Below are 56,180 nucleotides of genomic sequence, written 5' to 3'. Positions count from 1 at the left end.
CCACGTCGAGCAGGCCGAGGCCCGGCTCGCGCTGGCCGAGGTCGTTGATGAACTCGTGGCCGAGGATCTGGTAGCCGGCGCACACGGAGAACACGATCGCGCCGTTCTCCACCGCCCGGTGCAGATGCCCGTCACGGCGCAGCCGCTCGGCCGCGAGCCGCTGCGGACGGTCCTCGCCGCCGCCGATCAGATAGATGTCGCCGGAGGTCGGGATCGGCTGGTCGCTGCGCACGTCGAGCCGGGCCACGTCCAGACCGCGCTGCCGGGCCCGCCGCTCCACGACGAGGGCGTTGCCCTGGTCGCCGTAGGTGCTCAGCAGGTCCGGGTAGATCCACACCAGCCGCAGTTGGTTGTCGCTCATGAGGTGATCGCCCTTCGAAGATCAGTTGCCGACGCGGCGGCGCAGGTCCTGGAACGCGGTGTAGTTCGCGATGACCTCGATCCGGCCCGGCGGGCACATCTGCACGGCCTGGTCGAGGTTCTCGCAGACCTGGAAGTGCTGGTTCGCGACCTCCAGACGGACGGCGAGGTCCAGCTTGCGGTCGCCGATCACGAAGATCGGGTGGCCGGTCAGCCGGGTGTAGTCGACGTCCCACAGCCAGGAGGTGTCGGTGCCGTCGGCGCCGCGGGCGTTCACGGACAGGATCACCGGGGCGGGGGGCGGGTCGATCAGGGAGAAGGTCTCCAGCCAGCCGGCCGGGTTCTTGGCCAGCAGCAGCCGCAGATCACGGTTCTCGAACTGCACGACGTCGTACCGGCCGGCCACCGCCTGCACCTGGTACATCCGCTCCAGGGCGACCTGCGGCGGCACCCCGAAGACGGCGGCGACAGCCGCTGAGGAGGCGGCGTTCGCCTTGTTGGCGCGGCCCGGAAGCTGCAGATGGATGGGCCAGGCCGACCCGTGCGGGTCGAGCACGTGGTCCCCGGACAGCGCCCAGGTCGGCTGCGGCCGCCGGAACCCGCACTCACCGCAGAACCAGTCGTCGCCGGGACGCTGCATCACGCCACCGCAGGACGGGCAGGACCAGGCGTCGTCCTTCCACATCTGCCCGGCCGCGACCCAGATCACGTTCGGGGAGGAGGAGGCGGCCCACACCACCAGCGGGTCGTCGCAGTTGGCGACGATGACGGCCTTGGAGCCGGCCAGGCCCTCGCGCCAGTTCTCGGCGAGCATCCGGGTCTCGGCGGCGCGGTCGAGCTGGTCGCGGGAGAGGTTGAGCAGGGCGATGCACTTCGGGTCGGTGTCCCGGGCCACACCGGCCAGGTACTTCTCGTCGACCTCGATGACCCCGAACTTCGCGTCCGAGCCGCCCGCGAGCGCGGAGGTGATGCCGGCCGGCATGTTGGCGCCGAGCGCGTTCGACACGACCGGGCCGGCGGCGCGCAGCGCCTCCGCGATCAGCCGGGTGGTCGTGGTCTTGCCGTTGGTCGCCGACACCAGGACGACGTCCAGGTTCTGCGCGAGCCGGGCGAGCAGGTCGGGGTCGAGTCTCAGCGCGACCCGGCCACCGATCACCGACCCGCTGCCGCGTCCCGCGGCGCGCGATGCCGCAGCGACCGCCTTGCCGGCGGTCACTGCCAGCTTGGCCCGCGGCGTGAGCGGGTCCGAGTTGCCTGCCATCAGTTCTCGATCCTCCTTGCGTACGCGCCGCGCCTTGGGCCATCCGGCAACGTGGTGTGGTGCTCAGCCTATCGAGATCCATTCGCACACCCGAATCCCGGCCCACACCATGCGCGGCGGGCATGAGCTGAAGGAACCGTACCCTTGCCGCTATGCGACACGGCACGATCCCGGGCGCCCGCGGGCGCGTCCGGCCACTTTCCCTGCTCGGAGACGACCCGCTGCGCGAGCAATGCCGGGAAGTCACCGACTTCGGCCCCGATCTCGCGGCTCTCGTGGAGGACTTGTTCGCCACGATGTACGCGGCGCAGGGGGTGGGGCTGGCCGCGAATCAGATCGGGCTGCCGGTGCGGGTGTTCGTCTACGACTGCCCGGACGACGAAGATGTCCGGCATCTCGGACATGTGGTGAACCCCCGGCTGGTCGAGACGGACGGGGTGGTGATCCGGGGGCCCGAGGGCTGCCTGTCCCTGCCGGGGCTGGAGGCGGGGACGGAGCGTTACGACCATGCGGTGGTCGAGGGTTTCACGGTGACCGGGGAGCCGGTCACCGTGCACGGCACGGGGTTCTTCGCGCGGTGTCTGCAGCACGAGTACGACCACCTGGAGGGCCGCGTGTACGCGGATCACCTCACGGGGTGGCGCAAGCGGAGACTGATGAGAAAGATCTCCCGCACTTCATGGAACCGGTGAGGGGAGTCACCCCTCAGAACCCCGGACCTCCCATTCTGTCCCCCGCGGCCGCGAGGCGCCCCCACAGCAGATCGGCGAGCGACCGCACCAGTTCGGCGCGGGAACAGGGCCTTTCGCCCAGCCACCAGTCGCCCGCAGCATGCATCATCCCGACGATCCCGTGCCCCCACACCCGGGCGAGCCGCTGGCTCTCCGGTCCGAGGTCCACCCGCTCCTCGATGACCTGGGCCAGCTCCTCGCCCATGCGCCGAAGCAGCGGAGCCGAGTGCTTGCCGACATCGAAGCCCTGGTCGCCCTGGCTTCCCTCCGCCGGATGCATCAGGAACCGGTACACCTGGGGACGTGCCTCGATCGCGGCGAGATACGTGTCCAGCGTGGACTCGACCCGCTCCCGCCGATCGGCGGGAGCGTCCAGTGCCGCCCGCAGGGAATCGAGCAGCGCGTCCGTGTGCCGCTTGGCGAGCGCGGCGTACAGCCCGCCCTTGTCCCCGAAGTGCCGGTAGAGGATCGGCTTGGTGATGCCGGCCTCCGCGGCGATCGCGTTCATCGATGCCTGCGGGCCGTCGCGCAGCACCACCCGGTCGGCGGCCTCCAGCAGCTCGCGCCGTCGGCGGTCGGCGGACCGCTGCTGGTCGGTCCGCTGTGTGGTGTCCATGTGCTCTCCCCACCCGTGCTGATTCGGTGACGCCTGCGCAAACTAGCACTGACTGTGCCCCTGACATCGAACGGGATACCGAGGCGTCATCGGCGGTTGACTTTTCCTACCCGTCGGTAACAGACTCGGGTTACCGCTAGTAACACCGTATGCCGCCGCTGGAGGGGACATGGCCGAGTTCACCATGGAGCTGAACGACGAACAGAAGGAAGTCCGGGACTGGCTCCATGGCTTCGCCGCCGACGTGATCCGCCCCGCGGCCGCCGAGTGGGACGAGCGCGAGGAGACTCCCTGGCCGGTCATCCAGGAGGCCGCGAAGGTCGGCATCTACTCCCTCGACTTCTACGCACAGCAGTACTTCGACCCCACCGGCCTCGGCATCCCGATGGCCATGGAGGAGCTGTTCTGGGGGGACGCGGGCATCGCCCTCTCCATTGTGGGCACCGGCCTGGCCGCCGTGGGCGTTCTCGCCAACGGAACCGAGGAACAGATCGGCACCTGGATCCCGCAGATGTACGGCGACCAGAACGACGTCAAGGTCGCCGCGTTCTGCTCCTCCGAGCCCGACGCCGGCTCCGACGTCGCCTCCCTGCGCACGCGTGCCGTGTACGACGAGGCCAAGGACGAGTGGGTGATCAACGGCACGAAGACCTGGGCGACCAACGGCGGCATAGCCAACGTCCACGTCGTCGTCGCCAGCGTCGAACCGGAGCTGGGCTCCAAGGGCCACGCGTCCTTCATCGTCCCGCCGGGCACGGAGGGCCTCGCCCAGGGCCAGAAGTTCAAGAAGCACGGGATCCGTGCCTCGCACACGGCCGAGGTGATCCTGGACAACGTCCGCGTTCCCGGTTCCTGCCTGCTCGGCGGCAAGGAGAGGCTGGACGAGCGGCTGGCCCGCGCCAGGGAGAAGGCGAAGGCCGCCGGAGGCGAGCGCGTGAAGAACGCGGCCATGGCCACGTTCGAGGCGTCCCGCCCGGCCGTCGGCGCGATGGCGGTCGGCACCGCCCGGGCCGCGTACGAGGTCGCCCTCGACTACGCCAGGACCCGCGAGCAGTTCGGGCGGCCCATCATCGACAACCAGGGCGTCGCCTTCCAGCTCGCGGACATGCGGACGCAGATCGACGCGGCCCGGCTGCTGGTCTGGCGTGCCTCGTGGATGGCCGTCAACGGCAGGCCGTTCACCGCCGCCGAGGGATCCATGTCGAAGCTCTTCGCCAGTGAGACCGCGAAGAAGGTGACCGCGCAGGCCATTCAGATCCTGGGCGGCAACGGGTACACCCGGGAGTACCCGGTGGAGCGGATGCACCGGGACAGCGCGATCTACACGATCTTCGAGGGGACGAGCGAGATCCAGCGGCTCGTCATCGCGCGTACGCTGGCCGGGATGCCGATCAGGTAGTCATCTGCGCCTCAGCGGAGTCAGCTGCTGGATGTCGTACTTGGCGCGTAGCGCCTCGATGGCCTCCTGGTCCGGCGGGCCGCCGTTGCCGAGGATCTCCAGCAGCTCCTCGAAGTAGCGCTCGTGGTCCGGTGGGGGAGACGCCTGGAAGAACATCTTCGCGGGTGCGTCCGTCGGGTTGGTGAAGGCGTGCGGGCACCCTGGTGGTACGACGACGAGCGTGCCCGGGGTCGCCCGTACCACTTTGCCGCCCGAACTCGACTCCCACCTCTGCCAGTTGTCGGGGGTGCGGATGCGCGGCTCGAAGGCGAGGACGTCCAGTTCCCCCTCCAGGACGTAGAACAGCTCCTCGCTGCGGGTGTGCACATGCGCGCCCACGTCGAAGCCCGGCGGGACCTCCACCTCGAAGGTGGAGGCCATCCGCGAATGCGTGCCGGTGACCTTGAACGTGACCCGCTGGGCCGGGGTCTCCACGACACGGCCGTGGCCCGGCGGCACATACAGGCCCTCGGTCAGTCCCTCGGTCCAGGTCATGGGCTGCTCACCAGGTCACCGGCAGGGCCTCGGGACCCCGGATCAGCGCGCCCTTCTTGAAGGGCACCTGCTCCGGCGGTACGGCCAGACGCAGGCCCGGCACCCGGTCCAGCAGGGCGTCCACCATGAGTTCCTCCTCCAGCCGGGCCAGCATGTTGCCGGGGCAGAAATGCGGGCCGAAGCCGAAGGACACATGGGGGTTCGGGCTGCGGGAGAAGTCGATGGTCTCCGGGTCGGGGAAGACCTCCGGGTCGCGGTTGGCGGCCAGGTAGGAGTTGTAGACCGCGTCGCCCGCGCGGATCCGCACGCCCCGGATCTCCACGTCCTCCATGGCGATCCGGGACAGGCCGACCGCGCTGCGGTGCGGGATCCAGCGCAGGAGTTCGTCGATCGCCTTGGGGCGGATCTCAGGTTCCGCGCGCAGCCGGTCCACCAGGTCGGGCCGGGTCAGCAGCAGATAGAACATCTGCCCGCTGTTGTTGGTGACCGCCTCGCCGCCGATCTGCAGGAGACCGGCCAGGCCGACGGCCTCCTCCAGTGTCACCTCGCCCCGGCCCACCGCGGCGCCGAGCAGTGAGGTGACGTCCTCGGCCGTGCTGTTCTCGCGCAGCCCGATCAGGTCGGAGAAGTAGGCGGCCATCTCCCGCTTGGCCTTCTCACTGACCTCCTTGCCGTTCGAGGAGGACAGGATGAGCTGCGTCCAGGTGTGCATGATGTGCCGGTCGGCGGCCGGGACGCCCATCATTTCGCAGATCACCGCGATCGGGAACGGGCTGAGGATCGTGGCCGTGAGATCGGCGGGCGGGCCGTCCTGGAGGAGTTCGTCGACCAGTTCGTCGAGCATGGCGCGCGCCTTCTCGCGTACCCGCTCCACCCCCTTCGTGGTGAACGCGGCCGCCACCGAGCGGCGCAGCCGGGTGTGGTCGGGCGGGTCGAGGAAGCCGACCGCGCCCGGGTCCGGGATGAAGTGCGGGGCCAGCCGGGTGACCGGCTTCTTCATGACCTCCTCGCGGCTGAAGCGGGGGTCGTTGGTGACCATGCGCACGTCGTCCATCCGCGTCACCAGCCAGGCCCAGCCTTCGCCGTTGGGCAGCTGGATGCGGGTGACCGGTCCTTCGCGCATCAGCTCTCTCAGCACCGGGTCGAAGTCCGTCCCGGTCAGGTCGAGCGCCGGCCAGTGCCGGATCGGGGGCAGGGTCTCGGTGAGCGTCTCTTCGGTCATGCCGTACTCATGCCGTTTCTCGGTCAGAGCTGCGCCAGCGGCCCAGCGCCATTTCCGCGGTGATGCCGGGCCCGAACCCGGCGAGGAGCCCGCGCGCCCGGTGCTCGGCGCCGCCCTCGTCGAACATCCGGCGCAGCGCGTCCAGCACGACGCCGGAGGCGATGTTGCCGTACTCGGTGAGGGTGGCCCGGCTGAACCGGAACGCGTGCGGGTCGACCTGGAGGAACTTGCTGAGGTCGTCGAGGATGCGCGGGCCGCCGGCGTGGACGATGTAGAAGTCCAGGTCGGACGCGTCCCAGCCGTGCATGCCCGCGAGGTCCTGGAGGGCCGGGGCCAGCGGCTCCATCGTGGCAGGCACCCGCTTGTCGAGCAGGAAGTGGAACCCGGTCGCCCGGACGTCGTACATGATCCACTCCTCGGTCTTCGGGATCAGGTACGAGCCGTTGCGCTCCAGCTCGACGCCGGTGCCGCCCTTGCCGCGGACCACGGCGGCGGCTATGCCGTCACCGAACAGACCGTTGGAGAGCAGCGAGCCGACACCCAGGTCGGTGGGCTGGTAGCACAGCGAGCAGAACTCGCAGGCCACGATCAGTGCGTTGGCCTCGGGGTAGGCCGTGCAGAAGTCGTGCGCGCGGTTGATCGCCGCGCCGCCGGCCGCACAGCCCAGCTGGGCTATGGGGAACTGCCGGGTCGTGGAGTCGAAGTCCATCTCGTTGATCAGCCACGCCGTGAGCGAGGGCATCATGAAGCCCGTGCACGAGACGTAGATGATCACGTCGATGTCGGTGGTGAGGAGTTCCGCGTCGTCGAGCGCCCGCTGGATCACCGCGGGGACGCGTGCCTTGGCCTCGGCCTCGTAGAGCTTGTTGCGCTCCGCGAAGCCGGGGTGCTTGAGGGTTTCCTCGATGGGCTGCACGATGTGCCGGGTCCTGACGCCCGTGTTCTCGATCAGCCGCAGCGCGAGCGGCAGTTGCGGGTGATCGGCGTGACGGGAGCGCGCCAGCTCGAGCGTCTCCTCCATCGTGATCACGTGCTCCGGAACCGACACCGAGGGTCTGCACAAAGTCGCCATGAACCGTGCCTGCTTTCAGCCTTCCGGAAGGCCTTCGCCCACCGGTCAGAAGGTCGTTCACCTTGGGAGGTGGTTCACCCACGATCACTCGGTCCGGCGACGTTCTCTCGCCGAACTACTCCAGACCGGGGACACCGTGTCAGGCTCGGACGAGAAGCCGCACGTCCGCGCGAGGGAGAACACCATGACGGCAACGGCCGGTGACCTGCTGCAGACGACCGTCAGGGCACTCGCCCCGGACCCGGAGACCAACCCCGTCGTCCCGCTCGTGGAACGCGGCGAGGCGCCCGTGCGGCTGCTGGCGAGGCTCGCCCTGGAACAGCAGTGGGTGATCCCGGCCGACCGCCGCTCCTTCGACCATCTGGCGCAGCGCGCCGAGCCCGCCGCCGCGGCCTTCTTCACCACGCTCGCGACCGGCGAGGAGCTGGCGGCGGCGCACCTGGAGGCCTTCGCCCGGGCCGGCGGAGTGACGGAGGACACCTCCCGCGGCTACGTCCCCCTGGCCGGCTGCCAGGCCTACCCCGCCTACGTCTCCTGGCTGGCCCTCAACGCCGCCCCGGCGGACGTCGTCCTGGCCCTCACGGCGAACTTCTCCGCCTGGGGCGGCTACTGCGCCCGCATCGCGACAGGGCTGCGCACGCACTACGGCTTCGGGGACGAGGCCTGCGCGTTCTTCGACTTCTTCGCCGCACCGGCTCCGGACCTGGACGAACAGGCGACGGCGGCCGTGCAGACGGCCCTGGACACCGGCACCCTGGACCCGGACCGCGCACACACCTACGGAAGCCTGCTTCAGGCATACGAGGGGATGTTCTGGGAAACGCTGCGCTGACCTGCGCCGAAACCCTACGGCGCGCCACTGCTGTGCGCGATGCAGGCGACGTCGATACGATCCGCCAGCTTGGCCAGCTCGATGGTCAAAGCCGCAACCGTGTCCTCGTCCAGCCCCTGCTCCCCGGCCTCGACAAGCCGCAGCCACCGAGCCCCCACGGTCCGCAGCAGCTTGCTCACATCGGCCGCGGCCACCTGCAAGGCCCCGCGGTCGTCCACGATCAGAGGCAGAGTCACTTCGCCGTTCACAGACCGGATGCTAGCCGCGCGGCGCTCACGCACCCTGCCAAACCGTGGTGATGTTGCAGAACTCGCGGATTCCGTGCCCGGACAGCTCACGCCCGTACCCGGACCGCTTGACCCCGCCGAAGGGGAACGCCGGATGGGAGGCCGTCATCCCGTTGACGTACACGGATCCGGCCTCCAGATCCCGCGCGAACCGTTCCACCTCGCCGTCGTCCCGCGTCCACACGTTGGAACTCAGACCGAACGCCGAGTCATTGGCGATGAGCAGCGCCTCGTCCAGGTCGCCGGCCGGGTACAGCGTGGCCACCGGCCCGAACGCCTCCTCCCGGTGGATGCGCATCTCCCGGGTGATCCCGGCCAGCACGGTCGGCGGGTAGTACCAGCCCGGCCCGTCCGGCCGCTCGCCGCCGCACAGCACCCGGGCGCCGCTGCGCTTCGCGTCGTCGACGAGTTCCTCCAGGTCCCGCCGCCCCTGCTCGCTGGCGAGCGGCCCGATCTCGGTGTCCTCCTCCAGCGGGTCGCCGACCTTGAGCGCCCGCATCCCGGCGACGAACTTCTCGGCGAAGGCGTCGTAGACGTCGCGGTGCACGATGAACCGCTTGGCCGCGATGCAGGACTGCCCGTTGTTCTGCACGCGTGCGGTGACCGCGACCTCGGCCGCCCGGTCCAGGTCGGCGGAGGGCATGACGACGTACGGGTCGCTGCCGCCCAGCTCCAGCACCGTCTTCTTGATCATCTCCCCGGCGGTGGCGGCGACCGCCCGGCCCGCGGGCTCGCTGCCCGTCAGCGTCGCCGCCTTCACCCGCTCGTCGCGCAGGATGTCGTCCACCGCGCCCGCGCCGATCAGCAGTGTCTGGAAACAGCCCTCCGTGAAGCCCGCACGGTGGAACAGGTCCTCCAGGTAAAGGGCCGTCTGGGGGACGTTGGAGGCGTGCTTGAGCAGGCCCACGTTGCCGGCCATGAGCGCGGGTGCGGCGAACCGGATCACCTGCCAGAGCGGGAAGTTCCACGGCATCACCGCGAGCACGGGGCCGAGCGGCCGGTAGCGCACCCGTACCCGTGACGCGCCGGAGTCCCGTACGTCCGCCTCGGCGGGCTCCTCGTCGGCGAGCAGCCGCTCGGCGTTCTCGGCGTACCAGCGCATCGCCCTGGCGCACTTGGCGGCCTCCGCCCAGGCCTGCTTGACCGGCTTGCCCATCTCCGTGGTCATCACCCGGCCGATCTCCCGCTGGTCCTCCTCCAGCAGATCGGCGGCCCTCAGCAGCAGTCGGCCGCGGTCGACGAAGGAGGTCGTCCGGTAGGTGCGGAACGTGGCCTCGGCGAGCTGGAGCCGGCGTTCCAGCTCTTCCTCGCCCATGGCCTCGTACGTCTTGAGCGTCTCGCCGTTCGCGGGGTTCACCGTCGCGATGGGCATGGCTGACCTCCCTGGGAGCGGGCTTGCTTCGACCTTCGCGCGCGCTACCGCCGTACGCAACGCGTGGCGTCCCTTCAGGACGAGTGCTCCGCCAGCCGGTCGAGAAACGCGGTCTGTGCCGTGATGATCAGCTCACGGGCCCGGTCCACGCCGAGCCACTCCACCCGGTCCAGCTCCGGGAACTCCCGCATCCGGCCGGACCTCGGCGGCCACTCCATGGTGAAGCTGCCGGGGGCGAATCCCGTCAGATCCGGGTCCGCCTCCACCGCCCACGCCGTGACGACCTTGCCGTTCTTCTGCACGACCTCGCCCAGCGGTACGGCCTCCCCGTCGGGCGGCGCCAGCCCCAGCTCCTCCCGGAACTCGCGCCGGGCGGCCTCCCAGGCGGGCTCGTCGGGCTCGTACTCGCCCTTGGGGACGGTCCACGCCCCCGCGTCCTTCTTCGCCCAGAGCGGACCACCCATATGGCCGAGCAATACCTCCAGGCCCTCATCGGTGTGCCGGAACACCAGCAGTCCCGCGCTGCGTTTCGTCGCACGCACCGTCATGGTCCGACCTCCGGGTGGGCCGCCAGCAGGGCCTCCACCGTATCGGCCTCCTCAGGGCGCTTGTCCTCGCGGTAGCGGACGACGCGGGCGAAGCGCAGGGTGACGCCGGCCGGGTAGCGGGAGGAGCGCTGCAGGCCGTCGTAGGCGATCTCCACGACGAGTTCGGGGCGGACCCGGACCACCCAGCCGTCGTCCTCGACGGCCAGTTCCCGGAGCCGCTCGGTCTGCCAGGCGAGCATCGCGTCGGTCATGCCCTTGAAGGTCTTGCCGAGCATCGCGAAGCCGCCGTCCGGGCTGCGGGCGCCGAGGTGGAGGTTGGACAGCCGGCCCGTGCGGCGGCCGTGGCCCCACTCTGCGGCCAGCACGACCAGGTCGAGGGTGTGGACGGGCTTGACCTTCAGCCAGGAGGCGCCGCGCCGGCCCGCGCTGTAGGGCGCGTCCAGCGCCTTGACCACCACGCCCTCGTGACCGCGGGCCAGGGTCTCGGCGAGGAACCGTTCCGCCGCCGCGATGTCCGCGGGCCCGGCGGCGACCGTCCGGCGTACCCGCATCGGCTCGGGCACCAGCCGGGCCAGCTGAGCGTGCCGCTCGGCGAAGGGCAGGTCCAGCAGATCGGTGCCGTCGACCGACAGGGCGTCGAAGAAGACGGGGGAGACCGGGACCTCCCCGGCGGCCTTCGCCACATCCGTCCGGGAGCCGACCCGGCCCGCCGTCTCCTGGAAGGACCGGGGCCGCCCGGCGCTGTCGAAGGAGATCACCTCGCCGTCCAGGATGAACCGCTCGCCCGCCAACTCCCGTGCGGCAGCGGTCACTTCGGGCAGCCGGTCGGTGATGTCGTCCAGGGTGCGGGTGTGCACGCGGACCGTGTCGCCGTCCCGGTGCACCTGCACCCGGATGCCGTCCAGCTTCTCCTCCACCGCGCACGCGCCCAGTTTCTGCACCGCCTCGGCGACCGAGGACGCGCTGTGCGCCAGCATCGGCAGTACCGGCCGGCCCACGGTGAGCCGGAACCGCTCCAGCGCCCCCGGCCCCTCGGCGAGCAGGTCCCGGGCGACCGTCTGCAGCGACCCGGCGAGCATCACCGCCCGCCGTACGGCGGCCGGGTCGGCGCCGGTCGCCCGGGCGAGGCCCTCCACTGCGACGGCGTCCAGCGCGCCCTGCCGTACCTCGCCGGTGAGCAGACCGAACAGGAAGCGCTGCTCCTCCTCGGTGGCCGCGCCCATCAGCTCGCCGACGAGCCGGGCCCGCTGCGCCTGCGCGCCCGCCCCCGACACCTTGCCCAGCTCGCTGAGCAGCGTGTCGACCTCGCGGACCGTGAGGCCGGGCGCGGCGGCCGGCGGCACCGGGCGGCTCAGCACCTTCCAGCCGACGCCGAGCCGGCCCTGCGGGAGCCGTCCGGCCAGATACGGGATGACGATCGGCACATCGTCCGGCTCCGCCTCCCGGAACAGCTCCGCGAGCAGCGCCGTCTTGCGGGACCGGGCCGCCGTCGCGGCGACCTCCCGGGACACCTGGGCGAGCCGGGCGAGCAGCATGCAGCCATGGTGCACCGGGGGAGCGGCGGCTACACCCGGACGGAGCCGAGGTCCGCCGTCAGCGGCTCCCCGCTGATCGCCGCCCCCGCCCGGTAGCCGCAGCTCGCCGCGTTGATGACCTGCCCGGCGAATCCGCTCGCGCTGCCCGCCGCCCACAGCCCGGGCACGCTCGTCGATCACCGGACAACTGCCGAACGGTCTCCCGCGCGGTCCGGCGCCCAGCTCCACCAGCAGGTCGTTTCGGGGCACGGCGTGCGGGGCGGCGTAGAGCACTTCGCGGTCGTGGACCGTCCTGTCCGCGAGCCGGACCCCGGTGAGCCGGCCGCCCGTGACGAGGACTTCCGTGACCTCGCCGGGCGCGACCGCGAGCCCGGCGGCGGCCAGCCGGCGCAGATCGTCGCCGGTCGGCTCCGACTCGCCCGGCCGAACCGCTCGGCCGGCCCCGCGACCCTCGGGCAGCTCCACCAGCAGGTCGTTTCGGGGCACGGCGTGCGGGGCGGCGTAGAGCACTTCGCGGTCGTGGACCGTCCTGTCCGCGAGCCGGGCCCCGGTGAGCCGGCCGCCCGTGACGAGGGCTTCCGTGACCTCGCCGGGCGCGACCGCGAGCCCGGCGGCGGCCAGTCGGCGCAGATCGTCGCCGGTCGGCTCCGACTCGCCCGGCCGAACCGCTCGGCCGGCCCCGCGACCCTCGGGCAGCTCGCCCTTCAGGCCCGGGGCGATCACCAGCTGCCGGGCTCGTACCCTTCGGCCGCAGGCGAGCCTCGTCGTGAAGCCCTCGGCGTCCCTGCCCGCACCGGGCGATCTCCTCGCGGCCGACCGCAGGGGCCCGGCGGGATTGACAAACAAGTTTGCCGAAACTGCAATACGCATCATGAGCAGTGAGGACGTTCTCGCCGAGGTCGGTCCGCGGCTCCGGCGTATCCGCAAGGAGCGGCAGGTGACCCTGGCCGCGCTGTCCGAGGCCACCGGAATCTCCGTCAGCACCCTCTCCCGGCTGGAGTCCGGCCTGCGCAAGCCCAGCCTCGAACTGCTGCTGCCGATCGCCCAGGCCCATCAGGTGCCGCTGGACGAGCTGGTCGGCGCGCCGCCGGTGGGGGACCCGCGGGTGCGGGCCAAGCCGATCGTGCGGGGCGGGCGCACCCACTGGCCGCTGACCCGCCAGCCCGGCGGCCTGCAGGCCTTCAAGGTGCTGGAACCGCAGCGCAAGCAGGAGCCCGACCCGCGCACCCACGAGGGGTACGAGTGGCTGTACGTGCTGTCGGGCCGGCTGCGACTGGTCCTCGGCGCGCACGACGTGGTGCTGTCGGCGGGGGAGGCCGCCGAGTTCGACACCCGCGTGCCGCACTGGTTCGGGTCGACGGGCGAGGGGCCGGTGGAGTTCCTCAGTCTGTTCGGGCCGCAGGGGGAGCGGATGCACGTACGGGCGCGGCCGTCGTCCGGCACGTGACTCATGCGACGCGCGCCGACGCGCGGCCCCTGTTCCCTGATCGGCAAGCGACCGCTTAGTATGCGGTCGGACCCGGTCAGACGAAGCAGTCCCGTGGAGGCCCCGCATGCAGGCATGGCAAGTGCACGAGAACGGCGAGCCGAGCGAGGTGATGCGCCTGGCGGAGGTGGAGCGGCCCACGCCCGGTGACGGCCAGGTGCTGGTGCGCGTGCGCGCCGCCAACATCAACTTCCCGGACGCGCTGCTGTGCCGGGGCCAGTACCAGGTGCGCCCGCCGCTGCCGTTCACGCCCGGCGTGGAGATCTGCGGCGAGACCGAGGACGGCCGCCGGGTGATCGCCAACCCCGCGCTGCCCTGCGGCGGTTTCGCCGAGTACGCCCTCGCCGACGCCCGCGCCCTGCTGCCCGCGCCCGAGGCGCTGGACGACGCCGAGGCCGCCGCGCTGCACATCGGCTACCAGACCGGCTGGTTCGGCCTGCACCGCCGGGCCCGTCTGGAGGCCGGGGAGACCCTGCTCGTGCACGCCGCCGCCGGAGGAGTCGGCAGCGCCGCCGTGCAGCTCGGCAAGGCGGCCGGCGCCACCGTGATCGGTGTCGTCGGCGGCGCGGACAAGGCCGCCGTGGCCCGCGAGCTGGGCTGTGACGTGGTGGTCGACCGCCGCAGTGAGGATGTCATCGCCGCCGTGAAGGAGGCCACCGGCGGCCGCGGCGCCGACGTGATCTACGACCCCGTCGGCGGCGCGGCCTACGCCCAGTCCGCCAAGCTCGTCGCCTTCGAGGGCCGGATCGTCGTCGTCGGCTTCGCCAGCGGCTCCATCCCCAGCCCGGCCCTCAACCACGCGCTGGTGAAGAACTACTCGATCCTCGGCCTCCACTGGGGCCTGTACAACACCAAGAACCCCAAGCTGGTCCTGCGCTGCCACGAGGAGCTGACCGAGCTGGCCGCCCGGGGCGCGATCAAGCCGCTGGTGAGCGAGCGGGTCCCGCTCGGCGAGGCCGCCGCGGCCGTGCAGAGGGTCGCGGACGGCCGGTCCACCGGCCGGATCGCCGTCGTGATGGAGGGAGCAGCATGACCGACGCCGAAGAACTTCGCCGCCGCACCAGGGAGTTGCTGACCCAGCACCCCCCGGCGAGCACCGACCGCCTCGACTTCCTGCGCGCCCGCTTCGACGCCGGCCTCGCCTGGGTGCACTACCCGGAGGGCCTCGGCGGACTGGGCGCCCCGCGCTCCCTGCAGGGCGTCGTGGACGCCGAGCTGGAGGCCGCGGGCGCCCCCGACAACGACCCCCGGCGCATCGGCATCGGCCTGGGCATGGCCGCGCCGACGATCCTCAAGTACGGCACGGACGAGCAGAAGCAGCGGTTCCTGCGGCCCCTGTGGACGGGCGACGAGGTCTGGTGCCAGCTGTTCAGCGAGCCCGGCGCCGGCTCCGACCTGGCCGCGCTCGGCACCCGGGCCGTACGGGAGGGCGAGGACTGGGTCGTCAACGGGCAGAAGGTGTGGACCTCCAGCGCCCACCTCGCCCGCTGGGCCATCCTCATCGCCCGCACCGACCCGGACGTGCCCAAGCACGCGGGCATCACGTACTTCGTCTGCGACATGACCGACCCGGGCGTCGAGGTCCGGCCGCTGCGCCAGATCACCGGCGAGGCCGAGTTCAACGAGGTCTTCCTCACCGGCGTCCGCATCCCCGACACCCGCCGCCTCGGCGAGGTCGGCGACGGCTGGCGGGTCGCCCAGACCACCCTCAACAACGAGCGCGTGGCCATCGGCGGCATGCGGCTGCCCCGCGAGGGCGGCATGATCGGCCCGGTCGCCCAGACCTGGCGTGAGCGCCCCGAGCTGCGCACTCACGAGCTGCACCAGCGGCTGCTGAAGCTGTGGGTCGAGGCCGAGGTCTCCCGCCTCACCGCGGAGCGCCTGCGCCAGCAGCTCGCCGTCGGCCAGCCCGGCCCCGAGGGCGCCGGCATGAAGCTCGCCTTCGCCCGCCTCAACCAGGAGATCAGCGGCCTGGAGGTCGAACTCCGCGGTGAGGAGGGCCTGTTGTACGACGACTGGACCATGCGCCGCCCCGAGCTGGTCGACTTCACCGGCCGCGACGCCGGCTACCGCTATCTGCGCTCCAAGGGCAACAGCATCGAGGGCGGGACCAGCGAGGTCCTGCTGAACATCGTCGCCGAGCGGGTTCTCGGCCTGCCCGCCGAGCCGCGCACCGACAAGGACGTCGCATGGAAGGACCTGGCCCGATGAGCACACAGCGCGACCTGCTGTACTCGGAGGAGGAAGAGGCGCTGCGGGCCGCCGTACGGGACCTCCTCACGGACCACTGCACGCCCGCGGACGTCGTCGCCCGCATCGAGTCCGACGCCCCGCACGACCTCGCCCTGTGGAAGTCCCTCGCCGAGGACATGGGCCTCGCCGGGCTCCTGGTGCCCGAGGAGCAGGGCGGCCAGGGCGCCTCCGCCCGCGAAGTCGCCGTGGTCCTGGAGGAGTTGGGCCGAGCGGTCGCCCCCGTGCCGTACCTCACCAGCGCCGTCGTCGCCACCGAGGCCCTGCTGGCCTGCGGCGACGAGGAACTCCTGGGACAGCTGGCCTCCGGGCGTACCATCGGCGCCTTCGCGGTCGGCCTGCACACGGCGCCGGGCGCCGCCGCCAAGGCCGTACGGCTCGAAAGCGGCACTCTGCACGGGGAGTTGACAGGCATCGCGGATGCGGCCGCGGCCGACGTCCTGCTCGTCCCGGCCGACGACGGCGGCCTGTACGCCGTGGCCGCGGACGCCGTGACGGTCACCCCGCAGATCTCCCTGGACCTGACCCGGCCACTGGCGACGGTCCGCCTGGCGGGTGCCCCCGGCCGCCGTGTCGGCGACGCGGAACCCGCCGTACGACGCGCCCTGCGCGCCGCCGCCGCACTGCTCGCCTCCGAACAACTCGGCGTCGCGGAGTGGGCGTTGACCGAGACGGTCCGCTATCTGAAGGAGCGCAAGCAGTTCAACCGGCCGGTCGGCGGATTCCAGGCCCTCAAGCACAGGCTCGCCCAGCTGTGGCTGGAGGTCGTGAACCTGCGGGCGGCCGCGCGGGCCGCCGCCGACGCGTTGGCCTCCGGCGAGGACACGGATGTCTCGGCCGCCGTCGCACAGGCGTATGCGGCGCCCGTGGCCGTCCACGCCACCGAGGAGGCGCTGCAGCTGCACGGCGGGATCGGTATGACCTGGGAGCATCCGATCCACCTGGCCCTGAAGCGGGCCAAGGCCGACTCGATCGCCTATGGCACGGCCGGGGCCCACCGGGAGGCGCTGGCCGCACTGGTCGACCTCCAGGCACCCTGACCCGACCCGGGTGAAGCCTGCCCCACCCGGGGCGGGCTTTCTCGGGTCCATGCTCCGGAGAAGTGAACAACGCGCCAACTCCCCGCGAGAGCAGGCGCCTTCGGTGGTAGAGGCACGCATACTCCCTTCGGTCCCATCCGGCACCTCAAAGGGAGGCAGAGCATGGCCCTCACCACCCGTCGCAGAGCCCTCACCACCCTCGGCGCCGCCCTCGCCGGCGCGGTCACCCTGCCCGCCGCCCAGGCCAGGGCGGACGGCTCCCACCATGGCGCGCACCCGCTGTGGAACGCGCACGCCCACAACGACTACGAGCACCCCCGGCCCCTGTTCGACGCGCTCGACCACCGCTTCGGCAGCGTCGAGGCCGACATCTTCCTCGTCGACGACCAGCTCCTCGTCGGTCACGACACCTCAGAGCTGGACCCGACCCGCACCCTCGAATCCCTCTACCTCGACCCGCTCGCCGCCCTGATCCGGGCCAACCACGGCTCCGTCTACCGGGGGTGGCGCCGGCCGCTGCAGCTCCTCATCGACATCAAGACCGAGGGCTCGTCGACGTACCTCGAACTCGACCGCCATCTGCGCCGCCATCCACACCTGTTCACCCGGTACGCGCACGGCCGGGTGCACCCCCGACCCATCACCGCCGTCATCTCCGGCGACCGCGCCGCCCGCATCCCCATGGAGGCGCAGGAAGAGCGGCTCGCCTTCTACGACGGCCGGCTCACCGACCTCGGCAGCACCGCCCCCGCCTCCTTCATCTCGCTGATCAGCGACAACTGGACGCAGGTCTTCACCTGGTCCGGTGACGGCGCCTTCCCCGACGTCGAGCGGCAGAAGCTGCACGGCATCACCGCCGCCGCTCACGCGCGGGGGCAGCAGGTGCGGTTCTGGGCCACCCCGGACGCCGCGGGCCCGGCCCGCGACGCCCTGTGGACGGAGCTGCTCGCCGCCGGCGTCGACTTCCTCAACACCGACGACCTGGCCGGCCTGGAAGCCTTCCTCGACGCGCACCCCGCCGCGTAACCACACGTTTGGGGGACACGTCAGCCGCCCGGACGAACCCTCCGCTACGCCACACTTACGGCCGAACGCCGCTCAAGGGGCGTGGCGGAGGAGGTTCCCGGTGGTCATTCCCATCTCTGCAGTGCTGTTGCTGCTGATCCTGGCCGTGATCTTCGTGCGCAACGGCGCGTTGAAGGTCTCCCACGCTCTGGTCTGCGTGCTGCTCGGCTTCTTCCTGGCCGGCACGAGCATGGCGCCCACCATCCACAGCGGGCTCACCACGACCGCCGACCTGGTGAGCAGCCTGCGGCCCTGAGACAGGGGCCGAGCGGCCCGGCTCAGGGGGGGCGTTCAGGGGGTCGTGAAGACGCCGACGCCGTTCGCGACGGGGCGCTCGGCGCCGGCGCTCGGATGGTTGCGGACCGTCACAGTGCTCGCTCCCGCGTCGCGGGTGACCAGCTCCGTGGAGCCGCCGCCGTCGAGGTTGAACGCGTCGGACGCGCCCAGCGCCCGCATCGTGCCGGCCTCCTCCTCGACCGTGATGCCGGCCCGGTAGACCTCGGCCCCGTCCAGCGCCATGATCAGCAGCTGCCGTCCGCCGCCCTTGAAGCCCACGACCGTGCGCACGGCCGCGGTGCCGTTGTCGAGACCGGTCAGCACCTGCCCGTTCCTCAGCACCGGGAAGCCGCCGATCGCGCACGCGTACGGCGTCCCGGACGAGGCGGCCACCAAGCGGTGCGTCACGGTCACCGAGGCACCGACCGCGAGCTTGCGCAGCTGCCGCGCCCCCTCTTCACGGCCCACCAGGACCGTGGTGTCCGCCGGGATCGCGCCGCTGCCCGGGGTGCCGGCGGCGGAGACCACCCGGCCGCCGCGCACCGTCACCTCGTAGGTGTCGGTGCTGCACGGGGCCGACCGCTGGGTGTCGGTGCCGCACACCGAGCGCATCCGGGAGGCGCTGCCCCACCGCGAGGTGAAGGCGCCGACGGAGTTCTCCGGGAGCGCGTACTGGTTGAGGCCCTTCAGCGGGATCGTGCCTTCCGGCGTCCTGACGCCGCCGGCCAGGGACAGCCGGTCCAGCCGGGCCCGCCGGTCGGTGCCCACCCCGAAGACGTCCTGGGTGCTCGTGCCCGGCGGCAGGGCGGGTCCGAACCGCTGGCCCTGCGGTACCGCCGCCTTGAGCACCTGCCCGTCCGCGATCGCCGGTCCGACGCTCGCTCCCGTGGCCTGCACGCCCGGGTGCTGGGTCTCGGTGATGTTGAAGAAGTCACCGTTGACCCCCGCGACGGCCCCGGCCGAGTCCGCCATCCCCGAGACGGTCTCCCGGGCCGCCACCGCGCCCGGGTGGAGCAGGTCCACACGAACGTGTGGATTGGCCAGGTCGACCGTGAGCAGATGAGCGTGCGCCTTGCCCGCGCTCGCCTCGATGTCGAACTGCCGGTAGGTGACTCCCGGCGCGATCCGCCCGCCGGCCTCGACGGCACCGGCCGGTGCCGCCCCCGCCAGGGCCGCACCGGCCAGCACACCCAACGCCGTGACGATTGTGAGAACCGCTCTGCCCGCTGCCGAACGCCTGCGACGTCTGGTCACCGTGTCCCCTGATGTCTCGTCAACTGTCCCTGTCGTACGGGTCTTACGGGGCAGTGGACCAGACCACGGCGACCACCGGGCCGACTAGACGTCGACTACGCGAGAACGAGTGAGAAAACGCACCCCCTCGGGCGCTTCGAGTGAAAAGCCGCTACCCCGTCCGGGTACGACGTCCACGATCAGCCGGGTGTGGCTCCACACCTCGTACTGACTGCGGGACATCCAGAAGGTGACGGGCTCGGTCACCCCGTCCACCGTCAGTTCCGCCAGCAGCACGTCCGAGTCGCCGGTGCGGAACTCGCCGTCCGGGTAGCACATGGGGGCACTGCCGTCGCAGCAGCCGCCCGACTGGTGGAACATCAGCGGGCCGTGCTCGGCGTGCAGCCGCCGCACCAGCTCGGCCGCCTGAGGGGTGAGTTGGACACGCGGGGCTTTCTCAGCCATGGGGCACCGTCCTGAAGGGCTGGGGCACGGAGTGGGAACCGATCCAGTCTCACGGCTCGTCACAGACCCGTCCAGAACGCGTCGTCGAGGTCGGCCGGACCGGCGGGCCGCGGGCTGACAGGATGGACACATGTGCGCATTTTCCGGCCATCCCGAGCCGCGCCTCGTGCCCGTCGGCGAATACCCGTGCTGGGACGAGCCACTGGCGGCCGTCAACCGGGACCTGGCCGCGACCCTCCCCGACCAGCGTCCGCTGCGCCTGATCGCCTACCCGGAGACCGAGGAGGACGAGTACGTCTATGTGGCCCTCGCCAACGGCGAGGCGCACGGCACCTCCCTGATACCGGCGCAGTCCGCCACCGAAGCCCTGATGGCCGTCGCCGACGCCGCCCAGGACACGGTGACGGAGCGGCTGTGGCGGGCATGGCCGCTCTGTACGGTCCATGACCTCGGCATGCACCCGCGCGACATCGACGGACGGCCGTCCTGGTGGTGCGCGGGCGGCTCCCGCCGGGGCGACCCGGCCCACGTCCGCGCGGCGATCGGCGAACTGGACACGCTCGAACACCCCCGCCGCCCCAACCGCAAGCGCCCCAAGGCTCGCAGACTCCGCTGACCGATGCCGCCCACGCACTGACACCGCTTCACCGGGCGCCCCTCGAATCGACTTCAGCGCGGCCGGCGCCGGTCTCGGCGGGCCTCGATCAGCAGGGGCAGCATCGACACCACGACGACCACGGCCACCAGCGGCAGCAGATAGTCGTCGAGGTGCGGGACGGAGGACCCCAGGCTGTAGCCGGCGAGGACGAGCGTCTGCGACCACAGCAGCCCGCCCACGGTCTGCCACAGTGTGAAGGTGCGCACGGGCACCCCGAGCGCACCGGCCACGGGGTGCAGGACCGTGCGCAGCATCGGCACGAACCGGCCGATGACCAGCGCCTTCCCGTAGCCGTACCGGGCCAGCGACTGCTCGGCCCGGACGGCGGCCGCCTTCACCCGCCGGCTGGAGGTACGGGCCAGCAGCGCCCGTCCGCCGTGCCGCCCGATCAGATACCCGACCTGTCCGCCGGCCACCGCTCCGACGGCCGCGCAGAGCAGTACCTGCCACAACGCCAGCCGGGGCGGCTGATGCGCGGTTCCGGCGCACAGCACACCGGCCGGGAACAGCAGGGTGTCACCGGGCAGGAAGAAGCCGACGACCAGCAGACCGGACTCGGCGAAGATCACCACGAGGACGCCGAGCGCGCCGAAGGCGGCCAGCACCGAGGCGCTGTTCAGCGGGTTGACGGCAATCACCGGGCCGAGCCTCCTGGCCTTCTCGCAGGGGTACCCGCTCACCAGCATCGCCCGTACACCCCGAATCCGCCCGCCTCGGAAACGGGCCGCGAACGGTCACCGGGGCCCGCTGCACGGCGGACTCAGCAGCATGATGCCGACCAAGCCGACCAGCATGGTCGTCGCCGAGACGATCAGCGGTCCGCGCACCGGAGTCCGGGTGGGCGAGCGGCCGCGAGAGCAGCGCGGAGACTGCGCCCACCGGCAGCGGCAGGAGCCCCGCCGCCACGGTGGACATCCCGTGTGCGGCCTCCATCCGGCGAGCCCCCGGAAGTCGAAGAAGGGCGCGGTCCTGCGCGGCTCCCGGACGACCGTGACCGCGGCCATCAGGCCGAAGACGGCGAGCGCGGCCCGCTCGGGATGCGGCGGTCGCATAAGGAAGACGACCAGCGCACTCATCGCCTGCGCGAAGCCGAGGATGCCGGGCAGGTCGATCCGGTCGGCGATCCGGCGCGGGCCGCTGCCTTGGCGGTCCAGCGGAGGATCCTGGGGCAGCCGGCGCACGGTCATCACCATCGCTCGCGGTGACCGGGATGTTGGCCAGGAAGGCCCAGCGCCAGCCCGCGGCGCCCACGAGCAGTCCACCGAACGGCGGACCGACGGCGGAGGTGGCCATGCCCGCGACCGTGATACCGCCGAGCACCCCGCCAGGCGGAGCCGGGAGACCGGCCGCCGTCGGCCAGGTAGAGCGGGGAGACCAGCACGGCGGCGCTGCCCATGGAGCCGGCGCCCAGGTCGGCCGCGGCCGGACGCTTCAGCCACTCGACGGCCTTCGCCGGCGTCCTTCCGTTCGTCCGGGGCGACGACCCGGTCGACGGCACGGGCCCGTGTGGCCCTCCTCAGGGGTGGGCCTTGAGGAATTCGATCAGTGCCGCGTTGACCTCGTCCGGGCGTTCCTGCTGGGTCCAGTGGCCGCACCCCGCGAGCTGCAGGGGCTCGCGCCACAGGTTGGGCATCAGCTCGGGGAGTTGCGCGATGAGGTCGGGTGTGCCGGGGAAGGCGGGGACGACGTCGCGGTCGCCGTAGATGTAGAGGGCGGGCGGGGTGACCCGGGCGCCGTGCCAGGGCGCGGTCAGTTCCCAGTTCCGGTCGAGGTTGCGGTACCAGTTGAGGGCGCCGGTGAAGCCCTTGGAGAAGCTCTCGGTGAGCGCGTCGAGGTCGTCCTCGGTGAACCACTCCGGCAGCACCTCGGGGTCCTCCATGTCCGCGAGCCAGCCGCGATCGGGGTCGACCAGGGGCTGTTGGCCGTCGCCCGCGTGGGGTGCGTCGCCGGATCCCCAGTAGAAGAACTTCCGCAGGGTGGTGCGCGGGTCCCGGGCGAACTCGGCGTCGGCGACACCGGGGCGGTTGAAGTAGTTCCAGTAGAAGCGGCCGCCGAACATCTTGTCCATGGCGGTCAGCGGAGGCTGCGTCCCCCGGAACGGGGGCGGCACGCTCAGGCCGGCCACCCCGAGCACCAGGTCCGGCCGTAGCAGCGCGGTGTGCCAGGCGACCGGCGCGCCCCAGTCGTGCCCGACGACGTACGCCTTCTCCTCGCCCAGGGCCTGGATCAGCCCGACGACGTCGCCGACGAGGTGGAGGACGGAGTAGGCCTCGACGTCCTCGGGATGGTCGCTGCGCCCGTATCCGCGCTGGTCGGGGGCGACGACGCGGAAGCCGGCCGCGGCCAGCGGGCCGAACTGGTGGTGCCAGGAGTGCCAGGACTCAGGGAAGCCGTGCAGGAGCACCACGAGGGGGCCTTCGCCCTGCTCGGCGATGTGCAGCCGAATGCCGTTCACGTCAATCATTCGATGCTCAACCATGCGTCTGAGCGTACGTGAGGTGATCTTCGAAGGGGCGCCTCGGCCGGCTGACGGTCTGTCAAGTCACTGTAGTTCGACGTCTCCCTCGCCACGGTGGTGGCCGGCAGTCTGCTGACCGTGGTGCCGCCGTCGTTCGGCTGGCTGCTGGCCGGGCGGGTGGCCCAGGGGGCCGGACCGGGCCTGACCGCGCTGATGACGGGCGCGGCCCGCGATCATCTGCCGGAGCAGCGCTCCGGGCCGACGATCGCGTTGCTGTCGGTGGCGTCCACGGTCGGTACCGGCGTCGGCTATCCGCTCGCCGGCCTCCTCACGGATGTGTCCGGGCTGTGGGTGGCCTACGGACTCGGCCTGCTGATCACGGTGATCGCGCTCGCGGCGGCCTGGTGGGCGGTGCCGCAGCCGCCGCCGGGGCGGTCGACAACGGTCGACGTGCCCGGGGCCGCGCTGCTGGCCGTCGCCGTCGTACTGCTGACGGTGTGGGTGCGCCGCGAGCGGCGGTGCGGCAACCCACTGGTGGACCTGACGCTGCTACGGCACCCCGCCGTGGCCGGTTACGGCTTCGGCGTCTTCTCCGCCGCCATGCCGGCCGCGATCCTCGCGGTCACCCCGCCGTAGGAGACCTCCGGCGCCATGAGCTTCAACCAGGTGGTGCGCAGCGTGGGTTTCTCCGTCGGCAGCGCGCTCGGGGACTGGTGCTCGCCGCCCGTACCGCCTCGGGAGCGAGGTTCCCCGCCGAGTCCGGATACACCGCGGCCGCCATGACGGCGACGATCGCGATCAGCCGGGTGCTGCGACGCACCGCCGAGGCACGGCTGCCCTGAAACCGGCCGGCCGGTCGGCCGGTCAGCCCGGGCGCTCCCCGCCCGGCCGGAGCATCTGGCTGGCGGCCAGCTCGCGATAGAGGGCGCTGTCGGCGAGCAACTCCTCGTGGCACCCGCCGGCGACGGCGCGGCCGTCCTGCAGCACCACGATGTGGTCCGCGTGCTGCACGGTGGACAGGCGGTGCGCGATGACCAGCAGGGCGCACTCCTGTGCGACGTCCTTCATCACGGTGGTGAGCGCCGATTCGTTGATCGCGTCGAGATGGGAGGTGGGCTCGTCCAGCAGGAGCAGCGAGGGACGGGCCAGCAACGCCCGGGCGACGGCGACGCGTTGGCGTTCGCCGCCGGAGAGGGTGCCGCCGCGTTCGCCGATGACAGCGGCCAGGCCGCCGGGCAGCCGGTCGACGACTTCTTCGAGCCGGGCCAGTTCGATGACGCGCCGGATCTCCGCGTCCGTGGCGTCGGGCACGGCGTAGGTGATGTTGTCACGCAGGGTGCCGTGGACGACATGGGTGTTCTGGTCGACGACGGCGATGCCTCGGCGGCATGCGTCACGGGTGAGTTCGGTCGCGGGCCGCCCGTCGAAGAGCACGGTGCCGGCGTCCGGCTCGTAGAACCTCGCCACCAGGGCGAACACCGTGCTCTTGCCGGCTCCGGACCGGCCCACCAGGGCCACGTGCCGGCGCTGCGGGACGGCGAACGAGACGCCGCGGAGGACCGGCCGTTCGGGGACGTAGCCGAAGTGGACGTCGTGCAGGGCGAGGGCGGGCTGTTCGCCGCTGACGTACGGCCCGGCCGGCCGTGGTGCGGGCGCGCGGTCCACCGGGAGCCGGGGTGCGGTGGGCTCGACGGGCAGGCGGAGTGCCTCGTCGATGCGCTGGTAGGCGCCCATCCCGCGCTGGACGAGGCCCACGGCGCGGAAGACGGAGGACAGCGGCAGGACGAGGTACGAGGCGTACAGCAGAAAGGCGACGAGGTCACCGAGGGAGCCGGCGTGGCCGCTGACGCGCAGACCGCCGATGACCAGGACGATGAGGAAGGAGCCCTGGACGGCGAGTTCCACGGCGGGGCTCATGACCGAGGCGAGCTTCGCGGCGCGTACCCCCGCGCCGTAGGCGGCGTCGACACGGGCGCCGATCCCGGCTGCCTCGCGCTCCTCCGCGCGGTGCACGCGCACCATCGGCAGCGCCCCGAGGGCGCGCTCCAGATCGGCGGCGATGGCACCGACGGCGTCCTGCATGTGCTCGGACGCGCCCCTGATCCCCGTGAGCAGCGAGGCGACGACCACGGCCGCCGCTGCCACGGTGAGGGCGACCAGGAGCAGCAGCAGGGGGTCGAGCCAGGCCATGAGGATGATCGCTCCGGCGGAGACCAGGCTGCCCGTCACCAGATCGACCAGCGCCTGCGACACGACCTCCCGGAGCAGGGTGGTGTCGGCCGTCACCCGGGAGATGAGGTCACCGCCCCGGTGGCGGTCGTACTCCCTCATCTCCAGCCGCAGCAGCCGGCCCACCAGCCCGTGACGGACCTGCCGTACGACGCCTTCACCCATCCGTTCCAGAAGGAAGCGTCCCGCGGCTCCCGTCGCCGCCTCGATGACGAACAGCGCGCCCAGGAGCCCCAGCAGCGGCCAGATGACCTGTCCGCGGCCGCTCGCGTCCACGACGTCCTTGGCGACGAGCGGCTGGGCCAGTCCCAGGGCCGAGCCCACGAGGGTCAGCACGGTGGCTACGGCGATGGCGCCCCGGTGCCCGGCGGTGAGCCGGTACATCGTGGCCACCGCGGCCCGGGTGGACTTGTCCGCGTCGGCGGCCGCGATCTGACCGCCCATCCCGTCGGTCACCGGTCCGTCGGCCGTGCCGGCGGCTCGACGGCCAGGAGCCGGGCGAAGTAGCCCTCCGGCAGCCCCTCGCCGACGGGACGGCCCTCCGCCTCGATCCAGGCGTGCGCGGTGAAGGGCGGTACGACGCGTACACCGGTGCACCAGGTCGGCCAGGTTCCGCCGAGCCGGCACAGGAGTGCGGCGCCCAGGGAGCGCGGCAGACACCCTTTCGGTCCGGCGCAGCGCAGGCTGGCGGCGCACATGGCGTCGCGTGCGTTCTGGGCCTGCGCGACGGTGGCGGGCCTGGCGCCGCGCCGCAGGATGCCGAGCACGGTGCGGATACGGCGGGGCGGCAGCAGGGCGAAGGCGATGGCGGGGAGCAGGACGAGGCGGGCCGCCAGGCGTCGGGCCAGGGGCACACCGGTGGGCCGCTCCAGCGCGCTGGGCGTCGTCATGAGGCGAGCCCGGAGCCGCGCAGCTGCTGTACGAGCGCCTCGACGTCCCGCAGGGCCTGTGCCTGGTCGATGTCGAACTCCCGGACCAGGGCGGCGGCCGCGTCCGCCTCCTCGCCGCCGTCCAGCAGCGTCCGCACCACCAGGGTGGCAGTCGGGTTCAACTCCCAGTAGGCGCCGACCCGTTCGTCCAGCAGAACTGTGCCGTAGTCGGTCTGGGCGGTGGAGACGTTGTCGCCGAACCGCAGGGGCATGTGAGGGCCTTTCTGACGTGGGGATGCGGTCAGGGTCGGGGGACGGGCGGGTGGCTGCGGTCCATCGCCCGCAGCCACACCTCGGCGGCGATGGTGGAGTACAGGATGGCGTCGGACAGCCCCTTGGAGGCGGGCCGCCGGGCGAGGCGGCGCAGCTCGGCGCCGTCGACCAGGCCCAGCCGCTCCAGCCGTGAGTCCTCCCACAGGGCCTGCAGGTCGGCGCGGTGCCGGCGCAGTCCGTCGGAGGCGTCCATGGCGGCCGTGGCCTTGTTGGCCCGCCGCAGGCAGGTGTCGGGCACGATCCCGCGCATCGCGGCGCTCAGGACGGGCTTGTACTGCCAGGGGGTGACGCGCTCGCTCGGACGTACGGCGAGACACGCCTCGATGACGCGGTCGTCGAGGAAGGGAGAGGCCATCGGCAGGCCGGCGCGGGCCGCCATCCGGTCCCACTGCCGGATGACGCGGCCGCACGAGCGGATCTGCTCCAGGTCGGCGTGGAGCCCGCGGTCCGGATGCAGCGGCGAGGCCGTGGCCGCCGCATCGAGCAGTGCCCGGCGGGCCATCCGGTCGGCCTCGTGCGTGACCCAGCCGAACAGGCGCGGGGCCATGCCCCAGCCGAGACCCGTCGCGACGGTCGGGGCCAGCGGGTCCCGCAGGTGGCCTGCGGCGTCGGTGAGCCACTTGCCGTACGGCCGGGAGTCGGCGACAGCGCGGACCATGCCGCCGAGCGGCCACTGCCACAGCGCCCGGAACCCGCGCAACTGCCGCAGGGCGAACAGCGGACGGGTGCGCAGCAGCCGGTGATAGTACGCCTCGGAGCACCAGGCCACGTGGTCGCCGCCGATGCCGGTCAGGTGCAACCGGCTGCCGCGTGCGGCGAGGCCGGGCAGGTGGTGCAGGACCCGGGAGCGGTCCATCACGCCGATGGTGGGCTCGTCGAGGAGGTCGTCGATGCCGAGCAGGTCCTCGTAGACCAGCGGTGAGGCGTCGGCGTCCCAGACCACGTGCTCGACGTCGGGGAGGTATCCCATCGCCCGCTCGGCCCAGGCCAGGTCGGTGTCCGCCGGATCGCGTCCCGGCCAGGTACTGGCCACCAGGCGGGCGGGGGAGCGGTCGGCCAGGAAGCAGACGGAGGTCGAGTCCAGGCCGCCGGACAGGTCGCAGCTCACCACGCCGCCCTGACGGGTACGTGCGCCGACGGCCTCCTCCAGTGCCTCCCGGATCAGGGGCGCCGCCGCGGCGAGCGGCCGGACCGGCTCCGGCGGCGTCCACCACCGGGTGTGCCGTACGCCGCGCCCGTCCCCGGCGAGGATCACGGCGTCCTGCGGAGCGACGGCGGTGACCGCACGCCACATCGACGTCTCGGACAGCGGATACGGGGCGGGCCACAGCAGCCGTACGGCCAGTTCCTCCAGGTCGGGGTCGAGGCCCAGGACGGCGGCGAGCGTGTCGGCCCGGGTCGCGGCCACCCGCACGCTGTCGATCTCCGCGTGGAAGACGAGTCGCAGTCCGGAGGCGGTGCCCTGCACCCTGACCTGTCCGTCGAGGGCGGCGACGAGATGGAAGCTGCCGGGGAGGGATCGGGCCAGTGCGTCGAGTTCCGCGAGATCACGCAACCGGGCGGCCCGGCGCCGCAGTTCGTCGGCTGGGACCGGGCAGCAACCGACGACGGCGAGGCGGACGTCGCCGGCGTCTGCCGTGAGGACCTCGCTGTCGTGCCAGTGGCCGACCAGCCAGGGCCGGCCCGACGCATGCGCGAGGGTCCGGCTTCCGGGGCGGGCGAAGGAGCGGGCCACGGCGGCCGCGTCCGCACGGTCCGTGAAGACCGTGAAGTGCGCGTCGCCGGGGCCCGTCCCCGCACTTTCGTGCAGATCAGTCATGACGTCGGTCAGGGACCGTCGGTCGTCAGTTCTTGCTCAGGATGAGCCGGTCGTTGCCGTGGCGCTGCAGGAGCCCCGTCTCCTTGCGGAACGTACCGAGTCGGACGAGCGTCGGTGCCTCGTACGCCTTCTTCATGACTACCCCTCCCATGCGGGCTTCCGACCACCTCCCTGACCGACGGCCCAGGGCACTGGCCGAGGGCTGTCGGTCGGCCCAGGGCTCATCGGGAACCCGGGCCGGGAAGCGGACGCAGCAATAGATAGCTGCAGAGCGTGATACCAAGGCAAGAGCCTTCGAGAAGCTCGGATAATATGCAAACTCTGTAATCCTCGGGTTGTGCGCCCCGCGCGTTTTCGTGGTGTTAAGCGCGGTACTTTCTTCCATCCGGCGAGAGCATGCTCGAATAAACGTTTTGACATGCGCCTTGGCAGTTGCTCGCTGCACCTGCCGGACGCGCTTGACGGCGGCCTGGGGCGGCGCCGCCGGGCGCGCACCACGGCCCTGGATGTACTCCCTTCCTGTTCCTGCCGCACAGCCTGTCCGCGTGACTCTGTCCCTCACCGGCGGGAGCGCGGTGCGCCGACGTCACCGAGGGGCCCCGAACTTCGGGCGTCGGACGCTCTCAGAAGGTGGCGTCCACGGTTTCGACACGGCCGTTGAGCCTGGCACGCTCGGCGGCGAGGACGGTCAGATGGCTGAGCAGGGACTCCTGCGGGCCTGACCGGATCACCGACGGGTCACCGGAAGCGACCGCCTGGGTGAAGGCGTCCATCAGAGCCGCGTCGCCGTCGCCATGACTGCCCCCTTCCGGCATCGCCCCCCGCGTGAGGGGTGTGATGACCCTTTGGGTATCGGTGAGGAAGTCGTAGATCCGCAGGCACTGGCCGTCGCCCGACAGCTCGCCACGGGTGCCGAAGATCCGGGTCTTGCGGTGGGCCTTCTTGTTGAAGGCGGTCATGGTGAAGGTGGCGGTCGTTCCGGAGGCGAACTCCATGGCGACGACCTGGTGGTCGACCACGTCGTTGTCGCAGGCGTAGACGCAGCGTCCGTAGGGTCCGTGGCGCAGCGCGTCGTCAAGCGCCTCGGGGGTGGGCTCGTCCACGACGACCGCGAGGGGCCAGCCGTGCCGGCCTCGGGCCAGTTCCTCTGCGTAGAACCGCTTGGCGGAGTAGGCGCAGGTGTGTTCCACCGGGCAGTCGAGGCAGCGGTCCGCCGCGCCGGCGGGGCGGTTGGCCGCGGTGAAGTGGGACAGGCGTCCGAAGCTGGCCACGCGGGTGGGCGGGGCTCCGATGATGTGCTGGAGCCAGTCCAGGTCGTGGCAGGACTTGGCCATGAGCATGGTGGTGGCCTCGTCGGCTCGTCGCCAGTTGCCGCGGACGAAGGAATGAGCCTGGTGCCAGTAGCCGACCGGTTCGAGGTGCTGGACGTTGACGATGTCGCCGATGACCCCGGCGTCGAGAACGTCCTTGAGCGCCCGGGTGTAGGGGGTGTAGCGCAGGACGTGACCGACGGCGAAGATCACCCCGGCTCTTTTCACGGCGGTGACGATGGCCCGGCAGGATGCCTCGTCGAGCGCCATCGGTTTCTCCAGCATGATGTGGTAGCCCAGTTCGGCGAAGGCGAGCGCGGGTTCCAGGTGCATGCGGTCCTGCGTGCAGATCAGGACGGCATCGGCCATCCGGTCTCGGCCCGCCAGTTCCCTCCAGTCGGTGACGGCGTCCCCGGCGTTCAGGTTGTGCTCGTTCGCGAACTTCCGGCGGCGGACTTCTCGCGGCTCGGCAACGGCGACGACGTTCGCCCGGTCGGGATGAGCGAGGACCCAGCGGCCATGGCCCGTACCGCGGTCACCGGCACCGACGACGATCAGGGAGACGGGTGGCATGGGCCGAGACGGTACCCGGGCGACCGAGGCGTGGAAAGTGTGCTCGCTCCCCGTTATGCGCCTCCAGTCTCCGCACGCCCTCCAGGGGCATCGCCCGCCCCGATAGCGCTGCTTGTTCCCTCTTCGGCCCGCGCCTAGCCTTGCACGAGTCTGCCGAAATAAGCCTCGGCCAATTCCTGCGTGTGGAGCCTTGATTCGTCGATGCAGAGATATCCGGAATCGAATTCATGTGACGCTCCACAGCTTATGGATGTGTCAAGCAGCGACCCTGTGTCGGGCGCTACGACAGTTCCGTCACCCGGCCTCCGAAGGAGAAGTCTGGCATGGATGCTGAGCCCATTGCATTGGTAGGTATCGGGTGCACTCTCCCCGGTCAAGTGCACGGGCTGGATGACCTGTACACAGTGCTCCGGGAAGGGCGGGACTGCGTCGAGGAGATCCCGGCGAGCCGCTGGGACGTGGACCAGTTCTACGACCCCGACCCGCTGGCTCCGGGCAAGACCTACATCCGCCACGGCGGATTCGTGGACGACGTCGACCGCTTCGACGCGGCGTTCTTCGGGATCTCGGACGCCGAAGCGGTCCGTATGGACCCGCAGCACCGCTTGCTCCTGCAGACCGTGTGGCACGCCCTCGAACACGCCGGGCAGGACCCCGACGAATTCAGGGGTACCGACACCGGCGTCTTCCTGGCGCTGATGAACAGCAACAACTACTCCCTCCTCAAACACGAGATCGAGGGCCTGAAGGGCGTCACGGCCTACGACGCGATGAGCGACGCGAACAGCATCAGCGCCGGCCGAATCGCCCACTTCCTCGACCTGAAAGGGCCGTGCTTCGCGGTCGACACAGCCTGTTCCGGATCGCTGGTCGCCCTGCACCTGGCCCGGCAGTCCATCCTCACCGGCGAGTGCGACTCGGCCGTCGTCGCCGGCGTCAATCTGATCCTCAACCCCGATGTCCATGTCGCCTTCTGCAAACTGGGGTTGTTCTCCCGCAGCGGGCAGTGCCGGGCGTTCGACGCCAAGGCGGACGGCTACGTCCGCAGCGAGGGCTGTGTGGCCGTGTTGCTGCGCCGTCAGTCGCTCGCCGAGGAACGCGGCGACCCCATCCTGGCCAGCATCGTCGGAACCGCCATCAACCACGACGGACACACTCCCGCGCTGACCGCCCCCAACGGGCGGACCCAGGAGCAGGTGATGCGCACCGCGCTCTCCCGCAGCGGTGTGGACCCCGCCCAGGTCGACTACGTCGAGGCGCACGGCACCGGAACCCCGGTCGGCGACCCCATCGAGATGGGCGCCATCGCCAGGGCCTACGCCCGGTCCCGCACCCCGGACCGGCCGCTGTACGTCGGCTCGGCGAAGAGCAACTTCGGCCACACCGAGGCCGCCGCCGGACTGCTCGGCGTCGTCAAGGCCGCGCTCTCGCTGCACCGGGAGACCATCTACCCCAGCCTCCATCTGGACCGGCTGAACCCCAAGATCGACCTGAACGGCGCCTCGGTGGCGGTCCCCACCGAGTCCGTGCCCTGGCCCCGGACCGATCTCCCGCGGCTGGCCGCCGTCAACTCCTTCGGCTACAGCGGCACCAACGCCCACGCGATCCTGCGGGAGGCGCCCCGGCCGAGCCACCGCGCCGCCGCCGCGAAACCGCGCCCGGCCGAACTGCTGGTGCTGTCCGCCAAGTCCCCCGCGAGCCTGGACGCGCTGGCCGAGCGCTGGGCGCAGTACCTGTCCCGGGCCGAACCGGAAGCAGTGCCGGCGGCCGTCTTCACCGCCGCCGCCGGGCGCGCCACGCACCGCCACCGCCTCGCGGTGACCGGGCGGGGCGGCATCGAGATCGCGGGCGACCTCCGTCTGTGGCGGACCCGCCGCACGCCGCCGTCGGTCACCTGCGGGCACCCGGCGAAGCCGGCCAGGACCGCCTTCGTCTTCACCGGCCAGGGCGCGCAGTACCCGGGCATGGCCCGCGAACTGTACGACAGCGAACCGGTCTTCGCCGCCGCCGTCGACCAGTGCGCCGAGCTGCTCGACGCCGAACTGCCCGCGCCGCTACGGCAGATCCTCTTCGAGGAGCAGTCCCCGGGGGCGCTCGACGACACACGCCTGGCCCAACCGGCCCTGTTCGCCGTCGAGTACGGGCTCGCCACCCTGCTGCGTTCCTGGGGAGTCGTCCCGGACGCGGTGGTCGGGCACAGCATCGGGGAGGTCGTCGCCGCGTGTGTCGCCGGCCTGCTCTCCGTGGAGGATGCCGCCCGCTTCAGTGCGGTGCGCGGCCGGCTCATGGGCGAACTGCCGCGCGACGGAGTGATGCTGGCGATCGACGCCGCCCCGGAAACCGTGCGGGGCTGGCTGTCGGGGCGGGAGGCGGACGTCTCCGTCGCCGCCGTCAACGGCCCGCGCGCCGTGGTCGTCTCGGGACGGGCCGAGGCCGTGGACGAGGTGGCACGCCTCGCCGAGGCCGAAGGCGGCCGGACCACCCGGCTGCGTACGTCGCACGCCTTCCACTCGCCGCTGATGGACCCGGTCCTGCCCGAGCTGGAAAAGGCGGCCGCCGGGCTGCGGCCTACCGCCCCGGCCGTCCCGGTGTTCTCCAATGTGACGGGCGAGGCCCTGACGGGCGCCGAAGGGCCGGAGTACTGGAGCCGGCAGGCTCGCCGCCCGGTCCGGTTCCACGACGGTATGCGTGCGGTGGCCGCGCTGGGCTGCACCGTGGTCGTCGAGATCGGCCCGCACCCCGCTCTGCGCAGTCACGTCCCGGAGGCGTTCGATGACGCCGGTGTGACGGTGATCCCGACCCTGCGGCGGGATGGGCGGGACGTGCGCAACCTCCTCGCCGCCGCCGGTGCCCTGTACACGGCCGGGGCCGCCGTCGACCTTCCCGCGCTCTACCGAGGCCCGCGCTACCGCCGTACCTCCGCCGCCCCGCAGTACCCGTTCCGCAAGGACCGGTACTGGCTGAAGCCCGCCCCGAACGCCGACCGCGGCGAGGCGGCGTACACGGCACCCCCGCGGCAGGAGCCGTCCGCCGCGCCCACGGCCGTACCGCGTCAGGCCGCCCCGCGGACCGTCCACCGGCACGAGGTGCCGCCGGGAACGCCCTGGGCGGACCACCGCATCCTCGGGTCGACCGTCTTCCCGGCCACCGGCCATCTGGAACTGGCCGTGGACGCCTACGCCTCGGCCGACGGCCACGCCTGCGAGCCGGTCGAGTTGACCGACGTCGACTTCCTGCGCCCGCTGGTCCTGGCCCCGGCGAAGCCCAGCGCGGTCCGGGTGGACCTGGAGGGCGACGGCCCTTCGGCGGGGGGCCGCTTCCGGTTCACCGTGGCCGGCGGCGACGGAGACGGCCAGTTCCCCTACTGCCAGGGGAAGGTAGGCCCGGCCGTGCGCCACAACGGCTCCGGGACACCTCCGGAACAGCTGCGCATGGCGATGCCCACAGTGGTGCCGCCCGGTCGGCTCTACGGGCTGCTGCGGGAGGAGGGAATGGAGTACGGGGCGAGCTTCTCCACCGTTCGCGAGTTGTGGCTCGACAAGGAAGGCGGGCAGGCGCTCGGCCGGATCACGGCCGCTCCCGACGGTGCGTCACGCGTGAGCCATGCGCACCGCTTCGCGACCATGCTCGACGGCTGTCTGCACCTGACCGCCGCGGCGGCTCAGGAGGGCGCGGCCAGGGGCGCCCACGTACCCGTCGGCGTAGGCCGGATGACGGTGCATGGCCCGCTCCCCGATCAGATCTGGGGCCACGTCCGGCTGCGGCCGAACACCACCGGGACGGCGTTCACAGCCGAGTTGCGCGTCCTGGACGACACCGGGAACCTCCTCGCCGCCCTCGACGACATCGAGTTCCGGAGCATCGCCTCGCTGACCGGCACCTCCGCGGCCCAGGCCGCACCGGTCGAGAGCCGTCTGCGGGGGAGCGGTGACTGGCGACGGGAACTGCGGGAACGCGTCGAGCCCCTGCCGGCCGCAGAGCGCCTGCAGGCCCTCATCGGCTGGCTCACCGACGAGATCATCGACACCCTGGGGCGGATGTCGGCCGAGCTGGAGATCGACCTCCATGATCTCGACCCGTCCCTGGCCCTGCTGGAGATCGGCCTCGACTCACTGAGCATCACCGAACTCCAGCGCCGCATCCAGGAAAAGCTCGACTTCCGCTTCAAGGCGATGGAGGCACTGGAGTATCAGAGCATCGAGGAACTGGCGGATTACCTCCTCCACCGCGTGATCCTGGCAGACCCGGCCGCCACCGCCCACCGAGACTCCTGACCACTGCCTCCCGCCGGGCCGGCAGACACCCGGCAGATTCCGCCCAGAGGGGAAGTGCCAGCCACCATGTTGAGCCCCGACCACATCGACAGTTACCTCGACAGCCACCTCGCCGAACGCCAGGTCAACAAGATCCAGCACGGATTCCCGTCCCCGAGGTTCTGGAACGAGCCGTCCGTGCCCCTGGACGAGATCGGTGCGGACCGCCGGCGCCTGCGTGCCACGGGCGACCAGTCCCATGTGTTCCTCTACGTCGGCGTCCCGTACTGCATCCAGACCGACCCCGGGAAATGCGGCTACTGCCTCTTCCCCGTCGAGGAGTTCCAGGGCAACGCCGCGCTCGAGAACTACTACGGGTATGTGGAACGCGAAGCCGAGATGTACCGGGAGCAGATGGAGGGCTCCGTCCTCGCCGGAGCCTACTTCGGAGGAGGCACCTCCAACCTCTACCGAGCCCCTGTCTACCACCGGCTGATGGACATGGTGCGCCGCCTCTTCCCCGAGATCTCGGACCGGGCGGACCTCACCCTGGAGGGCATCCCGCAGCTCTTCTCCCGGGAGAAGATGCAGGCCATCCGTGATTCGGGGATGAACCGGATCAGCATGGGCGTCCAGCAGATCAACGAACGGCTCAACAGCTTCAGCGGCCGCAAACAGACGACCAAACACGTTATCCAGAGCCTGGAATGGGCCCGTGAACTCGGCCTGGCCGCCAACGTCGACCTCATCTTCGGCTGGCCGCAGCAGACCGTCGACACCATGCTGGAGGATCTTCAGACCCTGGTCGCCTGGGACGTCTACGACATCACCCACTACGAGCTGAACGTGGGCGGTCCCACCGACTTCGCGCTCAACCGCTACCACGAGCTGCCCAGCACGCTGGCCAACCTGGAGATGTACCGGGCGGGACGGGACTTCCTGCTCGATCACGGCTACGAGCAGCTGTCGACGTACAACTTCCGCCGTCCCGGCGACCCCGCGGCCCGGGACTTCCGGGAGGGCTACCTCCCGCGCTTCGAGCACATGGACACCCTCGGGCTCGGCTACGCGGCGATCACCTTCTTCGGTAACCCCGCGCTCGCTCCCGGCCGTTCCTGGTCGTTCATCAACCACCGCAGCCTGCCGCAGTACAAGGCAGCCGTCGACGACGGCCGGTTCCCGGTCGAGCGAGGGTTCAGGCACACGCCCGACGACTGGCTGCTGATGGTGCTCTTCCGCAGTCTCATCAGCACGGAGATCGACCGTGGGCAGTACCGTGCGGCCTTCGGCCTCGACGTGTACGAGAAGTTCGCCACCGTCTGGGACGCACTGGCCGAGCGGGGCTACGCGGCCGTCACACCAGAGCAGATCAAGCTGGTCGGCGACGGCGCGTTCTACGCCCCCATGATCTCCACGCTGATCGCCGAGGAGCGCTACCGCGAGCTGCGTGAGGAGGCCGCACGGCGCAAGAGGGAATCCCGTCGGCCTGCCGCCGCGATGCCGGGGGCGAGCAGTGACGGCTGACCTCCCGCTGGCGGGCCGCGGCTGCGTGGTCACCGGAGGATCGCGCGGCATCGGCGCCGCCGTCGTCCGGCTGGCGCTGGCCCAGGGCGCCGACGTCGTCTTCGGCTACCACCACGGCGAGAAGCAGGCCCGCGCCCTGGCCGACGAGCTGCATGCCACCCACCCGGGGCGGCGCTGCACCCCGCTGCACACCGATGTCTCGGACACCGCGGCGGCCGAACGCTTCGCCGCCTCGGCCCTGGACCACCTGGACCGGTTCGACGTCCTCGTCAACAACGCGGGCATCACCCGCGACACCCTCTTCGCCCGCATGGGCCCCGAACAGTGGCACCAGGTCGTCGGCACCAACCTCGACAGCATGTACACCATCACCAAACCCCTGCTCATGCCCCTGGTGAAACAGCGCAGCGGCGCCATCATCAACATCGCCTCCTCCGCCGGGCTGCACGGCACCCCCGGCCAGACGGCCTACTCCGCCGCCAAGGCCGGGATCATCGGCTTCACCAAGGCGCTGTCCAAGGAGATCGGCGCCCGGGGCGTCACCGTCAACGCCGTCGCCCCCGGTCTCATCGAGACCGACATGACGGCCGCGATACCTCAGGACAGAGCCGAGTTCCTCAAATCCCTGATTCCCGGCCATGCTTTCGGCTCCCCGGAGGACGTGGCACACCTGGTGTGCTTCCTGGCCTCCGGCCGGGCCCGCTACATCACCGGGCAGGCCATCGAGATCTCCGGCGGCCTGATCGTGTAGCCGCCGCACCGGGGGTGCCGGCGCGCGGCGCGCCACTTCGGCGCGCCCTCAGCCGACGCCCCCGTGGCCGCTGCCCACCCGCAGCAGGCCTTCCTGGGCGAGGGTGGCGACCAGCACCCCGTCGCGGGTGAAGACCCGGCCCAGGACCAGACCCCGTCCACCGGCGGCCACCGGGGTCTCGTGGGCGCAGAGCAGCCAGTCGTCCGCGCGGAAGGGGCCATGGATCCACACGGTGTAGTCGAGGCTCCGGCCGCTGGCGTGGAACCACGACACCCCGTGGCGGACCAACACCGTCTCCAGCATGGTCACATCGCAGACGTACACCAACAGGCAGGCATGGAGCAGCCGTTCACGGCCGGCGGTCGCCTCGGCCGGCACCTCGCCCTTGACGCGCACCCACACCTGCGTCCGGGAGGACAGCAGCGCCGGGTCCTTCTCGGCGTCGAAGCTCAACGGCCCGACGAAGCGGGTCTCGTACGGCTTACCGAGGGGGCCGACCGCCTCACCGAACACCTTGGTCAGCCGCTCCTCGTAGGTCGGCAGGCCCGCCGGGTCCGGGACGGACGGCATCGGGTCCTGGTGGCCGAGGCCCGGCTCGGGACGGTGGAAGGAGGCGGTCAGAGCGAAGACCTCACGACCGCGCTGGACCGTATGCACCCGCCGGGTGGCGAAGGAAGCGCTGTCCTTCACCCGCTCGACCCGATGGGCGAAGGGCGCGGTAGGCAGGCCAGGCCGCAGAAAGGAGCAGTGCACGGAGTGCACGGGCAACTCGTCGGCCACCGTACGGCCGGCAGCGGCCAGCGCCTGGGCAGCCACCAACCCTCCGTACACCGGGGAGGACTGCTCCACGGGAGGGCGCCCGAGGAAGTGCTCCCCGTCATCCCCGCCGGGCGCGAGGCCGACATCCAGGAGGCCGAGCAGTTCCAGCAGCGCGCGTTCCTGATGCATGGGCCCCGCTTCGGCTCGGCGTCAGTGCTCGGGAGCCAGTATCCCCAGCTCAGGGCCCGCCCAGCAATCGAACTGGCAGACAGCGACCGGCGGTTCCCCACACCAGCGGCCCATGGCCCGGACAGAGTGAACAACCCAGGGAGGTCCTGTCATGTCGGACCGCGTCAGCGCGGCACTGTACCGGCGGCGCGTCACCGTGCTGTGGGTGAGCGCAGTCACCCTCGTCCTGGCCTGGATCGGCGGCCTGGGCGTGGAACACCGGCTGGTGCACGGCGGTTTCTCCGACCCTGGCGCACAGTCCGCCCGCGCCGCACGCCTCGTGGCCGAGCACTTCCCCTCCGCCGGTGACGACCTCGTGCTGCTGCTGCGCGGCACGACTCCCGTCGACTCAGCGGAGATGACGTCCCTCGGTACCGCTCTGACCCGGCGCGCCTCGCAGACCCCGGGTGTGCGGGCCGCCACCTCGTACTGGACGGCGCGGCGCGCGCCCTCGCTGCGCTCCCGTGACGGTTCCATCGCGCTGGTCACGCTCTCCCTGAGCGGTGACGAGGACGACCGGGCGAAGACCGCCGACCGGGTGGTACCGGACATCCGACGGCACGCGCAGGGGCTGACCGTCCTGGCGGCCGGCCCCGCGCAGGTGCAGTCGGAGGTCGGCAGGCGCACGGCACACGATCTGCTGCTCGCCGAAGCGATCGCCGCGCCGATCACCCTCGTCCTGCTCCTGCTGATCTTCGGCGGCACGGTGGCCGCCACCCTGCCGCTGCTCATCGCGCTGCTGTCGGTCCTGGTGAGCCGGGCCGTGCTCAACGCCCTTGCGGGCGCCGTGCCGATCTCGGTGTACTCGATGAACTCCACCACCTCGCTCGGCCTCGGACTCGCCATCGACTACAGCCTGTTCATCCTCGCCCGCTTCCGGGAGGAGCTGCGCGCCGGCGCCACGGTGCGGGAAGCCTTGGGCCCCACCGTGCGCCGGGCCGGCCGTACGGTCGCGTTCTCCGCGCTCACCGTGGCCCTGTCCCTCATCGCGCTGCTGGTCTTCCCCCAGTTCTTCCTGCGTTCCTTCGCCTACGGCGGCATCGCCGTCGTACTCTCCGCGGCGGCAGGGGCGGTATTCGTCCTGCCCGCGCTGCTGGCCGTCGTGGGCCATCTCGTCGACCGCTACGACGTCTTCGCCCGGCTGCGCGGCCCGGCACGGAACGCGGCAGGCCCGCCGGCGGCCCCCGAGAACGGACGCTGGTACCGGTTCGCCACGGCGGTGATGCGCCGCCCGCTGCTCTACGGCTGCGGCGTGGTGGCCCTGCTGGCCGTCCTCGCGTCCCCGTTCACCCGGGTCGCCTCGGGCCTGTTCGACGACCGCTCACTACCCGCCTCCTCCCAGGTGCACCGCGCCACGCAGACGCTGCGCGACCGGTTCGACGCCGATGCGCTGGGAGCCGTCCCGGTGGTGCTGCAGGGCACGCGGCGGGACCGGGTGCGGAGCCTGGAGACCTACGCCCGGGCGCTGTCCGCGGTGCGCGACGTCCGCCGGGTGACCGCGGCGCCCGGCAGCTACGTCGGCGGGCGCCGGGTCCACGGGCCGGGCCCGGCCGCTGCCGCCCTGGTGGACGGCGACAGCACGCTGCTCCGCGTGGTCTCCGCGGTGGAACAGGATTCCTCCGCCGGCACCCGGCTCGTCCGCCGGCTGCGGGAGGTGGCGCCGCCGGCCGGGGCCTCGGTGTCGGTGGGCGGACGCGCCGCCGAGGTCGAGGACAGCACCGCCGCCATCGCCCGGGCCACGCCCGCCGCGATCGGCATCGTGGTGGGCTCCTCCCTGCTGCTGCTCTTCCTGTTCACCGGGAGCGTCCTGATGCCGGTGAAGGCACTGGCGCTCAACACCCTCAGTCTCAGCGCCACGTTCGGGGCGATGGTCTTCGTGTTCCAGGAGGGGCACCTGTCGTTCCTCGTGGGCAGCCCACCGCACACCGGCACACTGGACGCCACCATCCCGATCCTGACCTTCTGCGTGGCTTTCGGGCTCTCCATGGACTACGAGGTCTTCCTGCTCGCCCGCATCCGCGAGCGCTACCTGCGCACCGGCGACAACACGGAGTCCGTCGCCTTCGGCCTCCAGCACACGGGCCGCATCATCACGGCCGCGGCGGTCCTCGTCGCCGCCGTGCTGTTCGTCTTCGCCATCTCAGGGGTGACACTGCTGAAACTGCTCGGCGTCGGCCTGGCACTGGCGGTCGTACTGGACGCTACGCTCGTCCGAGCTGTGCTCGTGCCGTCGTTCATGCGGCTGGCCGGACGGGCCAACTGGTGGTCCCCCGGGCCACTGCGCCGCCTCCATGACCGTGTCGGGCTGCGCGAGGACGCCGCACAGCACCGCCACCGACCTGAGACCAGGGCTCATGGACACAGGGATGCTCCTTCCGCCCTCCCACCTGGTTCATGAGACCGGCCTGATTCATGAGACCGGGCCGCAGCGGCCTCGCTGGGGCGGCCGCCGTGACCGGCAGGAGTGAGGGCCTGCAACTGGGCGCGCATGCCGTCCCTCAGCCCGGTCGCGGGAGTCCGACCGAGCAGGGACCGGGCTCGATGGGTGTTCGCTCGGGTGAGGGGGACGTCGCCGTCGCGCGGGCAGTCGGACTGAACCCGGACCTTCCGGCCACGAAGCGGTTCGCCGGTCAGGGCAGCCCGCAAGACCCGGTGGAGGAACATGCCAGGCCGCTGGCGCGGGCCGTAGACGGTGAAGTACCGCAGCGCCACCACACTCGTGGGACAGGATGACCGGGCGGCGTGCGCGAGGCAGAGTTGCTCCCCGGCGAGTTCGGTGACCGCATAGGGGGAGACGGGATGGAGTCGGTCGCTCTCCTGGCTCGGTGCGCCGCAGGTCGGCACCTCGCCCGGATCACTCGACCAGGCCGAACGCGAGGTGCTGCAAGTGGAGGACGCCGTCGGCGCCCTCTGATGCACCTGCCCCGCACTATCAGCCCACCCTGTCCCCTGCCAGCTCCTCCTCGATCAGATCGGCGGCCCGGCGGGTGCCGCCCTCGGCGCGCACTTCAGACCACAGCCATGCCGAGCGAGCAGCGACCTGCGGATCGCCGATGAGTTCCATCAGAGCTGTACGCAGCGTCGCCGCCGTGACATGTGCGGTGTCGATCCGGCGGGCGACGCCCAGTTCGACGAGCCGGTCGGCGTGGAGGCACTGGTCGGGTCCGTTCGGTACCGCGATCATTGGCACACCGGCGTACAGGCCCTCGCTGCTGCTGCTCACACTGGTGTGCGTCACCCATGCGTCCGCATGTTCAAGGATCGGCAGCGGAGCCACCCACGGCCGCACCTCGAAGTTGCGGGGGACCCGCTCGACCAGATCGCTGCCACCGCCCGTCTGCAGCACCACATGCCACCCCGGGAGGTCCGCGAACGCTGCCACACACTGGTGGTAGGTCTCCTGCGGCCCGAGGTACGCCGAGCCGGTCAGCGACACCAGCAGCACCTTCTTCGCACCGGCCGGCCGCATCCAGCCGTCCTGCTCCTGGCCGGTGCCGAAGCACGGGCCGACGAAGGTCACCGCCTCGGTGTCGACATGGTCCGCATGCGGCTGCATGGCGCGCGGGATCATGGCCAGCACTCGCGGCGGGTGGCCGGTGAACTCCGCCACGTTCGTGGTCACCGCACCGCACCGGGTCAGCCAGGCGGCGAACCGCGCTCGGTATGCGAGTCCTCCGGGCAGCTGGGCGAACGCCGCACCGATCTCCTCCTGGGCACCTTCCCAGGCCACATGCGCCGCGGACAGCTGGACGAAGCCGCGGCCCTGCGCCTCGGCCAGCGCGCGGCCCGCGTACGCGCCGACGTCGTAGAGGTAGAGATCAGCGGGATCGTCGTCGTACGCGGCGCGCAGCTGTGGCAGCACGGCCGTCGCCTCGTCGAGGAAGAGGGAGGCGGAGGCGATGGGATCCTGCGGCCAGGAGCGGTCGGCGACCGGAAGAGTGGACGTGATGCCGACCAACTCGGCGCCGGTGGAGGTGATCAGCTCGACGAGGGGGTCGGCGGTGGCGTACGTCACGCGATGACCGCGGGCCACCAGCTCACGGATGATCTCCAGACTGGGCAGCACATGGCCGACCAGAGGCGTGCCGACCATGGCGATATGGGCAGGACGGGGCATAACCGGCCTTCCTTGGATAGAGGGCTACGGCAGAGCAACGCTGAGGAGCCCGACTGGGCAACGCAGTCCGCGGACCGAACCGCCCACACGTCCTCCAGCGGGCGCCACAACCCCGAACCGTCCGCGGCTGCCTACGCCACCTCGAACCCGGCTCCCAGCGGTCCGGCTCAACCGCCACCAGCGGCTTCGCCCCTCGAGGGGACGAGGCGTATGGGGCAGATTGGGCGGCGGAGGCTGCACCGCCGATGAGCAGTTGGTGGGGTGGGTGGGTCGAGGGCCGGTGGGACGAGGTGTTCCTCGCCACGAAGTTCGGCGTCGTACACAGCGAGGCCAACCCGCGTGCGCGGCGCGTCGACTCGACCCCTGGGTATGCCCGGTGCGCCTGCGAGGCGTCGTTGCGACGCCTGGGCGTAGATCACATCGACCTGTTCCACCTGCACCGCCGCAACCCGGATGTGCCGGTGGCGGAGACCATGGACGGTGTGGCCGAGCTGGTGGCCGCAGGCAAGGTGCGCTACCTCGGTCTGCCGGAGGTCAGCGCCGGAACACTGCGCCGCGCCTGTGCCGTCGCCCCGGTCGCTGTGCTGCAGAGCGAGTACTCGCTGTGGACCCGCGGCCTGGAGCGGGGATCCTGCCGGCGGAGTACGCGGAGGAGCGAGGTGGTGACGACGCGGGCGGCGCGGCCGATCAGCAGCACGCGGCATGGGGACTTCCCGCGACGCACAAGGTCGTAGCCCTTGGATCTCGACATGCCGAACGCCTGGGCGGCGTCCTCGACGCTCGCGGTACCACACCGGCCATTGACGCCTGCCCTGCTCCGCTCGGCGCTGTCTCCACGTGTTCCCGATGACGCAGCACGCTGAGTGCGTCGCGAGCCTTGAGCCTGCTGAGAAGGGTCGCTGAACTGCAGTTTCGCCCAGGGTGCATTATGTTCGCTGTGGGCGTTACGGGCGATATCTCGACGCATATTCGACGCACGTTACGCACGCTACGCACGTTCTACGAGCGGGCTCCGTACGGGCTCCATCCGCGGAGGAACGGCTTGAGGTCGTCGGGGTTGGGATTGGGTGGAGTGGGGGCACAATCAGGCCCTTGCCGCCACCGCGGCGGAAGCGGCGACGGTCACGGTCCCGTAGTCGCGAGGTCAAGCGCCGGTCATGGATTGGGAGGGCCGGGCGGCGGGGGCGTATCGTTGACGCGGTTTTGATGAGACACCTCGTTCGGTGAGGCGTCTTCACGGACACAGGCCACTGATCCCACCCGTCGAGAGACGCTCCGGATCAGGACAGGTCTCCCCGGCCCAAGGGGTGACCCCAAGTGGCTTCCCCGCAGGTGCGGGGACACGCCGTGGAGTGCCAAAGCTCTGACGAGTTGGGGTGCGTCGGGTCTCTTCCCGGCTGCCCTTGCCGCATGGCCGTGACGTCGTGAGCACGGCCGGGACCGGGAGGAGGCGAGTATGGACAGTAGTCCGGGCCATAGTCGGCCCCTCTCCGCGTTGTCCTCGCTGTCCCTCCGTGGCCTGAGGCAGCTCGTTCTCTTCCACTGACCTGACCCCGCCAGGCCCCCCGTCGTGGGCCTGCCCGGAGAGTCGGGCCCCCGTGTGCCCTGGCGCCGGGTCCGGTGCAGGGCGCGTGCGCTGTCGTGGCCGCCCGGTGCCCCGTCAAGCCGGGGCAAGGGGGTGTTCATCTTGTCCGTCAACACTCTGCTCATGTCCACCTCGGCCCGTCTGCGCGACCGCAGGGTCACCCTGGAGCGCCGCGCCACCACCTCCAAAGCCGTCCGTACGTCCCTGGTCTCGCTGGCCGGACTGGTCGGTGGGTCGGTCACCAATCAGTCCGGCGAGGAGGTCGGCCGTGTCGTCGACGTGGTCGCCCGGCTGTACGGCGAGGAGTCGTACCCGCCGGTCACCGGACTGATCCTGCGGATCGGGCGGCGACGTACCTTCCTCGCGTCGGACGCCATCGGCAAGGTGCACGCCGGGCAGGTACGGCTGCGCACCGCGCGGATCGACATGCGGGACTTCTCCCGGCGCCCGGGGGAGGTGCTGCTCGCCAGGGACGTCCTCGACCACCAGCTCGTCGACGTGGACGGCGTGCAGGTCACCCGGGCCGCCGACCTGTACCTGGCACCGCTCGTCGACAAGGTGGTCCTGGTCGGCGTCGACGTCTCCCTGCCCACGTTGCTGCGCCGGCTCGGCCCGCGCCGCTGGCAGGCCCGGCCGACCCCGGAGCGCGTGCTGGACTGGCAGGCGGTCGCACCGTTCGGCGAGCAGGCCACCGACGGACCGGCGGAGGTGCGGCTGCGCGCCTCCCGGACCGTACTGCAGCGGCTGCGTCCGTCCGATCTGGCGGACATTCTCGAAGACCTCGGTCGCAGTGAGCGGCAGCAGCTGCTGGGCTGGCTGGAGCCGGAGCAGGCTGCCGACGCGCTGGAGGAGATGGAACCGGCCGAGTTGGAGAATCTTCTGCGTGAGGCCGCACCCGACCACGCCGCCCGGCTGGTCGACGAGATGGAGCCGGACGAGGCCACCGATGCCCTGCGGGACCTCACCCGTGAGGAGCGTGAGGCTCTGCTGACACGGATGCCGAAGGGAGAGGCGGCGGAGCTGCGCCGTCTGCTGAGGCACCGGGAGGGCACGGCGGGCGGTGCCATGACCACCCTGCTGCTCACCGCTCGCCGGGACGAGACCGTCGCCGAGGTACGGGGCCGGCTGGCCGAACAGGCCGAGCACCGCACCGAGATCGACGCCGTCGCCGTCGTCGACGAGCAGGACCAACTGCTGTGCGATGTCGGTTTGTTCGACCTGGCGGTGGCCGAGGACACGTCCCTGGTGGCCGACCTGGTGGCGTGGCTGGCCCAGTTCGGCCCGCCCGTCACCATCCATGCGGACACCCCGCTGGCCGAGGCCGCCGACCAGTTGGTCGCCGCCCGCGCCTCTTCCCTTCTGGTGGTCGACGACACCGACCGGCCCCTCGGCCGGATCCTGGCCGACGACCTGCTCGACGCGATGCTGCCCGAGCGCGGGCGCCTGCACTTCCGGAGGTTCCTGCAGTGACCCACGACCTGGACACCGTCGCTCCGGCCCAGGCGGCGCCGGCTCGCCGTACCGGTTGGCGGCGCATCACCATGGTCGCGGCGATCGCGGGCCCCGGCCTGGTCGCCGCGAACGCGGGCAACGACGCCGCCGGCATCGCCACCTACGCCTCGGCCGGCTCCCAGTTCACCTACGGCACCCTGTTCTTCATGGTCCTGGTCACCATCGCCCTGGTGATGGTGCAGGAGATGGCCGTCCGCCTCGGCGCCCACACCGGTAAGGGACTCGGCGCCCTGATCCGTGAACAGTTCAGCCTCCGCCTGACCGCACTGGCCGTCTTCTGTCTGCTGCTGGCCAACACCGGCCTGGTGGTGAGCGAGTTCGCGGGTATAGGCGCGGCGTTCGAGCTGCTGGGCATCCCCAAGTGGGCGGTGATTCCGCCGGCGGCGATCCTCCTGTGGGCGTTGGTGTTGTTCGGCTCCTACCACTGGGCCGAGCGCATCTTCCTGATCATGTCGCTGGCGTTCTTCGCCTACCCCATCGCGATGATCCTCGGCCACCCCGACTGGGGCGCCGTCGGCCACCACCTCGTCGTCCCCCACATGGAGCCGAACAAGAGCTTCATCCTGCTGGCGGTCGCCCTGATCGGCACCACCGTCAGCCCGTACATGCAGTTCTACGCCGCCGCAGGCGTCGTCGACCGGGGCGCCAAGCCTGCCGACTACCCCCTCATCCGGGCCGACGCCATCCTCGGCGCGGTGTTCGCCTGCGTCATCAGCTTGACGATCATCATCGCCACGGCCTCCGCCATCGGCGGCACGGGCCCGCTGGATTCCGCCGCCCAGGCGGCCGAGGCCCTCAAGCCGGTCGCCGGCCAGAACGCCGAACTGCTTTTCGCGTTCGGTCTGATCGGAGCCTCCGCCCTGGCTGGTGCTGTTGTCCCGCTGTCGGCCAGCTACGCCATAGGGGAGGCGGCCGGCGTGGAGCGCTCGGTCTCCCGCAGCTTCCGCGACGCCCCACTGTTCCTGGGCCTGTTCACCGCCCAGATCATCCTCGGTGCCGCAGTGGCGATGACTCCGGTCGACGTCATCCAGCTCCTCATCGGCACCCAGGTCCTCCAGGGCCTGATCAGCCCCATCGTCCTGGTCTACCTGCTCGTCCTCACCAACCGCCGCTCCGTCCTCGGTGAAGCCGCCAACAGTCCGCGCTACCGCATCGCCGCCACCGCCGTGGTGGTCGGCGTCGCCGCCATGTCCACCATCTTGCTGGTCCAGACGGTGCTCGACTGGTTCGGCCTGGCGTGACGCCGCCCAAGGGTCCATCAGTGCCCACTGCGGCTGCCCTGGCGGTCTACAGGATGAGCGGCTCGGAGAGCAGCACCGGCCTCTGGTGCAGGCCCTCCATCACCAGGTGGGGAATGACTTCGAGTGCCGTGTCCGGGGCGTACTCCAGAGCCGCCGCGTCGGGGGACTTGTCGATGTCCCCCGCGTCGGTCCATTTGTAGACCAACACGTACCCGGCGGCCGGGTCCGCCCACCAGAGGCCGGTGGACGCGGCACCTGCTGGGTAACTGGGGGTTTTGGTCCGTGACTGGTCCGGAAGTGCTGGTCAGGAGCGGCATGCGGGTGGGAGGAACTGGGAGTTACGACGTAGACCGGGCCTCGCGCTGAGTAAGGCGAGTGACAGGCGCCTGACGAGAAAAGCCCCAGGTCAGGCGCCCTTTCTCGGCCTCTAGAAGAAGCCCAACTTCTTCGGCGAGTACGACACCAAGAGGTTCTTGGTCTGCTGGTAGTGCTCCAGCATCATCTTGTGTGTTTCGCGGCCGATCCCGGACTGCTTGTAGCCGCCGAACGCCGCGTGCGCCGGGTAGGCGTGATAGCAGTTGGTCCACACGCGGCCCGCCTGGATGGCGCGGCCCGCGCGGTAGGCCGTGTTGGCGTCCCGGGTCCACACGCCCGCGCCGAGGCCGTACAGCGTGTCGTTGGCGATCTTGATGGCGTCGTCGAAGTCGTCGAAGGAAGCCACCGAGACGACCGGGCCGAAGATCTCCTCCTGGAAGATCCGCATGCGGTTGTCGCCCTCGAAGATCGTCGGCTGGACGTAGTACCCGCCCTTCAGCTCGCCGTCGTACTGGATGCGCTCACCACCCGTGAGCACCTTCGCGCCCTCCTGACGGCCGATGTCCAGGTAGGAGAGGATCTTCTCCAGCTGGTCGTTGGAGGCCTGGGCGCCGATCATCGTGTCGGTGTCGAGCGGGTGTCCCGGCTTGATCTGCTGAGTACGGGCGACCGCCGCCGCCAGGAAGTCCGCGTAGTGGCCGCGCTGGATCAGTGCCCGGGACGGGCAGGTGCAGACCTCGCCCTGGTTGAGCGCGAACATGGTGAAGCCCTCGAGCGCCTTGTCCCGGAACTCGTCGTCGCGCGCCCACACGTCGTCGAAGAAGATGTTCGGCGACTTGCCGCCGAGTTCCAGGGTGACGGGCTTGATGTTCTCCGAGGCGTACTGCATGATCAGCCGCCCGGTGGTGGTCTCCCCGGTGAACGCCACCTTCGCCACCCGCGGACTCGACGCCAGCGGCTTGCCCGCCTCCACGCCGAAGCCGTTGACGATGTTCAGCACGCCCGGCGGCAGCAGGTCCGCGATCAGGCTGACCCAGTAGTGGATGGACGCCGGGGTCTGCTCGGCGGGCTTGAGGACGACCGCGTTGCCCGCGGCCAGCGCCGGCGCCAGCTTCCACGCCGCCATCAGGATCGGGAAGTTCCACGGGATGATCTGCGCGACGACCCCGAGCGGCTCGTGGAAGTGGTACGCCACCGTGTCGTCGTCGATCTCGGCGAGCGACCCCTCCTGGGCCCGGATCGCCCCCGCGAAGTAGCGGAAGTGGTCGATCGCCAGCGGGATGTCGGCCGCCAGCGTCTCCCGGACCGGCTTGCCGTTCTCCCAGCTCTCGGCCACCGCCAGCGGCTCCAGATGGGCCGCCATACGGTCGGCGATCTTCAGCAGGATGTCGCCGCGCTCCGCCGCCGGCGTACGGCCCCACGCGGGCGCGGCCCCGTGCGCCGCGTCCAGCGCCCGCTCGACGTCCTCCGCGGTGCCGCGCGCGATCTCGGTGAACGGCTGTCCGTTGACCGGCGACGGATTCTCGAAGTACTGCCCGCGCACCGGCGGGACATACGCACCGCCGATGAAGTGGTCGTAGCGCGCCTGGTAGGAGACGATCGCGCCTTCGGTGCCCGGCGCCGCGTAACGAGTCATGCCTGTCTGCCTCCCGGTGCAGCGCTGCCCGCCGTCGGGCAGCGGTCGCCGCGAGGCTAGGCGGGCGGACGTTGCAAGTACGTTGCGCCACCGGTCCTTCCCCGCCTCTGCCCCCGTCCCCGGCCGGCTGGTGCCGTCAGCTCGGCCTCCAGTGCGGCGAGCCGAGCCCGCACCGGCGCCGCGGGGCGCACCGCGGCGAGCGCCCGCCACACCGCGAGGTCGTCCTCGCCCCAGGGTGCGTGCGCCCAGTCCGCCAGCAGATCCGGATCACGTTGCGCGATCAGCGCCGTCCGCAGCCCGTCGGCGAGCCGGTCCCGCAGCCGTACGATCGCGGGCGCCTGTGAACCGGGCAGCAGCGGACCGTTGTACGCCTCCGCCGCCGCCGTGACCGCCCCGGCTCGCAGCCGCCGCTCCACCACCGTGACGTCCGACTCGACCGCGGCGGTGAGCCGGTACGGCCGCGAGGCGAGTAGTCCCGCCCCCAACGCCCTGCGCAGCCGGGCCAGTTCGGCGCGCAGGGTCACCGGCGTCACCGACTCGTCCGCGTACAGCGCGCACAGCAGCTCGTCCCCGGTCAGGCCCTCGGGATGCCGGGCGAGCAGCACGAGGATCTCGCTGTGCCGGCGGCTGAGCCGGACCCGGCGGCCGTCCAGGATCAGCTCGGCCTCGTCCCGGCCCAGTGCGCCGAGCAGCGGCGTGTCCGGAGCTGTCCGCGGCGGTGCGAGCAGCGCGAGCTGGGCCTCCGCCGCCCGCGCCACCGCCTGCACGAAACCGAGGCTGTGCGGATGCGCCAGCCCGTCTCCGCCGGTGATGTCCACGGCACCCAGCACCCGGCCGGTGCGCGGATCGTGCACCGGCGCCGCCGCGCAGGTCCACGGCTGGACCCGCCGGATGAAGTGTTCCGCGGCGAACACCTGCACCGGGCGGTCCACGGCGACCGCCGTCCCCGGCGCGTTGGTGCCGACCGCGCTCTCCGACCAGCGCGCCCCCGGCACGAAATTCATGCCGTCCGCCCGCCGCCGGGTCGCCCGGTGTCCCTCGACCCACAGCAGCCTGCCGTGCGCGTCGCACACCGCCAGCAGATGCTCGCCGTCGGCGGCGAACGTGCCCATCAGCTCCCGGAACAGCGGCATCACCCTGGCCAGCGGATGCTCCGCCCGGTACGCGCCGAGGTCGTCGTCGGTCAGCTCGACACTGGCCGTGCCGTCCGGCCCGACACCGGCCCGTGCACTGCGCCGCCACGACTCCGCCACCACCGACCGCACCGGGCGCGGCACCGTACCCACCCTGGTGAACGTCTCGTGCGCCCGGCGCAGCACACGGACCCGCTCGGCGGGGTCGGCCCCGGGCTCCAGGGCCACCCACGGATCGGTCAACTCGGCCTCCCGGACCGTGCAACGGTGCTGTCGGTGCTGCGACCATCGTCTTCCCGCTAGGCGAAGTTGACCAGTCTCAGGTACCGGACCCAGTTCCAGTACGGGCCCGGATCGGTGTGATCGGTGCCGGGCACCTCGTAGTGGCCGATGATGTGCTCCCTGTCCTTCGGGATGCCGTGCTTGGCGCAGATCGCCGCCGTGAGCTTGGCCGAGTGTTCGTAGAGGGCGTTGGTGAAGTAGGACGGGCGGTCCACCCATCCTTCGTGTTCGATGCCGATGCTGCGGGTGTTGTAGTCCCAGTTGCCCGCGTGCCAGGCGATGTCGGCCTCGTGCACGCACTGCGCCACGTGCCCGTCCGCCGACCGGACCAGATAGTGCGCGGACACGCTCTTCTCCGGGTTGGCGAAGACCGCCAGCGTGTTGGCGTACGTCTCCTGCGTGACGTGAATGACCACGCGGTCGATGGCGTAGCTGTCAGGGCGGTCGGACGCGGTGTAGTTGGCGGTGTTCGCCGGCCGCCACTCGGCCGGCGGGTAGTCGACGGGGGTGGACTGCGCATCGGCTCGGGGGTCGGTGAGCAGTGCGTACGGGACGGCGGCGAGCGCCGCACCCTTCAGCAGCCGTCGTCTGCTCAGCCGAGGCTGAGCCATGCTCGCCGCTTGTGCCGACTCTCTTGGCTGTGCCGGGCGGCCGGCCGGGTCCATGTCCATCGGCGGGTGCCTTTCGAGGTGTGGGGGCGTCAGAAGTCGTGGGGGTGACGGGAATCGATGACGTCAGGAGTCGTGGGTGACCGGAGCCGTGGGTCAGGGGAGTCGGGGGCCTCAAGGGTCGGTCGGCGTCAGCCGCGCAGTGCTCGCGCCGTCTCCCGCAGCCGGGCGTGCACGCCGCGGTATGTCTCGCGTGCCGGCAGCCACTCCTTGCGGAGCTTGGCCACGCACGTGTAGTTCGTGTCGCACACGTTGGCCAACGGTGATTCGACCGCCTGGGTTGCGAACTGGTACGCGTCCGGCGCACTGAACCCGTAGTCGCGCACCAGCCACTGCACCAGGTCGAGCTGAGATATCCGGAACGCGTCCTCCAGCGGGCGGGCCGAACCGGTCGAGATGATGTGGGTGTCCGACTCCAGCCGGGGCCACGGCGTGGCGACCTCCTTGAGGAGGTCCACGACCACCACGGTGTTCATCGCGCACTCCACGGCCACACCGCAGGTCTCGCCCTCGCCCTGCCGGGCGTGCCCGTCGCCGAGGCTGAGCAGGGCACCCTCGACGTTGACGCCCAGATAGCAGGTGACGCCGGCCCGCATCTCGGGCGTGTCCATGTTCCCGCCGTGCGCGTCCGGGACCAGGGCCGAGCGCACCTCCAGATTGGCGGGGGCCACGCCCACCGTGCCGTGCATGGGATCCATGGGCAGCTCCACCTCGATGTCGCTGTCCTGTGCTTGGAACAGGGCGGTACGGCGCGCGCGGTCCAGCTGCCAGATCCAGACGCGCTCCGGCAGCGGGGGCTGCAGCGTGGCCGTGGTGTGCGTGGAGGTGAGCGCGCCGAAGAGCGGGACCGTCGTCGACGCCGCCCAGTCACGGGCCGGTTCGATGGACACGAAGTGCACGGCCACGGTGTCGCCCGGCTCCGCGCCCTCGATGTGGAAGGGGCCGGTCTGCGGATTGAGGAACGGGAACTCGCAGACCTCGGAGACGAGGTCCTTCTCGGAGCGCACCCGCCCGGCGAAGCAGTCCTCCGTGTACAGGTCGAGCACCGTGCCGGGCGCGATCCGCGCCACGGGCGGCGCACCACCGAACGTCCAGGCGTATCCGTCCGGTTCCGGGCGCACGGTGAGGATCCGGGGGTCGGTCATCGTCGAGGTGGTCCCTTCTGGCGAGGCGGTCGTGGGACGGGGCACCGCAGCCGCGGATTCTCCGAGCCGGCGGACTTGCGGCGGGGTGGTTCAGCCGCAGAGTGCCGGCGGGTCGGCGGCCTGGTTCAGCGCCGGGGCATCGGTGGGTCGGCGGGGAGGCCGTAGGCGGGGCAGGGGGCACGTCAGCGCGGCACCGTTCCGTCCTGCGGGTGGCCGCTCGGGTCGTACGCGTCGAGGTGCACCCGCGCGGTCTCGGCTATGCGCTCGGGGTGACGCCGTATCAGCACGAGCAGGACGACCACGCCGCCCACCATCCAGACACCGACGACGGGGCCGGCGTAGGACACCGGGGCCGTCAGTTCGGTCACGAAGTCGAACACCGGAAGGCCGGCGGCCGTCAGCAGGGCCGGGACGAAGGCCACTGTGCCGAGCACCGGGAAGAGCAGATGTCGCAGCGGCTTGAAGGTGGCCCGGCCTGCCCGCAGGAAGTAGCCGGCGCAGGCGAGGTTCACCACGATGTAGACACCGACGACAACCGTGACGATCACCGTGGCGAGCAGCAGGAACGCGGTCACCGGGTCGTAGCCGAAGCCGAGCCCCAGCATCGCCCCGACCGCCACGAGGGTCTGCAGCGCGATACCGGCCACGGGGGAGCGGTGCCGGGGGTGGAGTGTGGCGAGCAGATGGGGAAGGACCCGGATGCGGGCCAGCGCGAAGGCCGTACGGGTCGAGACGGTGGCGCACGCGTTGGAGTTGGCGATCGTGGAGTTGATCACCGCCAGGAAGACCAGCACCCAGAAGAGGCCGAAGGAGACGCGGGCGACGCCGTCCCAGGAGGCCTCGCCGGAGGCGCCGAACTTCGCGAACCGGTCCGGGCCGAAGTAGACAGTCATCGCATAGGTCGTGATCACATAGAACAGGCCGATGCCCAGGGCCGCTCCGAGGACCGCGCGCCGCATCGTCCGCCGGGGGTCGCGTGTCTCCTCGGCGAGTGGCGCGGCCGCCTCGAACCCGGCGAACGCCAGCACTGTGTACACCGACCCGGCGAACACCCCGCTGATCCCGGCGTACCCGTCGGCGGTGTGCGAAGTGCCGAACACCGACAGGGTGTTGGAGCCGCCCGCCTTGCCGATGAGCAGCACCGCGAACACCAGGAAGACGAGGATCTCGAAGACGCCGAGGACGGTGCCGAAGCGGGCTGAGGCACGGACACCCAGGTATCCGGCGATGGCGATCACAACGGCGCCCACCAGGGACCACGGCCACCACAGATCCGCCGGATACGAGGACCACTCCTCGTGCAGCGTGCCCGCCGCCGTGAAGCCCAGCTGCAGGAGCAGCAGCGGTGGGACCAGCATCTCCACGAAGACGTAACCCCAGCCGACGAGAAAGCCGACGGCCGGATGCAGGCCGCGGGCCGCGTACGTGGCCACCGAGCCCGCCGCGGGCAGCTCCCGTGCCAGCTCGGCCACGCAGGACGCGGTGAACAGACAGGCCACCAGGGCGATCAGTACCGCCAGCGGCAGGCTGCCGCCCGCGAAGGCGGCACCGGCCGGAATCGACGCGGCGACCGCGGCGGCCGGCGCCATCGCGGTGACGCTCTGGAACAGCACCTCGCGTAATCCGACGGCGTCGCGCCGCAGCGCCCCGGTTGTCTCCTTGTGCATGCGTGTCCCCCGATGCCTGTCAGCCCGCTGCCACCCGATGCGTGTGAAATACCGTCAGTACCGCCAGCCGTCCTGCGTCAGCCGACCTTGACGATCCGTCGGCTGTGCTTCGCGAGAATCACGGTACGGCGCAGGCGGGTTGCGCAGAAGAGCCCGCACCGGTTCCGTGGAGAAGCCCCCACCTGTGGAAAATCCCGCCACCCGATCGGGTGAACAGGGACCGTCATCGGCCCGTCACAGCGGCAGACCCTCCCGCCTGCAGTCACCACCCGCGGTGGACGTCAGGATCGATCCGCCACCATCGCCGGATCGTCCAGTACGCCTCGGACGACCGAGTGCGCCGCGCCGAGCAGGGGGCCTTCCGGGCCCAGTCGGGACACCGCCACCGGGCAGGGCGGGCCCGCAGTGCGGCCCGTCAGTTCCGTTTCGAGGGACGGCAGCAGCCAGGGGGAGAGGCCGGCCAGGGCGCCGCCGAGGACCACCGTTTCGGGGTCGAGGAGATTCACCGCCCCGGTCAGGGCGATACCGAGTGCCGTGCCGGCGTCCCGCAGGGCCGCCCGTACGCTCCCGTCGCCCTGTTCGGCCCGCTCCGCGAGCAGGCCCACCAGGTCTTCGCGCGGCTCCAGCCCGGCCGCGCGCAGCACCGCCTCCTCGCCCGCGTACTGTTCGAGGCAGCCCCGGCCGCCGCAGGCACAGGGCGGACCGTCCGGCCGCACGGGCATGTGGCCCAGCTCGCCCGCGAAGCCACGGGTGCCGCGCAGCAGCCCGCCGTCCACGACGACCGCCGCGCCGATGCCGATCTCGGCCGAGACATGCAGGAAGTCACGCGGGGTGGCGTCACCGAGCCACAACTCCGCGAGCGCACCGAAGTTGGCCTCGTTGTCCACGGTCAGCGGCCAGTCGCCGGGCAGGAGGGCGCCGAGGTCGGTGTCCCGCCAGTCCAGGTTCGGGGCGCGGACGACGGTACGGCCGTCCCGCGCCACGAGACCGGGCACGGCGACCGCGAGCCCGGCGGGCCACAGCGCCTCCCGCTCCGCCTCTTCGACGACCCGGCGTATCAGCTCGGTCAGCCCCCCGACCACCGGTCCGGGAGCCCGGCCCCGGTTCGCCACGTACCGCACGGCCCGCGCACGGACCGCGCCGCGCAGGTCGACCGCGCACACCGCGAGATGGTCGACGCCGATCTCGGCCCCGATCCCGGACGGACCGCGGCCGCTCACCGCGAGCGCCGACCCGGGCCGGCCCACCCGGCCCGGCCGCTCCGGGCCCAGTTCCTCCAGCAGCCCCCACCGGATCAGCTCGTCCACCAGCGTCGACACCGCTGCCCGCGTCAGCCCGATGCGCGAGGCGACCGCGGCCCGTGACAGCGAGCCCGCGGCGCTGACGGCGTGCAGCACACGGGCCAGGTTGCGCCGGCGCATGCCCTGCTGGGTGTCCGGCAGGGCGCGGCCGGCGCCCGGCGGACGGGCCTCGTGCAGCGGTGCGGTCATGCCTGAAGTCAGTCCTCGGTGTCTGCCGCCCGGTGTCATCCGCGCGGCGCGGTGTCCGTCCCCCGCTCCAGCAGCGGGGCCGCGTCGGAGAGTACCCCGGTGATCCGCTCCAGGGTCTCCTGGTCCCGCTCCACGGCGTCCAGCACCGGGCCCGCGGCCGTGTGCCAGCGGCGGGCGACCGCGGCCGGGTCCTCGCCGGTCAGCAGGCCGGCGGCCTGGGCCGCGGCCCCGAGGGCGACCAGTTCCCTGGCCTCCGGGACCTGCACCGGCCGCCCCGACAGCCGCCGTACCGTCTGCTGCCAGGCCGTCCCGCGCGCCCCGCCGCCGATCAGCATCAGTGGGGTGCTGCGGTCCGCGTCCTCGTCCAGGACCAGGTCGAGCGCGCCGAGCAGCGCGTGTACGGCGCCGTCGTACGCGGCCTGCAGCAGTTGCCCGGCGGTCGTGTCGTGGCGCAGGCCGTGCAGCAGGCCCGAGGCGTGCGGCAGGTTCGGCGTGCGCTCGCCGTCCAGGTACGGCAGCAGGGTCACCGAGCCGTCGGGCTCCACCGCCTCCCGGTCCAGGCCCATGAGCGCCGCGACGCGGTCCACGGCGAGCGTGCAGTTCAGGGTGCAGGCCAGGGGCAGCCAGTCGCCGTGCGCATCGGCGAACCCCGCCACCGTGCCGGTCGGATCGGCCGGGCGGTGCCGGGAGACGGCGTACACCGTGCCGGAGGTGCCGAGGCTGAGCACCGGGGTGCCGGGCCGCAGGCCGAGTCCCAGGGCCGCCGCCGCGTTGTCGCCGGTGCCGGGGGCGACCAGGGTGCCCTTGGAGAACGGCAGGTCGTGGCTGTCGCGCACGGTGCCGGCCACCTCGCCCGGCCGCACCACCCGCGGCAGCAGCGCCGGGTCGAGACCGACGTGCGCGAGCGTCTCCGCGTCGTACGCCTCCGTCCCGGAGGCCCACCAGCCGGTGCCGGAGGCGTCGCCGCGGTCGGTCGTGCCCTGCCCGGTCAGGCGCTCGGTGAGGTAGTCGTGGGGGAGCCGTACCGCCTTGGTCGCGCGGACCGACTCCGGCTCGTGCTCGGCGAGCCACGCCCATTTCGAGACCGTGAACGACGCGCCGGGCACGCTGCCGGTGCGCTCCGCCCAGGCCTTCGGCCCGCCCAGCTCCTCCACCAGCCGGCGGGCCTGCGGCGCCGAGCGGACGTCGTTCCACAACAGCGCCGGACGCACCGGATCGCCCCGCTCGTCCAGGGTGACCAGGCCGTGCTGCTGGCCGCCGATGGACACCGCCGCGGCCTCGTGCGCCGCGTCACCGCACTGGCGCAACGCCTCGCACAGCGCGTCCCACCACTGACGCGGATCGCTCTCGCGGCCAGCGCCGGTGGACACGGTGTGCGGCGCCTGGCCGCAGGCCACCACCTGGCCGGTGGCCGCGTCGACGACCAGCGCCTTCGTGGACTGGGTGGATGTGTCCACGCCGACGACGAGCGGACCCTCGGCTGCTGACATCGGGCTCTCCCTCTTTCCGCGACGCTCCGCGACATTGCGCGACCTGCCGCGACACTCTGCGACGTTCTGCGACTCCGCGGGACAAAGACATCTTGCTCTCTTCCCAGCGGTGCGCCCGCATACTAATTTGTAAACGGCCATGACGAAATGGCCGTGGCGAAATAGTCATACGCAGCAAGGAGCCGTGGCATGAGCTACCAGCCCACCCCCGAGGACAGGTTCACCTTCGGCCTGTGGACCGTCGGCTGGCAGGGAAGGGACCCGTTCGGCGACGCCACCCGCCGCGCCCTCGACCCGGTCGAGACGGTGCGGCGCCTGGCCGAGCTGGGCGCCTACGGGGTGACCTTCCACGACGACGACCTGATCCCCTTCGGATCCTCGGACGCCGAGCGCGAGTCGCACATCAAGCGGTTCCGTCAGGCCCTGGACGCGACCGGCATGACCGTCCCCATGGCCACCACGAACCTCTTCACGCACCCCGTCTTCAAGGACGGCGCGTTCACCGCCAACGACCGCGACGTACGCCGATACGCGCTGCGCAAGACGATCCG

52 protein-coding genes and 1 riboswitch (2 of these 53 running past the window's edge) are annotated in these 56,180 nt (G+C 71.6%); of the genes, 20 read left to right on the top strand and 32 right to left on the bottom strand.

What is annotated here, in order from left to right; genetic code table 11:
• A protein-coding gene (locus tag AB0L75_RS11170) for a glutamine amidotransferase (RefSeq protein ID WP_365178609.1) crosses the window boundary here: on the bottom strand, positions 1–361 show its 5' end (the start). It extends 368 nt beyond the left edge of the window; only the first 361 of its 729 coding nucleotides appear in the window; the start codon lies at positions 359–361; its stop codon lies beyond the left edge, outside the window.
• A gap of 21 nt (positions 362–382) precedes the next feature.
• Positions 383–1,621, bottom strand: coding sequence for a MurT ligase domain-containing protein (locus tag AB0L75_RS11165; RefSeq protein ID WP_365178606.1), 1,239 nt, complete (start codon positions 1,619–1,621; stop codon positions 383–385).
• A gap of 152 nt (positions 1,622–1,773) precedes the next feature.
• On the opposite strand from AB0L75_RS11165, the gene def reads away from it, so the two are divergent.
• Entirely contained in the window at positions 1,774–2,313 is a 540-nt protein-coding gene (gene def, locus AB0L75_RS11160; protein WP_365178604.1) for a peptide deformylase, read from the top strand.
• Between the two features lie 13 nt (positions 2,314–2,326).
• Here def and AB0L75_RS11155 read toward each other — a convergent pair whose 3' ends face one another.
• A complete protein-coding gene (locus AB0L75_RS11155; RefSeq protein WP_365178601.1) occupies positions 2,327–2,968 on the bottom strand; it encodes a TetR family transcriptional regulator in 642 nt (213 codons plus the stop codon).
• Positions 2,969–3,137: 169 nt separating this feature from the next.
• Here AB0L75_RS11155 and AB0L75_RS11150 point away from each other — a divergent pair, with 169 nt between their 5' ends.
• Positions 3,138–4,367, top strand: coding sequence for an acyl-CoA dehydrogenase family protein (locus tag AB0L75_RS11150; RefSeq protein WP_365178598.1), 1,230 nt, complete (start codon positions 3,138–3,140; stop codon positions 4,365–4,367).
• Here the strand turns inward: AB0L75_RS11150 and AB0L75_RS11145 are convergent, their stop codons facing one another.
• Genes AB0L75_RS11145 through AB0L75_RS11135 form a run of 3 tightly spaced genes read right to left on the bottom strand, consistent with a single transcriptional unit; the run spans position 4,368 to position 7,195 of the window.
• On the bottom strand, positions 4,368–4,901 hold the full coding sequence (locus AB0L75_RS11145) for a cupin domain-containing protein (protein ID WP_365178596.1): 534 nt from the start codon (positions 4,899–4,901) through the stop codon (positions 4,368–4,370). It abuts the gene before it with no gap.
• A gap of 7 nt (positions 4,902–4,908) precedes the next feature.
• A complete protein-coding gene (locus AB0L75_RS11140; protein WP_365178593.1) occupies positions 4,909–6,123 on the bottom strand; it encodes a cytochrome P450 in 1,215 nt (404 codons plus the stop codon).
• Between the two features lie 7 nt (positions 6,124–6,130).
• Positions 6,131–7,195 (bottom strand): type III polyketide synthase, encoded by a 1,065-nt coding sequence (locus AB0L75_RS11135; protein WP_365178590.1) that lies wholly within the window; start codon positions 7,193–7,195, stop codon positions 6,131–6,133.
• Positions 7,196–7,379: 184 nt separating this feature from the next.
• Between AB0L75_RS11135 and AB0L75_RS11130 the strand changes: the two genes are divergently transcribed.
• Entirely contained in the window at positions 7,380–8,027 is a 648-nt protein-coding gene (locus tag AB0L75_RS11130) for a transcriptional regulator (protein WP_365178587.1), read from the top strand.
• A gap of 14 nt (positions 8,028–8,041) precedes the next feature.
• On the opposite strand, the gene AB0L75_RS11125 is transcribed toward AB0L75_RS11130, so the two are convergent.
• From AB0L75_RS11125 to AB0L75_RS11110, 4 genes are all read right to left on the bottom strand, one after another.
• On the bottom strand, positions 8,042–8,275 hold the full coding sequence (locus AB0L75_RS11125) for a DUF6213 family protein (protein ID WP_193433602.1): 234 nt from the start codon (positions 8,273–8,275) through the stop codon (positions 8,042–8,044).
• 25 nt (positions 8,276–8,300) lie between these two features.
• Positions 8,301–9,686: an NADP-dependent succinic semialdehyde dehydrogenase gene (locus AB0L75_RS11120; RefSeq protein WP_365178583.1), complete on the bottom strand. Its 1,386-nt coding sequence runs from the start codon at positions 9,684–9,686 to the stop codon at positions 8,301–8,303.
• A 74-nt stretch (positions 9,687–9,760) separates the two neighbouring features.
• A complete protein-coding gene (locus tag AB0L75_RS11115; RefSeq protein ID WP_365178580.1) occupies positions 9,761–10,234 on the bottom strand; it encodes an NUDIX domain-containing protein in 474 nt (157 codons plus the stop codon).
• A complete protein-coding gene (locus tag AB0L75_RS11110) occupies positions 10,231–11,769 on the bottom strand; it encodes an ATP-dependent DNA ligase (RefSeq protein ID WP_365178915.1) in 1,539 nt (512 codons plus the stop codon). The genes AB0L75_RS11115 and AB0L75_RS11110 overlap by 4 nt, the downstream gene beginning before the upstream one ends.
• 871 nt (positions 11,770–12,640) lie before the next feature.
• On the opposite strand from AB0L75_RS11110, the gene AB0L75_RS11105 reads away from it, so the two are divergent.
• From AB0L75_RS11105 to AB0L75_RS11080, 6 genes are all read left to right on the top strand, one after another.
• On the top strand, positions 12,641–13,216 hold the full coding sequence (locus AB0L75_RS11105; RefSeq protein WP_365178578.1) for an XRE family transcriptional regulator: 576 nt from the start codon (positions 12,641–12,643) through the stop codon (positions 13,214–13,216).
• 106 nt (positions 13,217–13,322) lie between these two features.
• A complete protein-coding gene (locus AB0L75_RS11100; protein ID WP_365178575.1) occupies positions 13,323–14,288 on the top strand; it encodes an NADPH:quinone oxidoreductase family protein in 966 nt (321 codons plus the stop codon).
• Positions 14,285–15,466 carry an acyl-CoA dehydrogenase family protein gene (locus AB0L75_RS11095; protein WP_365178572.1) on the top strand — a complete coding sequence of 394 codons (1,182 nt, stop codon included), beginning with the start codon at positions 14,285–14,287 and terminating at the stop codon, positions 15,464–15,466. The genes AB0L75_RS11100 and AB0L75_RS11095 overlap by 4 nt, the downstream gene beginning before the upstream one ends.
• Positions 15,463–16,545 carry an acyl-CoA dehydrogenase family protein gene (locus AB0L75_RS11090; protein ID WP_365178569.1) on the top strand — a complete coding sequence of 361 codons (1,083 nt, stop codon included), beginning with the start codon at positions 15,463–15,465 and terminating at the stop codon, positions 16,543–16,545. The genes AB0L75_RS11095 and AB0L75_RS11090 overlap by 4 nt, the downstream gene beginning before the upstream one ends.
• A gap of 162 nt (positions 16,546–16,707) precedes the next feature.
• Positions 16,708–17,571, top strand: coding sequence for a phosphatidylinositol-specific phospholipase C/glycerophosphodiester phosphodiesterase family protein (locus tag AB0L75_RS11085; RefSeq protein ID WP_365178566.1), 864 nt, complete (start codon positions 16,708–16,710; stop codon positions 17,569–17,571).
• Positions 17,572–17,671: 100 nt separating this feature from the next.
• Positions 17,672–17,866, top strand: a complete 195-nt coding sequence (locus AB0L75_RS11080) for a hypothetical protein (protein ID WP_365178564.1) — start codon at positions 17,672–17,674, stop codon at positions 17,864–17,866.
• Positions 17,867–17,901: 35 nt separating this feature from the next.
• Here the strand turns inward: AB0L75_RS11080 and AB0L75_RS11075 are convergent, their stop codons facing one another.
• Together AB0L75_RS11075 and AB0L75_RS11070 are read right to left on the bottom strand one after the other, a co-directional pair.
• Complete coding sequence (locus AB0L75_RS11075; RefSeq protein ID WP_365178561.1) at positions 17,902–19,080, bottom strand: phosphodiester glycosidase family protein; 1,179 nt, start codon at positions 19,078–19,080, stop codon at positions 17,902–17,904.
• A gap of 144 nt (positions 19,081–19,224) precedes the next feature.
• On the bottom strand, positions 19,225–19,584 hold the full coding sequence (locus AB0L75_RS11070) for a DUF779 domain-containing protein (protein ID WP_365178558.1): 360 nt from the start codon (positions 19,582–19,584) through the stop codon (positions 19,225–19,227).
• Between the two features lie 130 nt (positions 19,585–19,714).
• Between AB0L75_RS11070 and AB0L75_RS11065 the strand changes: the two genes are divergently transcribed.
• The gene (locus tag AB0L75_RS11065; protein WP_365178555.1) at positions 19,715–20,200 is read left to right on the top strand and encodes a hypothetical protein; all 486 of its coding nucleotides are present in this window, start codon (positions 19,715–19,717) and stop codon (positions 20,198–20,200) included.
• A gap of 53 nt (positions 20,201–20,253) precedes the next feature.
• Here AB0L75_RS11065 and AB0L75_RS11060 read toward each other — a convergent pair whose 3' ends face one another.
• The 3 genes from AB0L75_RS11060 to AB0L75_RS11050 all read right to left on the bottom strand — a co-directional run bounded on the left by AB0L75_RS11060 (position 20,254) and on the right by AB0L75_RS11050 (position 22,721).
• A complete protein-coding gene (locus AB0L75_RS11060; RefSeq protein WP_365178552.1) occupies positions 20,254–20,880 on the bottom strand; it encodes a DedA family protein in 627 nt (208 codons plus the stop codon).
• 96 nt (positions 20,881–20,976) lie between these two features.
• The gene (locus AB0L75_RS11055; RefSeq protein ID WP_365178549.1) at positions 20,977–21,423 is read right to left on the bottom strand and encodes a hypothetical protein; all 447 of its coding nucleotides are present in this window, start codon (positions 21,421–21,423) and stop codon (positions 20,977–20,979) included.
• 335 nt (positions 21,424–21,758) lie between these two features.
• Positions 21,759–22,721, bottom strand: a complete 963-nt coding sequence (locus tag AB0L75_RS11050; protein ID WP_365178546.1) for an alpha/beta hydrolase — start codon at positions 22,719–22,721, stop codon at positions 21,759–21,761.
• Between the two features lie 93 nt (positions 22,722–22,814).
• On the opposite strand from AB0L75_RS11050, the gene AB0L75_RS11045 reads away from it, so the two are divergent.
• Both AB0L75_RS11045 and AB0L75_RS11040 read left to right on the top strand, forming a co-directional pair.
• On the top strand, positions 22,815–23,336 hold the full coding sequence (locus AB0L75_RS11045) for an MFS transporter (protein WP_365178544.1): 522 nt from the start codon (positions 22,815–22,817) through the stop codon (positions 23,334–23,336).
• Positions 23,337–23,413: 77 nt separating this feature from the next.
• On the top strand, positions 23,414–23,542 hold the full coding sequence (locus AB0L75_RS11040) for a hypothetical protein (protein ID WP_365178541.1): 129 nt from the start codon (positions 23,414–23,416) through the stop codon (positions 23,540–23,542).
• 22 nt (positions 23,543–23,564) lie between these two features.
• Here AB0L75_RS11040 and AB0L75_RS11035 read toward each other — a convergent pair whose 3' ends face one another.
• The 6 genes from AB0L75_RS11035 to AB0L75_RS11010 all read right to left on the bottom strand — a co-directional run bounded on the left by AB0L75_RS11035 (position 23,565) and on the right by AB0L75_RS11010 (position 29,833).
• Positions 23,565–25,373, bottom strand: a complete 1,809-nt coding sequence (locus tag AB0L75_RS11035) for an ABC transporter ATP-binding protein (RefSeq protein ID WP_365178912.1) — start codon at positions 25,371–25,373, stop codon at positions 23,565–23,567.
• Between the two features lie 8 nt (positions 25,374–25,381).
• Positions 25,382–25,819 carry a lasso peptide biosynthesis B2 protein gene (locus AB0L75_RS11030; RefSeq protein WP_365178539.1) on the bottom strand — a complete coding sequence of 146 codons (438 nt, stop codon included), beginning with the start codon at positions 25,817–25,819 and terminating at the stop codon, positions 25,382–25,384.
• Positions 25,816–26,070 (bottom strand): lasso peptide biosynthesis PqqD family chaperone, encoded by a 255-nt coding sequence (locus AB0L75_RS11025; protein ID WP_365178536.1) that lies wholly within the window; start codon positions 26,068–26,070, stop codon positions 25,816–25,818. Before AB0L75_RS11025 ends, AB0L75_RS11030 begins: the two co-directional genes overlap by 4 nt.
• A gap of 29 nt (positions 26,071–26,099) precedes the next feature.
• Entirely contained in the window at positions 26,100–27,950 is a 1,851-nt protein-coding gene (locus tag AB0L75_RS11020; RefSeq protein WP_365178533.1) for a lasso peptide isopeptide bond-forming cyclase, read from the bottom strand.
• A gap of 25 nt (positions 27,951–27,975) precedes the next feature.
• On the bottom strand, positions 27,976–28,086 hold the full coding sequence (locus AB0L75_RS11015) for a keywimysin-related RiPP (protein ID WP_107407388.1): 111 nt from the start codon (positions 28,084–28,086) through the stop codon (positions 27,976–27,978).
• A gap of 487 nt (positions 28,087–28,573) precedes the next feature.
• Complete coding sequence (locus AB0L75_RS11010; RefSeq protein ID WP_365178529.1) at positions 28,574–29,833, bottom strand: Gfo/Idh/MocA family oxidoreductase; 1,260 nt, start codon at positions 29,831–29,833, stop codon at positions 28,574–28,576.
• 323 nt (positions 29,834–30,156) lie between these two features.
• On the opposite strand from AB0L75_RS11010, the gene AB0L75_RS11005 reads away from it, so the two are divergent.
• The 3 genes from AB0L75_RS11005 (at position 30,157) to AB0L75_RS10995 (ending at position 36,361) form a co-directional block, all read left to right on the top strand.
• Positions 30,157–34,107, top strand: a complete 3,951-nt coding sequence (locus AB0L75_RS11005) for a beta-ketoacyl synthase N-terminal-like domain-containing protein (protein WP_365178526.1) — start codon at positions 30,157–30,159, stop codon at positions 34,105–34,107.
• A gap of 66 nt (positions 34,108–34,173) precedes the next feature.
• On the top strand, positions 34,174–35,610 hold the full coding sequence (locus tag AB0L75_RS11000) for a radical SAM protein (protein WP_365178523.1): 1,437 nt from the start codon (positions 34,174–34,176) through the stop codon (positions 35,608–35,610).
• Positions 35,600–36,361 (top strand): SDR family NAD(P)-dependent oxidoreductase, encoded by a 762-nt coding sequence (locus AB0L75_RS10995; protein WP_365178521.1) that lies wholly within the window; start codon positions 35,600–35,602, stop codon positions 36,359–36,361. The genes AB0L75_RS11000 and AB0L75_RS10995 overlap by 11 nt, the downstream gene beginning before the upstream one ends.
• Before the next feature lie 48 nt (positions 36,362–36,409).
• On the opposite strand, the gene AB0L75_RS10990 is transcribed toward AB0L75_RS10995, so the two are convergent.
• Positions 36,410–37,309, bottom strand: a complete 900-nt coding sequence (locus AB0L75_RS10990; RefSeq protein WP_365178518.1) for an acyl-CoA thioesterase domain-containing protein — start codon at positions 37,307–37,309, stop codon at positions 36,410–36,412.
• Positions 37,310–37,460: 151 nt separating this feature from the next.
• Between AB0L75_RS10990 and AB0L75_RS10985 the strand changes: the two genes are divergently transcribed.
• Positions 37,461–39,746 (top strand): MMPL family transporter, encoded by a 2,286-nt coding sequence (locus AB0L75_RS10985; RefSeq protein WP_365178515.1) that lies wholly within the window; start codon positions 37,461–37,463, stop codon positions 39,744–39,746.
• Here AB0L75_RS10985 and AB0L75_RS10980 read toward each other — a convergent pair.
• Entirely contained in the window at positions 39,701–40,192 is a 492-nt protein-coding gene (locus AB0L75_RS10980; RefSeq protein WP_365178512.1) for an NAD-dependent epimerase/dehydratase family protein, read from the bottom strand. The genes AB0L75_RS10985 and AB0L75_RS10980 overlap by 46 nt on opposite strands.
• 88 nt (positions 40,193–40,280) lie before the next feature.
• On the bottom strand, positions 40,281–41,465 hold the full coding sequence (locus AB0L75_RS10975) for a macrolide family glycosyltransferase (protein WP_365178509.1): 1,185 nt from the start codon (positions 41,463–41,465) through the stop codon (positions 40,281–40,283).
• Between the two features lie 245 nt (positions 41,466–41,710).
• Between AB0L75_RS10975 and AB0L75_RS10970 the strand changes: the two genes are divergently transcribed.
• The 3 genes from AB0L75_RS10970 to AB0L75_RS10960 all read left to right on the top strand — a co-directional run bounded on the left by AB0L75_RS10970 (position 41,711) and on the right by AB0L75_RS10960 (position 45,803).
• Positions 41,711–42,199, top strand: a complete 489-nt coding sequence (locus tag AB0L75_RS10970; protein WP_365178506.1) for an aldo/keto reductase — start codon at positions 41,711–41,713, stop codon at positions 42,197–42,199.
• Between the two features lie 474 nt (positions 42,200–42,673).
• A riboswitch (M-box (ykoK) riboswitch) is annotated at positions 42,674–42,848 on the top strand.
• Between the two features lie 304 nt (positions 42,849–43,152).
• Positions 43,153–44,520 (top strand): CBS domain-containing protein, encoded by a 1,368-nt coding sequence (locus AB0L75_RS10965; RefSeq protein ID WP_365178504.1) that lies wholly within the window; start codon positions 43,153–43,155, stop codon positions 44,518–44,520.
• Positions 44,517–45,803, top strand: coding sequence for a divalent metal cation transporter (locus AB0L75_RS10960; RefSeq protein WP_365178501.1), 1,287 nt, complete (start codon positions 44,517–44,519; stop codon positions 45,801–45,803). The genes AB0L75_RS10965 and AB0L75_RS10960 overlap by 4 nt, the downstream gene beginning before the upstream one ends.
• 46 nt (positions 45,804–45,849) lie before the next feature.
• On the opposite strand, the gene AB0L75_RS10955 is transcribed toward AB0L75_RS10960, so the two are convergent.
• The 8 genes from AB0L75_RS10955 to xylB form a co-directional block, all read right to left on the bottom strand.
• Positions 45,850–46,011: a hypothetical protein gene (locus AB0L75_RS10955; protein WP_365178498.1), complete on the bottom strand. Its 162-nt coding sequence runs from the start codon at positions 46,009–46,011 to the stop codon at positions 45,850–45,852.
• Between the two features lie 219 nt (positions 46,012–46,230).
• Entirely contained in the window at positions 46,231–47,754 is a 1,524-nt protein-coding gene (adh, locus tag AB0L75_RS10950) for an aldehyde dehydrogenase (protein ID WP_365178495.1), read from the bottom strand.
• Between the two features lie 56 nt (positions 47,755–47,810).
• Positions 47,811–49,130, bottom strand: a complete 1,320-nt coding sequence (locus AB0L75_RS10945; RefSeq protein ID WP_365178493.1) for a GAF domain-containing protein — start codon at positions 49,128–49,130, stop codon at positions 47,811–47,813.
• Positions 49,131–49,186: 56 nt separating this feature from the next.
• Complete coding sequence (locus AB0L75_RS10940; RefSeq protein WP_365178490.1) at positions 49,187–49,780, bottom strand: N-acetylmuramoyl-L-alanine amidase; 594 nt, start codon at positions 49,778–49,780, stop codon at positions 49,187–49,189.
• A 188-nt stretch (positions 49,781–49,968) separates the two neighbouring features.
• Complete coding sequence (locus AB0L75_RS10935; protein WP_365178487.1) at positions 49,969–50,982, bottom strand: acetamidase/formamidase family protein; 1,014 nt, start codon at positions 50,980–50,982, stop codon at positions 49,969–49,971.
• 182 nt (positions 50,983–51,164) lie between these two features.
• Complete coding sequence (locus AB0L75_RS10930) at positions 51,165–52,649, bottom strand: APC family permease (RefSeq protein WP_365178484.1); 1,485 nt, start codon at positions 52,647–52,649, stop codon at positions 51,165–51,167.
• A 281-nt stretch (positions 52,650–52,930) separates the two neighbouring features.
• Positions 52,931–54,139: an ROK family transcriptional regulator gene (locus AB0L75_RS10925; protein ID WP_365178482.1), complete on the bottom strand. Its 1,209-nt coding sequence runs from the start codon at positions 54,137–54,139 to the stop codon at positions 52,931–52,933.
• 35 nt (positions 54,140–54,174) lie between these two features.
• Positions 54,175–55,629, bottom strand: a complete 1,455-nt coding sequence (xylB, locus tag AB0L75_RS10920; protein WP_365178479.1) for a xylulokinase — start codon at positions 55,627–55,629, stop codon at positions 54,175–54,177.
• 189 nt (positions 55,630–55,818) lie between these two features.
• Here xylB and xylA point away from each other — a divergent pair, with 189 nt between their 5' ends.
• On the top strand, positions 55,819–56,180 hold the 5' end (the start) of the coding sequence (gene xylA / locus AB0L75_RS10915) for a xylose isomerase (RefSeq protein WP_365178477.1). Its footprint extends 805 nt past the window's final position; 362 of the gene's 1,167 nt are visible here — the first part of the coding sequence; it begins with the start codon at positions 55,819–55,821; the stop codon falls past the right edge of the window.

Origin of the sequence: Streptomyces sp. NPDC052101, assembly GCF_040680235.1 — a bacterium.
Lineage (GTDB): Bacteria > Actinomycetota > Actinomycetes > Streptomycetales > Streptomycetaceae > Streptomyces.
Note: the sequence above shows the minus strand (reverse complement) of the source record. Positions and strands in the feature narration are given on the sequence as shown.

Coding starts and splice junctions, on each gene's coding strand:
- AB0L75_RS11165 (WP_365178606.1), bottom strand. CDS start 1,621: ATGGCAGGCAACTCGGACCCGCTCACGCCGCGGGCCAAGCTGGCAGTG.
- def (WP_365178604.1), top strand. CDS start 1,774: ATGCGACACGGCACGATCCCGGGCGCCCGCGGGCGCGTCCGGCCACTT.
- AB0L75_RS11155 (WP_365178601.1), bottom strand. CDS start 2,968: ATGGACACCACACAGCGGACCGACCAGCAGCGGTCCGCCGACCGCCGA.
- AB0L75_RS11150 (WP_365178598.1), top strand. CDS start 3,138: ATGGCCGAGTTCACCATGGAGCTGAACGACGAACAGAAGGAAGTCCGG.
- AB0L75_RS11145 (WP_365178596.1), bottom strand. CDS start 4,901: ATGACCTGGACCGAGGGACTGACCGAGGGCCTGTATGTGCCGCCGGGC.
- AB0L75_RS11140 (WP_365178593.1), bottom strand. CDS start 6,123: ATGACCGAAGAGACGCTCACCGAGACCCTGCCCCCGATCCGGCACTGG.
- AB0L75_RS11135 (WP_365178590.1), bottom strand. CDS start 7,195: ATGGCGACTTTGTGCAGACCCTCGGTGTCGGTTCCGGAGCACGTGATC.
- AB0L75_RS11130 (WP_365178587.1), top strand. CDS start 7,380: ATGACGGCAACGGCCGGTGACCTGCTGCAGACGACCGTCAGGGCACTC.
- AB0L75_RS11120 (WP_365178583.1), bottom strand. CDS start 9,686: ATGCCCATCGCGACGGTGAACCCCGCGAACGGCGAGACGCTCAAGACG.
- AB0L75_RS11115 (WP_365178580.1), bottom strand. CDS start 10,234: ATGACGGTGCGTGCGACGAAACGCAGCGCGGGACTGCTGGTGTTCCGG.
- AB0L75_RS11110 (WP_365178915.1), bottom strand. CDS start 11,769: ATGCTGCTCGCCCGGCTCGCCCAGGTGTCCCGGGAGGTCGCCGCGACG.
- AB0L75_RS11105 (WP_365178578.1), top strand. CDS start 12,641: ATGAGCAGTGAGGACGTTCTCGCCGAGGTCGGTCCGCGGCTCCGGCGT.
- AB0L75_RS11100 (WP_365178575.1), top strand. CDS start 13,323: ATGCAGGCATGGCAAGTGCACGAGAACGGCGAGCCGAGCGAGGTGATG.
- AB0L75_RS11095 (WP_365178572.1), top strand. CDS start 14,285: ATGACCGACGCCGAAGAACTTCGCCGCCGCACCAGGGAGTTGCTGACC.
- AB0L75_RS11090 (WP_365178569.1), top strand. CDS start 15,463: ATGAGCACACAGCGCGACCTGCTGTACTCGGAGGAGGAAGAGGCGCTG.
- AB0L75_RS11085 (WP_365178566.1), top strand. CDS start 16,708: ATGGCCCTCACCACCCGTCGCAGAGCCCTCACCACCCTCGGCGCCGCC.
- AB0L75_RS11070 (WP_365178558.1), bottom strand. CDS start 19,584: ATGGCTGAGAAAGCCCCGCGTGTCCAACTCACCCCTCAGGCGGCCGAG.
- AB0L75_RS11065 (WP_365178555.1), top strand. CDS start 19,715: ATGTGCGCATTTTCCGGCCATCCCGAGCCGCGCCTCGTGCCCGTCGGC.
- AB0L75_RS11050 (WP_365178546.1), bottom strand. CDS start 22,721: ATGGTTGAGCATCGAATGATTGACGTGAACGGCATTCGGCTGCACATC.
- AB0L75_RS11035 (WP_365178912.1), bottom strand. CDS start 25,373: ATGGGCGGTCAGATCGCGGCCGCCGACGCGGACAAGTCCACCCGGGCC.
- AB0L75_RS11030 (WP_365178539.1), bottom strand. CDS start 25,819: ATGACGACGCCCAGCGCGCTGGAGCGGCCCACCGGTGTGCCCCTGGCC.
- AB0L75_RS11025 (WP_365178536.1), bottom strand. CDS start 26,070: ATGCCCCTGCGGTTCGGCGACAACGTCTCCACCGCCCAGACCGACTAC.
- AB0L75_RS11020 (WP_365178533.1), bottom strand. CDS start 27,950: ATGACTGATCTGCACGAAAGTGCGGGGACGGGCCCCGGCGACGCGCAC.
- AB0L75_RS11015 (WP_107407388.1), bottom strand. CDS start 28,086: ATGAAGAAGGCGTACGAGGCACCGACGCTCGTCCGACTCGGTACGTTC.
- AB0L75_RS11010 (WP_365178529.1), bottom strand. CDS start 29,833: ATGCCACCCGTCTCCCTGATCGTCGTCGGTGCCGGTGACCGCGGTACG.
- AB0L75_RS11005 (WP_365178526.1), top strand. CDS start 30,157: ATGGATGCTGAGCCCATTGCATTGGTAGGTATCGGGTGCACTCTCCCC.
- AB0L75_RS11000 (WP_365178523.1), top strand. CDS start 34,174: ATGTTGAGCCCCGACCACATCGACAGTTACCTCGACAGCCACCTCGCC.
- AB0L75_RS10990 (WP_365178518.1), bottom strand. CDS start 37,309: ATGCATCAGGAACGCGCGCTGCTGGAACTGCTCGGCCTCCTGGATGTC.
- AB0L75_RS10985 (WP_365178515.1), top strand. CDS start 37,461: ATGTCGGACCGCGTCAGCGCGGCACTGTACCGGCGGCGCGTCACCGTG.
- AB0L75_RS10975 (WP_365178509.1), bottom strand. CDS start 41,465: ATGCCCCGTCCTGCCCATATCGCCATGGTCGGCACGCCTCTGGTCGGC.
- AB0L75_RS10970 (WP_365178506.1), top strand. CDS start 41,711: ATGAGCAGTTGGTGGGGTGGGTGGGTCGAGGGCCGGTGGGACGAGGTG.
- adh (WP_365178495.1), bottom strand. CDS start 47,754: ATGACTCGTTACGCGGCGCCGGGCACCGAAGGCGCGATCGTCTCCTAC.
- AB0L75_RS10940 (WP_365178490.1), bottom strand. CDS start 49,780: ATGGCTCAGCCTCGGCTGAGCAGACGACGGCTGCTGAAGGGTGCGGCG.
- AB0L75_RS10935 (WP_365178487.1), bottom strand. CDS start 50,982: ATGACCGACCCCCGGATCCTCACCGTGCGCCCGGAACCGGACGGATAC.
- AB0L75_RS10930 (WP_365178484.1), bottom strand. CDS start 52,649: ATGCACAAGGAGACAACCGGGGCGCTGCGGCGCGACGCCGTCGGATTA.
- AB0L75_RS10925 (WP_365178482.1), bottom strand. CDS start 54,139: ATGACCGCACCGCTGCACGAGGCCCGTCCGCCGGGCGCCGGCCGCGCC.
- xylB (WP_365178479.1), bottom strand. CDS start 55,629: ATGTCAGCAGCCGAGGGTCCGCTCGTCGTCGGCGTGGACACATCCACC.